The organism is Pseudonocardia sp. DSM 110487, from assembly GCF_019468565.1.
GTDB lineage: Bacteria > Actinomycetota > Actinomycetes > Mycobacteriales > Pseudonocardiaceae > Pseudonocardia.
Genome location: NZ_CP080521.1, coordinates 7,196,520 through 7,254,190 on the forward strand (window position 1 = coordinate 7,196,520; position 57,671 = coordinate 7,254,190).

The 57,671-nt window shown below is 73.2% G+C and carries 46 protein-coding genes (1 of these 46 only partly in view); 21 read left to right on the top strand and 25 right to left on the bottom strand.

The genetic code is table 11. From position 1 onward, the window contains the following. From K1T35_RS33665 to K1T35_RS33675, 3 genes are all read left to right on the top strand, one after another. Nucleotides 1-517 carry the 3' portion of a TetR family transcriptional regulator gene (locus K1T35_RS33665; protein WP_220255790.1) on the top strand. It extends 41 nt beyond the left edge of the window, so 517 of the gene's 558 nt are visible here — the last part of the coding sequence; the start codon falls outside the window, past its left edge; its stop codon occupies nt 515-517. Between the two features lie 70 nt (nt 518-587). Next, nucleotides 588-1,892, top strand: a complete 1,305-nt coding sequence (locus K1T35_RS33670) for an alpha/beta hydrolase family protein (protein WP_220255791.1) — start codon at nt 588-590, stop codon at nt 1,890-1,892. Continuing rightward, a complete protein-coding gene (locus K1T35_RS33675; RefSeq protein ID WP_220255792.1) occupies nt 1,889-4,363 on the top strand; it encodes a bifunctional lysylphosphatidylglycerol flippase/synthetase MprF in 2,475 nt (824 codons plus the stop codon). The genes K1T35_RS33670 and K1T35_RS33675 overlap by 4 nt, the downstream gene beginning before the upstream one ends. Before the next feature lie 14 nt (nt 4,364-4,377). Here K1T35_RS33675 and K1T35_RS33680 read toward each other — a convergent pair whose 3' ends face one another. The 4 genes from K1T35_RS33680 to K1T35_RS33695 form a co-directional block, all read right to left on the bottom strand. After that, nucleotides 4,378-8,493 carry an AAA family ATPase gene (locus K1T35_RS33680; protein WP_220255793.1) on the bottom strand — a complete coding sequence of 1,372 codons (4,116 nt, stop codon included), beginning with the start codon at nt 8,491-8,493 and terminating at the stop codon, nt 4,378-4,380. Nucleotides 8,494-8,506: 13 nt separating this feature from the next. After that, nucleotides 8,507-12,571: a trypsin-like peptidase domain-containing protein gene (locus K1T35_RS33685; protein WP_220255794.1), complete on the bottom strand. Its 4,065-nt coding sequence runs from the start codon at nt 12,569-12,571 to the stop codon at nt 8,507-8,509. Nucleotides 12,572-12,778: 207 nt separating this feature from the next. Next, entirely contained in the window at nt 12,779-12,991 is a 213-nt protein-coding gene (locus tag K1T35_RS33690; protein WP_220255795.1) for a DUF397 domain-containing protein, read from the bottom strand. Nucleotides 12,992-13,012: 21 nt separating this feature from the next. Continuing rightward, nucleotides 13,013-13,852: a helix-turn-helix transcriptional regulator gene (locus K1T35_RS33695; protein ID WP_220255796.1), complete on the bottom strand. Its 840-nt coding sequence runs from the start codon at nt 13,850-13,852 to the stop codon at nt 13,013-13,015. 106 nt (nt 13,853-13,958) lie between these two features. Here K1T35_RS33695 and K1T35_RS33700 point away from each other — a divergent pair, with 106 nt between their 5' ends. Beyond that, complete coding sequence (locus K1T35_RS33700; protein ID WP_220255797.1) at nt 13,959-14,204, top strand: hypothetical protein; 246 nt, start codon at nt 13,959-13,961, stop codon at nt 14,202-14,204. A 58-nt stretch (nt 14,205-14,262) separates the two neighbouring features. On the opposite strand, the gene K1T35_RS33705 is transcribed toward K1T35_RS33700, so the two are convergent. The 3 genes from K1T35_RS33705 to K1T35_RS33715 all read right to left on the bottom strand — a co-directional run bounded on the left by K1T35_RS33705 (nt 14,263) and on the right by K1T35_RS33715 (nt 18,335). Next, on the bottom strand, nt 14,263-15,096 hold the full coding sequence (locus tag K1T35_RS33705) for a GNAT family N-acetyltransferase (protein ID WP_220255798.1): 834 nt from the start codon (nt 15,094-15,096) through the stop codon (nt 14,263-14,265). Nucleotides 15,097-15,182: 86 nt separating this feature from the next. Next, nucleotides 15,183-16,526, bottom strand: a complete 1,344-nt coding sequence (gene glnA / locus K1T35_RS33710; protein ID WP_220255799.1) for a type I glutamate--ammonia ligase — start codon at nt 16,524-16,526, stop codon at nt 15,183-15,185. Between the two features lie 207 nt (nt 16,527-16,733). Then, nucleotides 16,734-18,335 carry an alpha/beta hydrolase gene (locus K1T35_RS33715; RefSeq protein WP_220255800.1) on the bottom strand — a complete coding sequence of 534 codons (1,602 nt, stop codon included), beginning with the start codon at nt 18,333-18,335 and terminating at the stop codon, nt 16,734-16,736. 289 nt (nt 18,336-18,624) lie between these two features. Between K1T35_RS33715 and panB the strand changes: the two genes are divergently transcribed. After that, nucleotides 18,625-19,458 (top strand): 3-methyl-2-oxobutanoate hydroxymethyltransferase, encoded by an 834-nt coding sequence (gene panB / locus K1T35_RS33720; RefSeq protein ID WP_220255801.1) that lies wholly within the window; start codon nt 18,625-18,627, stop codon nt 19,456-19,458. A gap of 60 nt (nt 19,459-19,518) precedes the next feature. Here panB and K1T35_RS33725 read toward each other — a convergent pair whose 3' ends face one another. The 4 genes from K1T35_RS33725 to K1T35_RS33740 form a co-directional block, all read right to left on the bottom strand. After that, nucleotides 19,519-20,619, bottom strand: coding sequence for a glutamate-cysteine ligase family protein (locus tag K1T35_RS33725; RefSeq protein WP_255621030.1), 1,101 nt, complete (start codon nt 20,617-20,619; stop codon nt 19,519-19,521). A gap of 71 nt (nt 20,620-20,690) precedes the next feature. Then, entirely contained in the window at nt 20,691-22,106 is a 1,416-nt protein-coding gene (locus K1T35_RS33730) for an RNB domain-containing ribonuclease (RefSeq protein ID WP_220255803.1), read from the bottom strand. Between the two features lie 61 nt (nt 22,107-22,167). Beyond that, nucleotides 22,168-22,896 (bottom strand): maleylpyruvate isomerase family mycothiol-dependent enzyme, encoded by a 729-nt coding sequence (locus K1T35_RS33735; RefSeq protein WP_220255804.1) that lies wholly within the window; start codon nt 22,894-22,896, stop codon nt 22,168-22,170. Between the two features lie 11 nt (nt 22,897-22,907). Further along, on the bottom strand, nt 22,908-23,738 hold the full coding sequence (locus K1T35_RS33740; protein ID WP_220255805.1) for a fumarylacetoacetate hydrolase family protein: 831 nt from the start codon (nt 23,736-23,738) through the stop codon (nt 22,908-22,910). A gap of 242 nt (nt 23,739-23,980) precedes the next feature. On the opposite strand from K1T35_RS33740, the gene K1T35_RS33745 reads away from it, so the two are divergent. Then, nucleotides 23,981-25,270: a beta-propeller fold lactonase family protein gene (locus K1T35_RS33745; RefSeq protein ID WP_220255806.1), complete on the top strand. Its 1,290-nt coding sequence runs from the start codon at nt 23,981-23,983 to the stop codon at nt 25,268-25,270. A gap of 45 nt (nt 25,271-25,315) precedes the next feature. On the opposite strand, the gene K1T35_RS33750 is transcribed toward K1T35_RS33745, so the two are convergent. Beyond that, the gene (locus tag K1T35_RS33750) at nt 25,316-27,688 is read right to left on the bottom strand and encodes a xanthine dehydrogenase family protein molybdopterin-binding subunit (protein WP_220255807.1); all 2,373 of its coding nucleotides are present in this window, start codon (nt 27,686-27,688) and stop codon (nt 25,316-25,318) included. Between the two features lie 197 nt (nt 27,689-27,885). Between K1T35_RS33750 and K1T35_RS33755 the strand changes: the two genes are divergently transcribed. Continuing rightward, the gene (locus tag K1T35_RS33755; RefSeq protein WP_220255808.1) at nt 27,886-29,535 is read left to right on the top strand and encodes a fumarate hydratase; all 1,650 of its coding nucleotides are present in this window, start codon (nt 27,886-27,888) and stop codon (nt 29,533-29,535) included. 39 nt (nt 29,536-29,574) lie between these two features. Here K1T35_RS33755 and K1T35_RS33760 read toward each other — a convergent pair whose 3' ends face one another. Genes K1T35_RS33760 through K1T35_RS33770 form a run of 3 tightly spaced genes read right to left on the bottom strand, consistent with a single transcriptional unit; the run spans nt 29,575 to nt 34,324 of the window. Then, nucleotides 29,575-32,289, bottom strand: coding sequence for a bifunctional GNAT family N-acetyltransferase/acetate--CoA ligase family protein (locus tag K1T35_RS33760; RefSeq protein WP_220255809.1), 2,715 nt, complete (start codon nt 32,287-32,289; stop codon nt 29,575-29,577). Nucleotides 32,290-32,294: 5 nt separating this feature from the next. Beyond that, nucleotides 32,295-33,464, bottom strand: a complete 1,170-nt coding sequence (locus K1T35_RS33765; protein WP_220255810.1) for an acetoin utilization protein AcuC — start codon at nt 33,462-33,464, stop codon at nt 32,295-32,297. Beyond that, complete coding sequence (locus K1T35_RS33770) at nt 33,461-34,324, bottom strand: sulfurtransferase (protein ID WP_220255811.1); 864 nt, start codon at nt 34,322-34,324, stop codon at nt 33,461-33,463. The genes K1T35_RS33765 and K1T35_RS33770 overlap by 4 nt, the downstream gene beginning before the upstream one ends. Before the next feature lie 90 nt (nt 34,325-34,414). Here K1T35_RS33770 and K1T35_RS33775 point away from each other — a divergent pair, with 90 nt between their 5' ends. Then, complete coding sequence (locus tag K1T35_RS33775; RefSeq protein WP_220255812.1) at nt 34,415-35,137, top strand: metal-dependent transcriptional regulator; 723 nt, start codon at nt 34,415-34,417, stop codon at nt 35,135-35,137. 108 nt (nt 35,138-35,245) lie between these two features. Then, complete coding sequence (gene galE / locus K1T35_RS33780) at nt 35,246-36,205, top strand: UDP-glucose 4-epimerase GalE (RefSeq protein ID WP_220255813.1); 960 nt, start codon at nt 35,246-35,248, stop codon at nt 36,203-36,205. 8 nt (nt 36,206-36,213) lie between these two features. Here galE and K1T35_RS33785 read toward each other — a convergent pair whose 3' ends face one another. Next, nucleotides 36,214-37,281, bottom strand: a complete 1,068-nt coding sequence (locus K1T35_RS33785) for a DUF4192 domain-containing protein (protein WP_220255814.1) — start codon at nt 37,279-37,281, stop codon at nt 36,214-36,216. 243 nt (nt 37,282-37,524) lie between these two features. Here K1T35_RS33785 and sthA point away from each other — a divergent pair, with 243 nt between their 5' ends. Together sthA and K1T35_RS33795 are read left to right on the top strand one after the other, a co-directional pair. Next, a complete protein-coding gene (gene sthA / locus K1T35_RS33790; protein WP_220255815.1) occupies nt 37,525-38,940 on the top strand; it encodes a Si-specific NAD(P)(+) transhydrogenase in 1,416 nt (471 codons plus the stop codon). 1,443 nt (nt 38,941-40,383) lie between these two features. Next, nucleotides 40,384-41,289: an EamA family transporter gene (locus tag K1T35_RS33795; RefSeq protein ID WP_220255816.1), complete on the top strand. Its 906-nt coding sequence runs from the start codon at nt 40,384-40,386 to the stop codon at nt 41,287-41,289. A 16-nt stretch (nt 41,290-41,305) separates the two neighbouring features. On the opposite strand, the gene K1T35_RS49245 is transcribed toward K1T35_RS33795, so the two are convergent. Continuing rightward, a complete protein-coding gene (locus K1T35_RS49245; RefSeq protein WP_255621031.1) occupies nt 41,306-42,235 on the bottom strand; it encodes a M23 family metallopeptidase in 930 nt (309 codons plus the stop codon). 481 nt (nt 42,236-42,716) lie between these two features. On the opposite strand from K1T35_RS49245, the gene K1T35_RS33805 reads away from it, so the two are divergent. Beyond that, complete coding sequence (locus K1T35_RS33805; RefSeq protein ID WP_220255817.1) at nt 42,717-43,928, top strand: hypothetical protein; 1,212 nt, start codon at nt 42,717-42,719, stop codon at nt 43,926-43,928. A 13-nt stretch (nt 43,929-43,941) separates the two neighbouring features. Here the strand turns inward: K1T35_RS33805 and K1T35_RS33810 are convergent, their stop codons facing one another. Then, a complete protein-coding gene (locus K1T35_RS33810) occupies nt 43,942-44,316 on the bottom strand; it encodes a hypothetical protein (protein WP_220255818.1) in 375 nt (124 codons plus the stop codon). 168 nt (nt 44,317-44,484) lie between these two features. Between K1T35_RS33810 and K1T35_RS33815 the strand changes: the two genes are divergently transcribed. Both K1T35_RS33815 and K1T35_RS33820 read left to right on the top strand, forming a co-directional pair. Further along, complete coding sequence (locus K1T35_RS33815; RefSeq protein WP_220255819.1) at nt 44,485-45,579, top strand: sensor histidine kinase; 1,095 nt, start codon at nt 44,485-44,487, stop codon at nt 45,577-45,579. Then, nucleotides 45,576-46,244, top strand: a complete 669-nt coding sequence (locus K1T35_RS33820) for a response regulator transcription factor (protein WP_220255820.1) — start codon at nt 45,576-45,578, stop codon at nt 46,242-46,244. Before K1T35_RS33815 ends, K1T35_RS33820 begins: the two co-directional genes overlap by 4 nt. Nucleotides 46,245-46,286: 42 nt before the next feature. Here the strand turns inward: K1T35_RS33820 and K1T35_RS33825 are convergent, their stop codons facing one another. Next, nucleotides 46,287-46,718, bottom strand: coding sequence for a hypothetical protein (locus K1T35_RS33825; protein ID WP_220255821.1), 432 nt, complete (start codon nt 46,716-46,718; stop codon nt 46,287-46,289). 124 nt (nt 46,719-46,842) lie between these two features. Between K1T35_RS33825 and K1T35_RS33830 the strand changes: the two genes are divergently transcribed. Both K1T35_RS33830 and K1T35_RS33835 read left to right on the top strand, forming a co-directional pair. After that, complete coding sequence (locus tag K1T35_RS33830) at nt 46,843-47,517, top strand: response regulator transcription factor (protein ID WP_220255822.1); 675 nt, start codon at nt 46,843-46,845, stop codon at nt 47,515-47,517. Further along, nucleotides 47,514-48,758, top strand: a complete 1,245-nt coding sequence (locus K1T35_RS33835; protein WP_220255823.1) for a cell wall metabolism sensor histidine kinase WalK — start codon at nt 47,514-47,516, stop codon at nt 48,756-48,758. Before K1T35_RS33830 ends, K1T35_RS33835 begins: the two co-directional genes overlap by 4 nt. A gap of 61 nt (nt 48,759-48,819) precedes the next feature. On the opposite strand, the gene K1T35_RS33840 is transcribed toward K1T35_RS33835, so the two are convergent. After that, nucleotides 48,820-49,758: an NADP-dependent oxidoreductase gene (locus tag K1T35_RS33840; RefSeq protein WP_220263026.1), complete on the bottom strand. Its 939-nt coding sequence runs from the start codon at nt 49,756-49,758 to the stop codon at nt 48,820-48,822. 103 nt (nt 49,759-49,861) lie between these two features. After that, nucleotides 49,862-50,266 carry a PaaI family thioesterase gene (locus K1T35_RS33845; protein WP_220255824.1) on the bottom strand — a complete coding sequence of 135 codons (405 nt, stop codon included), beginning with the start codon at nt 50,264-50,266 and terminating at the stop codon, nt 49,862-49,864. A gap of 88 nt (nt 50,267-50,354) precedes the next feature. Between K1T35_RS33845 and K1T35_RS33850 the strand changes: the two genes are divergently transcribed. Genes K1T35_RS33850 through K1T35_RS33860 form a run of 3 tightly spaced genes read left to right on the top strand, consistent with a single transcriptional unit; the run spans nt 50,355 to nt 53,890 of the window. Next, entirely contained in the window at nt 50,355-51,152 is a 798-nt protein-coding gene (locus K1T35_RS33850) for a helix-turn-helix domain-containing protein (protein WP_220255825.1), read from the top strand. Between the two features lie 54 nt (nt 51,153-51,206). Beyond that, nucleotides 51,207-53,123 (top strand): ABC transporter ATP-binding protein, encoded by a 1,917-nt coding sequence (locus K1T35_RS33855; protein WP_255621032.1) that lies wholly within the window; start codon nt 51,207-51,209, stop codon nt 53,121-53,123. After that, nucleotides 53,120-53,890, top strand: a complete 771-nt coding sequence (locus K1T35_RS33860) for an enoyl-CoA hydratase-related protein (protein WP_220255826.1) — start codon at nt 53,120-53,122, stop codon at nt 53,888-53,890. The genes K1T35_RS33855 and K1T35_RS33860 overlap by 4 nt, the downstream gene beginning before the upstream one ends. Here K1T35_RS33860 and K1T35_RS33865 read toward each other — a convergent pair. Next, nucleotides 53,880-54,242 (bottom strand): DUF2182 domain-containing protein, encoded by a 363-nt coding sequence (locus K1T35_RS33865; RefSeq protein WP_220255827.1) that lies wholly within the window; start codon nt 54,240-54,242, stop codon nt 53,880-53,882. The two genes, K1T35_RS33860 and K1T35_RS33865, sit on opposite strands and share 11 nt — an antisense overlap. Nucleotides 54,243-54,588: 346 nt before the next feature. After that, nucleotides 54,589-55,368 carry an NAD(P)H-dependent oxidoreductase gene (locus K1T35_RS33870; RefSeq protein WP_220255828.1) on the bottom strand — a complete coding sequence of 260 codons (780 nt, stop codon included), beginning with the start codon at nt 55,366-55,368 and terminating at the stop codon, nt 54,589-54,591. A 118-nt stretch (nt 55,369-55,486) separates the two neighbouring features. On the opposite strand from K1T35_RS33870, the gene K1T35_RS33875 reads away from it, so the two are divergent. Both K1T35_RS33875 and K1T35_RS49880 read left to right on the top strand, forming a co-directional pair. Beyond that, a complete protein-coding gene (locus tag K1T35_RS33875; RefSeq protein ID WP_255621033.1) occupies nt 55,487-56,215 on the top strand; it encodes a helix-turn-helix transcriptional regulator in 729 nt (242 codons plus the stop codon). Beyond that, nucleotides 56,127-56,336, top strand: coding sequence for a hypothetical protein (locus K1T35_RS49880; protein WP_370645184.1), 210 nt, complete (start codon nt 56,127-56,129; stop codon nt 56,334-56,336). Before K1T35_RS33875 ends, K1T35_RS49880 begins: the two co-directional genes overlap by 89 nt. Before the next feature lie 112 nt (nt 56,337-56,448). Here K1T35_RS49880 and K1T35_RS33880 read toward each other — a convergent pair whose 3' ends face one another. Together K1T35_RS33880 and K1T35_RS33885 are read right to left on the bottom strand one after the other, a co-directional pair. Then, complete coding sequence (locus K1T35_RS33880) at nt 56,449-56,871, bottom strand: nitroreductase/quinone reductase family protein (RefSeq protein ID WP_220255829.1); 423 nt, start codon at nt 56,869-56,871, stop codon at nt 56,449-56,451. A 17-nt stretch (nt 56,872-56,888) separates the two neighbouring features. Then, complete coding sequence (locus tag K1T35_RS33885; RefSeq protein ID WP_220255830.1) at nt 56,889-57,479, bottom strand: TIGR03086 family metal-binding protein; 591 nt, start codon at nt 57,477-57,479, stop codon at nt 56,889-56,891. Nucleotides 57,480-57,671: the final 192 nt, after the last annotated feature.

Here is a 57,671-nt window from a genome sequence, read left to right on the forward strand (position 1 = left end):
CCTCGGCGCGGCCCGCACCCGCTTCGCCACCGACGGGTACGACCGGGCCACCGTGCGCGCGATCGCGGCCGACGCGGGCGTCGACCCGTCGATGGTGATGCGGTACTTCGGCAGCAAGCGGCAGCTGTTCGCCCGCACCGCGGAGTTCGACCTCCGCCTCCCCGACCTCACCGAGGTCCCGCCCGAGCAGGCCGGTCGCGTGCTCGCCGCTCACCTGCTCGACCGCTGGGACGGCGACGAGGCACTGCAGATCCTGCTGCGTACCGCCGCCACCGACGACGACGCCGCCGACCGGATGCGGGCGATCTTCGCCGGGCAGCTGGCCCCGCAGATCGCCACGCTGACCGGCGACCCGGACGGCGCTGCCACCCGCGCGGGCCTCGTCGCCACCCAGGCCCTCGGCACGGCTCTGTGCCGCTACGTGCTGCGGCTGCCGCCGGTCGTCGCCATGACGCGGGACGAGATCGTCACGTGGATCGCACCCACCCTCCAGCGCTACCTGACGGGACCCCCCTGATGATCAGGCGCCCGGACGGGGCACGTGTCGGCACAAGGTCATCACAACCCGGGTGGCAGGCTCTGCGCTTGTGTCCTGGCTGCTCGACGCGCCGCTCCTGAGCGGCCCCCTCCAGGTCGCCGTCGGCGCTGCCGGGGTGGCCGGGGCGCTGTTCCTCGTCCTCCGGCGCTCCCACCGCTGGTGGACGCGGACGGTGCCCGCCGTGCTCCTCGCCGCCGGCGCCGTGACCGCGCTGCTGGCGGTGCTGGTCGACCAGGTGTGGCAACCGTTCCCGGACGACGTGCCGCTGCCCGTACTGCTCCTCGGCGGCGCCGTGCTCGCGGCGCTCGGGCTGGCCGCGCTGGGAATGCGCGCGCGGAGCTGGCCAGGCCGGACCGTCGCGGTGGTGGCAGTTCTGCTGGTGGTGCTGGGGTCGCTGCAGGGGATGAACGTCGTGTACCGGGAGTACCCGACGCTCCGCACCGCGCTGGGGCTCCCGGCCGTCGACGAGATCCCGTTCACGCAGGTCCCGCTGCGCGAGCAGGTCATCGGCGCCCGGTCGGGGCTGCCGCTGTCGGCGATCTGGCACGCTCCCGCCGGGATGCCCGCCACCGGCGTCGTCACCGAGGTGACGATCCCGGCCACCGTGTCGGGCTTCGCCGCGCGGTCCGCGTGGCTGTACCTGCCGCCGGCCTACCTGTCCCGGCCCAGGGCGCAGCTGCCGGTGCTCGTGCTGCTGTCCGGCCAGCCGGGGTCACCCGACGACTGGCTGAACGGCGGCCGGCTCGCCGAGCGCATGGACGCCTTCGCGGCCGCCCACGACGGTCTCGCCCCGGTGGTCGTGATGCCCGACCACCTCGGCGACCCGCTGAACAACCCGCTGTGCATGGACTCCCGGCTCGGCAACGTGGCCACCTACCTGTCGGTCGACGTCCCCGCGTGGATCCGCGACACCCTCCAGGTCGATCCGAAGCCGTCCGGCTGGGCGATCGGTGGGTTCTCGAACGGCGGCACCTGCTCGTTGCAGATGGCCGTGAACGCGCCGCAGGTGTACCCCACGTTCGTGGACATCTCCGGCGAGGACGAACCGACGCTCGGCGACCGCGCCGACTCCGTCCAGGCCGCATTCGGCGGGGACGAGGCAGCGTTCACGGCCGTCAACCCGCTCGACGTGATGGCGAAGCGGAAGTTCCCCGGCACCGCGGGCTTCCTCGTGGCCGGCCTGCAGGACGCCGAGTACCTGCCCGAGGCACAGCGGGTGTTCCCGGCCTGCCAGGCGGCCGGCATGGACGTACGGCTGGATCTGAAGCCCGGCGGGCACACCTGGGAGGTGTGGGGCCCCGGTCTGGACGACGCACTCCCCTGGCTCACCACCCGGCTGGGGATGACGCCGTGAACGGACTGCTCGGGCTCACCCGGTCCCTGGTGCGGGTGATCCGGCGGGCGCCGCTCTCCGTCGCGTTCGTCGCGATGGTCTGGGCGTACGGGCTCGCCACCCGCAGCCTCCCGGGCGGACCGAACGACCGGCTGATGGAGCACGTCGGCACCGGCGTCGGCCCGCTCGCGGCCGGCCGCTGGTGGACCCCGCTCTCGGCGATGCTCTGGTGGGGCACGATCGGCGCGGCCGTCGCGACGACCGCGCTCGTGCTGCTCGGCGGGGCGCTCGCCGAGCACCGGATCGGGGTGCTCCGCACGGCCGCGCTGCTGGTCGGCACCCAGGTCGCCGGCACGCTGGTCGCGCTCGGGCTCGTCGCGGCCGGGGCCGAGATCAGGGGCGGTGGCTGGCCGAGCGACCTCGCCGCCCAGGTGGTCGTCGGCGCCGCGCCAGGGGCCGTCGGGCTCGTTCTCGCGGTGAGCGGCACGCTGTCGGCCTTGTGGCGGCGCAGGCTGCGGCTGCTGATGCTCGCCGCGATGGCGATGCTCGTGGCGTACTCCGGCGAGCTGCCCGAGGTCATCATGCTCTGCTCCGGACTCGTGGGGCTCGCGGCGGGACGGCTGCTCGGCCGGCCAGAACGGCACCCCGGCCCGGCCAGCCGCACCGAGGTGCGGGTGCTCGTCGCGCTGGTGGTGGCCGCGTCGGCCGTCGGCCCGCTCGTCGCCGCGATCGCCCACGCCCCGATCGGCCCGCTCTCGGTGCTGCAGTTCGTGGTGCTCTCCCCACCGCCGGACGCCGTGACCGTGCAACAGATCTGCGCCACCGCCGACGCCGACCTCTGCCGGGACCTCCAGGCACAGCTGCGGCTGTCCGGGATCGGCCCCGCGCTGGCGTCCGTGATCCCGGTGCTGCTGCTCCTCGTGGTCGCCGACGGGCTGCGCCGCGGCAGGCGGGCCGCCCTCGTGGTCGGCATCGCGCTGAACCTCGGGCTCGCCGCGCTCGGCGTGCTGCTCGCCGTGCTGGTGGTGTCCAGGCCGGTCGAGCAGCTGATGGTCTACCAGGCCGCGCCCGGCGCCCGCCGGATACTGGCCTTGACGCTGCCGCCGCTCCTGCCGCTCGCCGTGGCCGTGCTGCTGTGGTGGACGCGCGACCGGTTCGCGGTGCGCGCCCCCAGCGGCACCTACCGGAAGCTGCTGGTCACCTCGTCGACCGTGCTCGCGGCCGTCAGCGCGACGTACGTGCTGCTCGGTGCCGCGATCGCCGACCAGTTCGACCGGCCGCCCACGATCGGGCAGCTGCTGGCGGACCTGCCGCTACGCTTCCTGCCGCCGGGCTACCTCGGCGAGGTCGACCCGGACTTCCTGCCGCAGGGGTACCTCGCCACCCTCCTGTTCGAGTGGACCGGCGTCGTGTTCTGGCTGGTCGTGGCCGGCGGGTTGCTCGCGACGTTCCGCCGCCCGCGCGCCGACCCCGAGGCCCTCGACGCCGAGCGGGCCAGGGAGCTCGCGCGCCGCGGCGGCTCCAACCTCGGCTGGCTCACGACGTGGCCCGGCAACTCCTACTGGTTCGACGCCCGCGGCGAGGCGGCCATCGCCCACCGCGTGATCGGCTCCGTCGCACTCACCACGGCCGACCCGATCGGCACGCCCACGGGCGACACGGTCGCCGAGTTCGCCGCGTTCTGCCACGAGCGCGGCTGGACACCCGCGCTCTACAGCGTCACCGACGACACCCGGAAGGCGTGCGAGGCGCTGGGCTGGAGCTCGGTGCAGGTGGCCGAGGAGACCGTGCTCCCGCTGCCCGACCTGGCCTTCACCGGCAAGAAGTGGCAGGACGTCCGCACCGCCCTGAACCGCGCCATGAAGGCCGGGATCACCGCCGAGTGGACCCGCTACGCCGACGCCCCGCTCGCCCTCACCGACCAGATCCGGGCGATCAGCGAGGAATGGGTCGCCGACAAGGGCCTCCCCGAGATGGGCTTCACGCTCGGCGGCCTCGACGAGCTCGCCGACCCCGAGGTGCGCTGCCTGCTCGCCGTCGACGCCGACCGCACCGTCCACGGCGTCACCAGCTGGCTGCCCGTGCACCGCGACGGCGAGACCGTCGGCTGGACCCTGGACTTCATGCGCCGCCGCGAGACCGGCTTCCGCGGCGTCATGGAGTTCCTCATCGCCTCGGCCGTGCAGCGGTTCCAGGAGGAGGACACGCAGTTCCTCAGCCTGTCCGGGGCCCCGCTCGCCCGCCTCGACCGCGGCGAGCAGCCCGCCGCACTTCAGCGCCTCCTCGACGTCATCGGCCACGCCCTCGAACCGGTCTACGGGTTCCGCTCGCTACTCGCGTTCAAGGCGAAGTTCCAGCCGGAGTACCGCCCGCTGCACCTGTGCTACCCCGACCCGGCGGCCCTCCCGGCCATCGGCCTGGCGATCGCCCGCGCCTACCTGCCGGAGGTGACGGCCAGACAGTCCGCACGCCTGCTGTCGCGCCTGCGCTGAGGCCCGCGGGCGGGTCAGGAGCACGGCGGGTCGGTGTCGGTGCCGGCTGGTAGCACGCCGACCTCGGTGGGGGTGAACGGCCGGCCGAGCCGCGTGCAGAGCTCGTCGGCCCACGCTTGCGCGGCCAAGGGGAACTCGACCCGTTCGGTGCCCCAGGTGCTCTCCAGTACAGCGCTGCGACCGTCGTCGGTGACACGGCTGAACTTCAGGCGGGGGGTGAGGCTGCCGCGCTCCTGCCCGGTGTCGACGTCGACGAAGGCCAGCGACTCCTGCGAGGAGTTGTCCGCCTGGTTGAGCGTCACCAGATAGCCGTCGGCGGCGAATCCCACGAGCTCCTGGGCCTGCGGGGCGGCGATGGGCGGGCGGGCCGGCGCGGCGGCGTCGACGTCCCAGACCTGGATGGTCCGCCCGGCGGCGAGCGTGGCGAGCTCCGTACCGGTGGGGTCGAACGCCAGCACGTCGCTGCCGGTGCGGGTCAGGTCCGGGTTCAGCTCGGTCGGGATGGTGGCCAGGCGCCGGCCCGCCGGCACGTCCCACAGCTCCACCGGCCGATCGTGCGTGGACACCGCGACCTGTCCTGGGTGGCCGGGCCGGTCGTAAAGGCGGGATTCGAGCCGATACGCGCGGGCGGCGTCGGTGGCACCGACCGGAACGGGCGTGCTCAGGGGCTGCCCGGTGGCCGCGTCCCAGCTCGAGAGCATGCCGTCGCTGAGGACCAGTAGGCGCTCACGGCCATCCACCGTGTCGCGGACGTACGAGACCCCGCCGTGGAGGCGGCCCTCCAGCGGTGGTGCGTCGGAACGGGCTGGGAGCCGGAACCCGAGCACCCGCCGCAACGTGGGCAGCTCGTACCAGGCCACCTCGAACGCGCCGCCGCCAACGGGGTCGGCCACCCACAGGTGCTCGTCGCTGCTCACCTCGGCAAGGCCCCCCGCTGGCAGGGGGAGAGCGGCGAGTTCCCGGTCCGTGGCCCGTTCCAGCACGCGCACGGTTCCCCGTTCCTTCATGACGCGGTGTTCCCGGGTGGTGCCGACGAGGAGGATCTCCGAGGGATTGGACGGGGGAGGCGCTGCCGGCTCCGTGGCCAGGCGCAGCACCGACGTGCCATGGGCGAGCAGTACGGCCGGCCCGCCGGTGCCGGACGTCACGGCCATGCGGTCGGTCGGCGAGAGCGGCCACGCCGCGAGCCCCAGCGGGGTGAGCTCGCGGGGCACCGTGAGCCTCCGGCGCTCACCGGTGCCGAGGTGGGTGAGCGCCAACGACACATCGCCCGTATCGGTCCCGGAGCCGGCTGACCCGTCGACGAGCCAGCCGTCGGAGATCTGCACGCCGCTGCAGTCGAAGGTGTCGACGGGGTACCGCCCCGTCGGCGGGCCGCCGCGCACCGGCGTGACGACCACGTCGGCCCACCTCCCGGTGCCGCCGTTCTCGGACCGCTCGCAGGACACGACGCCGTGACCGGTCAGCTCCGAGCCTGCCGGGAACTCGGCCACCTCGGACCCATCGGCCAGCGAGCGCGCCACGAGCCGGGTTGTGCTCGTCCGGAACCGGGGGGCGTACCGCAGCACCACCAGGTCGGGATCGCCGGTGAGCAGGAGATCGAACCGTTCCCCCGGAGGCAGCGGCCCGAGCCGGTGGGGCACGTCCGTGCCGCCGCGCAGGTCCCGGATCACGACGTTCTGCTCGCCCGCGTCGCCCTTCGCCAGCCAGGCCAGCCGACCGCCATCGGCGGAGAACTGCAGGCTGGTGACGTCGTCCTGGGCGCCTGCGGACGTGTTCGGCAGGGTTTGCGGCGGGCCGCCCTCGACGAGGTCGTGCATCCGCACCCGCCCGTCGCGGCCGATGTCGGCGAGCCGGCGGCCGTCCGGGCTGAAGCCGACGAAACCGTCCGGGTCGGCCACCTGATCGGCGGGCGTGCGCGCTGTCGGTGCCGGACCGGTGACGCCGGTGACGGCCACCAGCCCGGCTCCGATGTCGAGCAGCGCGGTGTCCCCGCCCCGCTCCAGCCACTGGATCGGCCTCGGCGTGACGTCCGGCAGCTCCGCCTCCACCGACCGCATGGCCAGGTAGGACCGGGCCAGTGCGGTGCGGGCCGGCCGGCTGTTCGGATCGGAGTGCCATGCCGCCAACGCGAGCTGGGTGGCCACCACACTGTCGCCTGCGGCTCGGGCCAGCGACTCGTTGCCGAGCGTGTCGGCGTTCGCGCTGGCCAGCTGTGCCGCGATCCGGTTGCCGCTGTACACGGTGGTGCCGCCCAGCGTCGCCGCGCCCAGCACGAGCACGGCGAGCACGGCGTTGACGAGCCGGCCCCGGCGGACGTCCCGGCGCTGGCGGGCGATGCCCCGCCGCAGGAAGGCGCGGTCGGCGGAGGGCAGCTCGTCGGCGCGGGTGGCGAGCCAGTCGGTGGCGGTGGCCAGCGCCGCGCCACGAGGCAGTGCGGCGTCGTCGCGGCCCTCGTCCTCCCAGCGTTCGCGTTGGGTGCCGAGCTCGCTGCGCCAGACGAGGAAGTCACGGTCCTCCGCCAGCCAGGTGCGCAGCCGGGGCCAGTGCTCGATGAGCGCCTGGTGCGCCAGCTCCACGATCTCGCGGTCGGTGTCGGTATCGCTGTTGGTGTCGGACCGGGTTCGCACCAGCAGCCGCCCGGCGACCAGCGCGGGGACCAGCGCACGCTGCGCCGCCGGCAGCGCGTCGAGCCGCACCGCGCGGCGGGTGAACCGCTCGGCGCGGTCCACGCGGGCCAGCGCGGTGAAGAGCCCGCGGAGCGCGTCGGGGTCGGCCTCGAGCCCGTCCACCACCCGTTCCGCGTGCTGGGCCACTGCCCCGGCCACACCGCCGGCCTCGGTGTAGGCGGCCATGGTGAGGTACCCGCCGTCACGGCGCTCCCACAGCTCGGTCAGCAGCGACTCGACCAGCGGGAGCTGCCCGGGCTCGGTGCCGGTGTCGTCGAGGATGCGCTCCACGAGCCCGTGCTCGAACACCAAGCCGGGGGGCAGCCGGGCCGGCCGGACGATGGCCTCACGCAGCCGGTCCCGGTCCATCGGCGCGACGACCAGCCGGGCGGTGCTCAGTACGTCGGCCAGCTCGGGCGTGAGCAGCTCGTCAAGCGTGGACCAGCGCAGCGTGAGCACGGCCCGCGCCTGCGGACCATCGTCGTGAGACCGCGTGAGCCGCACGATCGACTCGAGCAGCCCGCGGGCGGACGCCGGGTCGGAGGCAGCCAGCTCCTCGAACTGGTCGGCGACCACCACCCGCCCCGTACCCCGCTCGGACAGCGCCTCGCGGAGGGTCGGCCCGGCATCGGCGCCCGGTGTGATCCGCAGGTCCACCACCTCGACGCCCCTCGCGCGTAGCCGCGGGAGCAGCCCGGCCCGGACCAGCGAGGACTTCCCCGCCCCTGATGGACCGGTCACCGCGACCACGGGCAGCCGGTCGACGGCATCGACGAGGCGATCGATCTCATCGTCCCGGCCGAAGAACACCTCGGTGTGTTCCTCGTCGAACGGGCGCAGGCCCTGGTACGGGCAGGGCAGCGCCTCCGGGTCGACGCCGAGCACCCGGTCGACCGGTTCGAGGCGGGCGCCTCGCTCGTCGACCACGGCGATACCCATCACGGCGCCGCCGGCCGCGTGCCATACCGGCGCGCCGGCGAACCCGGCGTCGAGCGGGTGCTCGCCGGGGGCCGTGTCCAGCCGGATGCGGCCGTCCGCCTCGGCGCGCGCCGTACCTGCCGACCACACGCCGTCGACGAGGCCTTCGGGGTAGCCGAGCACCTGGAACTCGCTGCCGTCGACCTGGCCGAGCCGTCTCATGGGCGGCACGCGCGCATCGATGGGGACCGCCCCGCGCAGCCGCAGGAGCACCACGTCGCCGGGCGTGAGCGGTTCGATCCCCGCCGCTACCCGCACCGGCGCGTCGTGCTCGTCGCGGAGCAACGGGAAGTCCAGCCACACCGGCAGCTCGCGCGCACCGCCGTCGCCGGCCCTCCCTGCCACGCATCGCGCCGCGGTCGCCACCAGGTCCGGACCGATCAGGAAGCCGGCCCCGGCGATCCGGCCGGTGCCCGACCACACGCGCAGGTGCGCGCCTGCGAGGTCGGCGTGCTCGCGGAAGACCGAACCGTTCGACGTCACGAGCGGTTCCCGGTCACGAGCACGGTGGGGTGGGGTCGGAGTCCGGCGGCAGCAGCGCGCGCTCGGACTGGGTGAACGGTCGGTCGATGACGGCGCACAGCGCGTCCCGCCATCCGCCTGCGGCGATCCGCAGCTCAGGCGGATTCGGCTGCCGGACCCCGTACGCCGAGTTGACGCGGAGCCCCGCCGACTGGTCCTCCGGGTTGAAGGCGCCGACATCGTCGGTCAACGCCAACCTCATCACTCCCGCCTGCCGGCCGCTCGCCAGCTCGATGGACGCCAGTCGAACCGGGTCCCGCGCGCCCGGGCCGGCTCTGACCATCAGATAGCCGTCGGGCTGGAAGGCCACGACGTAGGTGGCCTGCTCCGGTTGCGCGATGGGTGGCCGGACGAGCACACCCTGGTCCACGTCCCACACCTCGATGGCATGTTCACCGTTCGGCAACGCCATCCGGGATCCGGACGGGTCGAACACCGGCCCCTGCTCGCTGATGGTCTCGATGGTGCGGACCAGCCGCCCGGACGGCATCTCCCACAGCTGGATACCGCCCCGCGCGACGTTGACCGCAACCTGGCCGGGATGCCCGGGTCGCGGCCACACCAGCGCGAAGGCGGTGGTGTAGGCGATCTCCTCCGGCGAGCCGCCGAGCCGCACAGGGGAGCCGAGCGGATGGCCGGTCGTCCGGTCGTGGGCCGACAGCCAGCCCCCGTGCGAGATCACCACGTGGTCGCCGTCCGGAACGAGGTCGATCGGGCTACCCCCGACGAGCCCCTGGACGTCCGCGGGTCTGCGCTCCGGTATGCGGAACGTCGCGATGGGCCGCAGCGTCGGCATCTCGTAGTGGCCGATCTCCCAGGCGCCTGGTACGGGCGTCATGATCCACAACGAGTCCTCGTCGTACACCGGGCCACGGAATCGCCGGTCGAGCCCGCTCACCACGCCGAGGCGCTGCCCGGTGTGCCGGTCCCAGATGGCGATGCCGGTCTCGTACTGGGCGAGCACGGTTGTGCCGAGGCTGACGGTGGTGCGGCGGGGCGGTTCCTCCGCGCTCGGCAGCGGCTCGGTGGCGAACCGCAGCACCGAGGTGCCCTGCGCGAGGAGCACCGACGTGCGGCCGCCTGCCGAGACCACGCCGAGGCTCGTCGCCCCCGCCACCTCCTGGTCGGCGCTCGTCGCCGCGTCGCGCTCGGGGACCGGCGGGATGATCACCTGCCGGACCTCCCCGGTGCCGAGGTCGGTCAGCCGCAGCACGTGGTAGTCACCGCCTGCGCCGGCCGGCTGCCTCTCGAGGAACCAGCCACCATCTGCGGACAGCCGTGACCACGACACGTTGACGTCGCCGGCAGTCAGCCGGCGGGTCGGCGCCGCGCCTACCGGCGGATCGACGACCACCGTCGCCGGCATCCTGAATTCGGGATCGTGATCGATGCGGACCAGCGCCCCGCCGTCGGGAGCGACCCCCGTGTCAGGAGGCAGGGTGGCGACCTCGGAGCCGTCGGCCACCGACCGAACTACCAGCCGTGTGCCGTCCTGGCCGAACGTGCCGTGCCGCAGCAGCACCCGGCCGGGATCGTCGGTCGGCCAACCCGCCCTCACGTCGCTCGGGAGCGTGCCGAGCCGGTTGACGATCTCCGCGTCGCGGCGCAGGTCCCACAGCTGCACGCTCACCTCCTGCGAGGCGGACACCACGCCCCACATCAGCACGTCGCCGCCCGGCGCGAAGACGGGCAGGGACAGGCTGGTCCCCGGAGTGCCGGGCAGCTCCCTCACCGGCAGCTGCCCGGTCAGGTCGCGCAGCAGCACGACCGGGCGGTCCGTCAGCGTGACGGCCAGCCGGCGACCGTCCGGGCTCAGGATCGGCGTACCGCTGCCGGGGGGTAGATCGGTGAGCTCGTGCCGCTGGGGCGCCGGACCGGACAGGCCGGTGAGGACGACCGGATGCGGAGCGGTGTAGAGCAGCGCCGTGTCGCCGCGGACCACCATGCTCTCGATCGGCTCAGGGCTCAGGTCCGCGAACTCCGCCTCGGCGGTGTGCAGGCCCAGGTACGTTCTGGCCAGCGCGTCGCGGGCGGCCGGGTGGCCGGGGTCCGCGCGCCACGCTGCTAGAGCCAGCTGGGCGGCCAACGCCGGATCGGTGGGCACCCTGGCCAGCGCTTCCCGCCCGATGATGCCGGCGTTCGCCGTGGCCAGCTGGCCGGCCAGGACGTCACGGCGCTGCACCGCCAGCACCGACAGCGATCCGATCACCAGCAGCAGGACCGCGAGCACGGCGGTGACGACACGCCGTCGCCTCATCCGGCGGCGCGCCATGGCGACGCCCAGCCGGACGTAGTCCTGGTCGGCGGCAGCGACGTCGTCGGCGCGGGATTCCACCCACTCCACGGCGGCGGCGAGCGGCGCGCCCCGCAACAGCGCGCCGTCGTCGCGCCCGCCTGACTCCCACCGCCTGCGCCGCTCCTGGAGCCCGGCCAGCCAGGAGAGGAACTCGCGGTCGGCGGTGAGCCAGTCGCGCAGCCTCGGCCAGTGCTCGACGAGCGCCTGATGGGCCAGCTCGACCGTATCCCGGGTGACGACGAGCAGGCGCCGGCCGGCGAGCGCCTCCGCGAGCGCTCGCTGCTCCGGAGGCAGATCGCGCAGGAGCACCGGGCGCCGGACGAAGCGTCCGTCACGGCCGGGCTCGGCCAGCGCGGTGAACAGCCGGCGCAGGGTCGGCTCGTCGGCCTGGAGCGAGTCGACGACGCGGTCCGCGTGCTGGGCGAGCGCGCCCGCGACCCCGCCGCACTCGAGGTACCCGCGCAGCGTGGCGCGCCCGTCGTCACGGTGGTCCCACAGATCGGCCAGCAACGCGGACACGAGAGGCAGCTGGCCGGGTTCGGTGCCCGCGTCATCGAGGATGCGGTCCACCAGCCCCTCTTCGAAGCTCAGGCCGGGGGCCTGCTCAGCGGGGCCGACGATCGCCTCCCGCAGGCCGGCGCGATCGAGCGGAGTCACCAGCACGGTGGCCTCGTCCAGCGCGGCGGTCAGCCGGGGGTCGAGCCGCTCGAAGGCGGTCCAGCGCAACGTCAGCACCGCCCGGATCCGACCGGTGCTCGTGCGGGCAATCACCTCGTCCAGCAACGCGCCGGCGGTCTCCGGCGCGAGCGTGGCGAGCTCCTCGAACTGGTCGAGCACCACGACCGTGCCCGGCACCGCGTCCGCGACCGCCGACACCAGGTTCCCGACCGGGTCGACGTCGAGGCGGCACTCCACGACCGGCGTGCCACCCGCCAGCAGCCGCGGCAGCAGACCCGCGCGGACCAGGGACGACTTACCCACCCCCGACGGGCCGGCCACCGCGACGAGCGGCAGCCGGGACGTGGCGTCGGCGAGCCGCTCGATGTCGTCGTCGCGGCCGTGGAAGTACGCGGCGTGCTCGGTGTCGAACGGCCGCGCCCCCGGGTACGGGCAGGGCACCAGCTCCTGGTCCAGTGCGAAGACGGCGTCGATGGGGATCAGGTACGCGGCTTGGGTGGTGTCTCCGCGGATGGCGGCGACGGTCATGCCGACCACCGCGCCCGAGGCGGTGTCCCACACCGGAGCACCGGAGAACCCCGGCTCCACGCGCGGTTCCCCCGCGCCGGTGTGCAGCTGGAACCACCGGGTGCCCTGCTCACCCCGGATCCGCCCGCTCGTCCAGACCCCGTCGGTCCCGCCATCGGGGAACCCGAGGACCCGGAAGTCGTGGCCCCACAACCGGGCGATCCGACGTACCGGTGGCACGCGCGCCGGCGCCGGCGCAGTCAGCCGCAGCAACGCCACGTCGCCGGTGCCGTCATCCCGGATGGGCGCCCAGCGCTCCACGACGGCCTCGAGCGGCACGGGGGCATCGTCGCCTGTCAGGGGGAAGTCCACGCGCACGGTGGCGGTCGGGGCCTCGGGGGCGTACGGGTCGGCATCAACCGCCTCGGCGACCACGTGAGCGCAGGTGGCGATCAGATCCGGCCCGACGACGAACCCGCCGCCGACGACTCCCACCCTGGGGTGCCACACGCGCGCCACAGCGCTCGCCAGTACCGGCGGTGGCGCCGTGATGGTCATGTCGATCCCCCGGCCGGCAGCATAATCAGCGGCCGGGGTCGACGTCACGGCGGCGCATGGCCGGCCGGCAGCCAACCGCGCCCAGGCGCCCCCTCGCCGACGCCGCGCACCCAACCGGCTCGCGCTACCCGTCGACAGGGCGCGTGAGCGAAGAAGGGGTGCGTGAGCGCGCTTGGGGCGCGTGCGCCCGCCCGTCGGGCCTGCCCGTCAGGCGTCGAACTCGCCCGCGCGGATGCCCGCGAGGAACTCTCGCCAGGCGGGCGCGGAGTGGACGTGCGGAGGGCGGGCGCGGTCCTTCGTGTCTCGGACGGCAATCCCACCTGCGAGGGCTGCGACCTCGACGCAACCGTCCCCGTTCCCACTGCTCCCGCTGAAGGTGCTCTTCCGCCAGACGACGCCGGCGGGAATCGGGGCGGGCATTGGCACCTCTCGCGGTCGCGACTACGTCTGCGCGGCCACCCGCTCGATCAGTGCGACCGACTCGGCCGGGTTGTAGGCCACCGACCGCAGGTGGTCAAAGACCAGTGTAGCCCGCGCGACGTCCTCGTCCTTCTCGATGTGCACCGACCCCATGGGGTGCTCGACGTACGCCATGTCGGGCTCCCCGAGCCCTTCGTAGCTCAGGACCGTGAACGCCCCACCCATTGCGGGGTGGGCGCCGATGCCGTTCGGCAGCACCTGCAGCTCGACCGAGTCGAGCGCCGCAGCTTCGACGAGGTGCTTGAGCTGAGCGCGCATGACTGTCGGGCCGCCCACCGGGCGGCGCAGCACCGGCTCGTCGATGATCGCGGCAAGGCGGAGCGGGTCGGTGGTCGACGGGAGCCGCTCCTGCCTGATCATTCGCACTCGGATTTCGCGCTCGACGGTCTCCTTCGAGCGACTGCGCAGCGATGCGTCGAACATCGCTCGGGCGTAGTCGGGGGTCTGCAGCAGGCCGGGCACGTACGTAACCGTGAAGTCGCGAACCGTGCTGGCCTCCGCCTCCAGTGGCACGTAGCACTTGTCGTCCAGGCCGTACGCCCGCCACCACCCCTTTTCGCTGGCCTGACGCGTGAGGTCCAGGATCTCCGTCCACCGGTCCCCGCCGACGTCGAACAGATCCAGCATGCTGCGCACCATGTGCACGTCGACGCCCTGATGGGCGTTCTCGATGCGGGACAGCTTGCTCGCCGAGACGTCGAGCTGAGGCGCGGCCGCCTCGATCGTCAGGCCCGCGTGCACGCGCAGCTCACGCAGGGTGCGGGCGAGCTGACGTCTCCGGACCAGGGCACCGCTGCGCACGCCCACCCTCCCTGCTCTGTGCGACCGGTCGACGACTGATAGTGGCAGGTGGAAGGTGTCAGCTGAAAGATCCAGCCGACACCGGCCACCCGGACCCTCCCCTGGCATGCAGACGGAGGGGAAGCCGCGGGACCGGATCACCGAAGCCGGGGCCGTGATCGCCGGGTGGACACGGTTGTGGTCGCAGCTGCTGGTGGTGCACGTCGCCGGGCCGGACGGGCGGTGCCGGGGCTGCCCGAGCAGCCTGAACGTCGCGCCGCGCTCGCCGTGCCGGCTCGCCGAGCTCGCGGGGGCCGCGCAGGCCGCGCACCGCGCGCAGAGCCGCGAGCGGCCCGGCCCAGCTCGCGCATGATCATTGCCACACCGCGCTCAGCGCCCTCCCGAGGACGATGAGCGCCATCTCGGACCGATCATGCGATGAATCGCAGCTCGACCGCGTCGTGCACCGGGCGGTAGCCGATGCGGGGGTAGAGGCGGTTGGTCGTGGGGTTGGCGAGGTCGGTGAAGAGCACCACCCGCTGCGCACCCGCGTCCAGGGCCCACTGCGACGCCGCCGCCGTCACCGCCGCGGCGTAGCCGTGTCCCCGGTGCTCGGGCGGGGTGTATACCGGCCCGATCCGGGACATGCGGGCGATCACCGGCTTCGCGCACGCCTGCGCCACCGGCGTGCCGTCGACCTCCCAGAGCATTTCACCGGCACCGAGCCGCAGGGAGCGGGCCACCAAGCCCTCCGGGTCGTGCTCCTTGTCGTGCCCGGCCTCCGCGCCGAACGCGCGGCGCCACTCCCCGAGCAGCGGGATGTCACCCTCGTCCGCGCGGCGGGCCCGCCCGGGTACCCCGCGCGGGGGCGCGAGCAGGTTCAGCGCGAAGAGCCGCGTCCGCATCGCCGGCTCCGCCCGGCAGCCGGTCCGCGCGATCCGGGCGGCGGCGAACGCCTCGGCCTCGGCGACGGGCCCGTGCGCCCCGTCCGCAATGGGGTCCGCCTCGGCCAGTGCACGTTCGACGGCCGGTGCGTGTCGTGCAGGCACGGCCGAGACGAGCGTCGCGCGTCCCGGCGACCGCAACGCCGCCCCCGTCACCTCACCTGCCTCGCGCACCGTGAGCAGCACGGCGCTCGGCTCACCGCCCCGGTGCATGCCGTCGAGCGCGGTCAGCGCCATGGTGTGGCGCAGCGGGTCGGCCTGCAGGAGCGGCCCGGCCGCGGCGGCGAACTCACCGGCGTCGTCGTGCAGAGCGATCTCCATGCACCGACGATGCCGCCCCAGCCCGTTGCAGCAAAGCCACTTTCATGCCACGTGGCTGCATGAAAGTGGCTCTGCTGCAATCCGGCTCAGAGCACGGGCAGGTACGTCGACAGCTCGTAGGGAGTGACCTGGCGGCGGTAGCCGTCCCATTCGCTGCGCTTGTTGCGCAGGAAGAAGTCGAAGACGTGCTCGCCGAGGATCTCGGCCACCAGCTCCGAGTGCTCCATGGCCGTCAGCGCCTCGGTGAGGTTCTGCGGCAACGCCTCGTACCCGAGGGCGCGGCGCTCGGTCTCGGTGAGCGACCAGACGTCGTCCTCGGTGGCGGGCGGCAGCTCGTACCCCTTCTGCACGCCGGTGAGACCGGCGCCGAGGATCACGGCGAACGCGAGGTACGGGTTGCAGGCGCTGTCGAGCGTGCGGATCTCCACCCGACGCGTGGACGCCTTGCCCGGCGAGTACATCGGCACCCGAACCAGCGCCGAGCGGTTGGCGTGGCCCCACGACACGGCCGTGGGCGCCTCGCCACCGACGATGAGCCGCTTGTAGGAGTTCACCCACTGGTTGGTGACCGCGCTGATCTCCCGCGCGTGCCGCAGCACCCCGGCGACGAACGCCTTGCCGGTCTCGGAGAGCTCGTAGGGGTCGTCCGGGTCGTGGAAGGCGTTGCGGTCGCCCTCGAAGAGCGAGAAGTGCGTGTGCATCGCCGAGCCGGGGTGCTCGGAGAACGGCTTTGGCATGAACGAGGCCCGCACGCCCTGGGTGAGCGCGACCTCCTTCACCACGTACCGGAAGGTCATGATGTTGTCGGCCATCGTCAACGCGTCGGCGTAGCGCAGGTCGATCTCCTGCTGGCCGGGCCCGCCCTCGTGGTGGCTGAACTCCACCGAGATGCCCATCGACTCGAGCGTCTCGATGGCGTTGCGCCGGAAGTGCGGGGCGACGTCGTGGCTGGACTGGTCGAAGTAGCCGCCGGAGTCGGCGGGCTCGGGCGCGGACCCGTCGGCCGGCAGGCCGCGCAGCAGGTAGAACTCGATCTCCGGGTGCACGTAGCAGGTGAAACCCGCCTCGCCGGCGCGCGAGAGCGCCCGCCGCAGCACGTGGCGCGGGTCGGCCCATGACGGCGAGCCGTCGGGCATGGCGATGTCGCAGAACATGCGGGCGGAGTAGTGCTCGCCGGGCGAGGTCTCCCACGGCAGCACCTGGAACGTCGAGGGGTCGGGGCGTGCCACCATGTCGGACTCGTAGACCCGCGCGAACCCCTCGATCGCGGACCCGTCGAAGCCGATTCCCTCGGCGAACGCGCCCTCCAGCTCCGCGGGCGCCACGGCGACCGACTTGAGGTATCCGAGCACGTCGGTGAACCAGAGCCGCACGAAGCGGATGTCGCGTTCCTCGAGCGTGCGGAGCACGAACTCCTGCTGTCGGTCCATGGGAGCCGAGCCTAGGAACGCCGCGTTACGGCCATGTTTCGTAGCAGCTCAGGCGGTGCGATGTGGACCACTCCCGCCCGAACGTGCGACAGCGCCCGCCCGTGCCCGGGCGAGCGCTGTCCGTGGTCCGGCCCGCACCGTGGTGCGCCCCTCATACTCACCGGCCCTGCCCTCCTTTCGATGCGGAGGGCAGCAGTGTTACGCGCGTCACCCGCCAGGCGTCGGCGCGAGGCTGCAGCGGGCCCCATCGGGCGGTAGCCGCAGGTCCACGAGGTATGAGCTGACGATGTCGTCCACGCACCGGTTGCCCTGCAGCGCCACCGTGTGCTGCGCCCCGTCGACCGACAGCAGGCTCCCGGAGAGCGCCTTCGCCAGGTCGACACCAGCCTGGTACGGCGTGGCGGGATCGCCGGTGACCGAAACCGTGAGCGTCGGAGGCAGGCCCTGCACCTGCGGCACGTGCGGCTCGCTCGTGGGTGGCGCGGGCCAGAACGCGCACGGGTCGAGCGCGGCGACCACACCGCGGCCGTCGTCGCGGAACGGCGCCGCCTCGTTGGAGCGCCGGATCAGCTCGCCCTGCTCGGCACGGTCGGCGATGCGCTCCTCGTCGACACAGCTGATGACGATGAACGCCTCGATCCCGTTTCCGTAGTGCCCGTCCTGGCCGCGGTCGTTGTACATGTCGGCGAGGCGCATCAGGATCGTGCCGTCGCCGGAGGCGAGCGTGGACAGGCCCCGCGTGAGCAGCGGCCAGAAGTCCGACAGGTACAGCGCCTGGATCGTGCCGGTCACGGCGTCCGGGTAGGAGAGCGTGCGGGCGCCGCCGTCGGCGGGCGCCGGCCGGTCCATCAGCGGGCGGGTGAGGGCCTGGAACGCCGCGGTGGCCTGCGCGGGGTCCTGGCCGAGCGGGCAGGCCGGCTCCTGCGCGCAGTCGGCGGCGAAGGCGTCGAAGGCCTGCTGGAATCCCGCGTTCTGGTCGACGGTGCGCTGCACCGTGGTCTGCTCGGGGTCGAGCGCGCCGTCGAGCACGAGCGCCCGCACGTTCTGCGGGAACGCCTCCGCGTACGCCGAGCCCATCCGGGTGCCGTAGGAGTAGCCGAGGTAGGTCAGCTTCTGGTCACCGAGGGCCTGGCGCAGGATGTCCACGTCGCGGACCACGTCGCGGGTGCCGACGTTCGCCAGCACGTCCCCGCCGCCGGAGCGCTCGGTGCACCGCTGCGCGTACTGCTGGTTCTCCGCCTCCGTCTGTGCGACGCCCGCTGGCGACGGGTCGATGTCCAGGTCGGCCCGCTCGACCTCCCACTCGGAGTCGTCGAGGCAGTCGATGGTCGGCGTGCTCGCCCCGACACCCCTCGGGTCGAACCCGACGATGTCGAAGCGCTGGGCGAGCGGGCTCCTCTCCAGCCTGCGCGACATCGACGCGCCGAGGCTCATCCCGGACGCCCCCGGTCCCCCCGGGTTGACCAGCAGCGACCCGACCCGGTCCCCCGTGGCCTTGTGGCGCAGCACGCCGACCTGGGCCGTCCGCCCGTCGGGCTTGGTGTAGTCGAGCGGGACCTCGAGCCGCGCGCACTCCAGCGCCTCGTCGTCGAACGCCGCGCGGTCGGCAGAGCTCGTGGCGTAGTCGGCGCACGGGCCCCAGCTGAGCTGCTGGTCGTAGAAGCGCGCGAGCTCGGTGGGCTGCACCGGTGGCTGCGGGGCCTGCACCGGCGCCGGCGCTGCCGGTTGGCTGCATCCCGACAGCACGAGTGCGGCGGAGCAGGCGGCGACGACGGCGGAGCGCAGTGGGTCGAGCACGGCGCCCAGCATGCCAGCGAGGGCCGTTGCGGCCCGGTGAACCGACCGGGCGCGTCAGGATGCCCCCGTTCGGGCGAAAATTGCTACACGGCCGCACGCAGATCGCGACTCGCATGCACCCAGACCGCGACTCGCGGGCGGCCAGGCTCCGCCGCCCGCCCGTGTGCGCCGCAGCGCCGTTCCCGGGCGTGTGAATCTCGTCCCAGCACGGCGCCCCCCTCCCGTGCCGGTGCCACGCTTCTCCAGGTCAGCACCTGACGACCCGGGGACCCGCACGGGCCTCGAGGGAGGACGGACAGCGATGTCTGAGGAGTCCCCGTACCGCACCGTGGAGCGGCCGAAGCGGGTCCGCATCCCGCACCTGCACGCTCTCAAGCAACGCGGCGAGCGCTGGGCCATGCTCACCGCCTACGACGCCTACACCGCGGAGATCTTCGACGAGGCCGGCATCAAGGTACTGCTCGTCGGCGACTCGGCCGCCAACAACGTCTACGGCTACGAGAACACGCTGCCGGTGACGGTCGAGGAACTGTTGCCGCTGGTCAAGGCGGTCTCCCGGGGCGCGCGAACCGCGCTCGTCGTGGCCGACCTCCCCTTCGGCAGCTACCAGACCGGCCCCGAGCAGGCACTCACCACATCCTTCCGGTTCATGAAGGAGGGCGGCGCGCATGCCGTGAAGCTCGAGGGTGGGACCCGGTTCGTGCCGCAGGTCGACGCGCTCGTCGGCGCGGGCATCCCGGTGATGGCGCACCTGGGCTTCACGCCGCAGAGCGAGCACGCGCTCGGCGGGTTCCGCGTGCAGGGCCGCGGCGAGGCGGCCGACCGGCTCGTCGAGGACGCCATCGCCCTGCAGGAGGCGGGCGCCTTCGCGGTGGTGCTGGAGCTGGTGCCCGCCGACGTGGCGAAGCGCGTGACGGCCGAGCTGGACATCCCGACGATCGGGATCGGTGCGGGCCCCGACTGCGACGCGCAGGTGCTGGTGTGGTCGGACATGGCCGGCATGAACCGGGGCCGCAAGCCGCGGTTCGTGAAGCAGTACGCGGACGTCGGCGGGGTGCTCCTCGATGCGGCACGCCGGTTCGGCGCGGAGGTGGCCGAAGGCCGCTATCCCGCGGAGGAGCACTCCTACACCTGATCCGACGAACGGCGCGTTCGTCGGAACCTATCCGACGAACCCGCCGTTCGTCGGAATCGCTCATGGGAGAAGGCCGCCCACCGGCTCGCCCGCGCGGTAGGCCGCGAGCATCGCGTCGGCGGGCGACTCCCGCCGGAGCCACCGCTCGCGCAGCCGGGCGAGCCGGGCGAGGTCGGCCGGCCGGTCGGCGAGGGCCCGCTCGGCCGCGTCGAGGAGCTCACCGGTGCCCGCGTGCACGTCGTCGTCGGCAAGGCCGACGCCTGCCACGTGCTTGTGCAGGCCCGCGTCGGGCGTGGTGCGCCTGCCCTCCAGCGTTTCGTCCAGGGCGACGCCGGTGAGCAGGGAGAGCAGCTCGCCGTAGAGCTCGGGGTGGGGGCAGGCGTCGAACGCCTTGAACTCGATGCGCCCCACCTCGGCGGGCAGGCGCGCCACCTGCGTGAGCGACGGGTCGGCGTCGAGCTGCCCCTCCGGCCCGACCAGGAACACGAGCGCGGCGGGCCGCACCCCGGTGCGCACCGCCGTGCGCGCCGAGAGCCCACCCCACGGCCCGCCGTCGCGGAACGGTGAGGAGAACGACAACGGCACCAGCCACGGGCTGTAATAGGTGAGCTTGCGACCGACGTCGACGATGGCCGCCTCGTCGAGCCCGTTGCAGGACAGGTTCAGGTCCGGTCCATAGGTGGACATGTGCAGGTGCGCGGTGCGCTCCTCCGGCGAGTCCTGCCGGTGGGCCTGCTCCCACGCGTTCAGCGGCGGGTCGATCCGGTACTCCGAACGGACGGGGTTGAACGCGATCGTCGTGGCACGCAGCCCGGTGCGGGCCAGTTCCGCGTCGAGCAGACGCAGGTCGGCGCGCAGCGCAGCGACGGTGGCCTCGATCGAATCGTGGATGCGGGTGCGGACCTCGAGGCCCTTCGGGTCGCACCGGACGAGGTCGCCGCGCTCGTCGAAGCGCTCGTAGCCCTCGACGTACCACCGCTTGCGCTTGATCCCCTGGTCGCCGACGCGCAGGTCCGGGTAGTCGGCCGGGTCCTCGGGCAGCGCGTCCACCACGGCCTGGAGCTCCTCGAAGGTGGTGGAGGTGTAGTCGGCGAACCCGCCACCGACGTGCACGAGCGCGCTCTCGTGCTCGATGCCGTAGCGGAACGCACGGTCGGGCACCGGCCCACCTCCCAGAATCATCGGGCGGACCGCCCGCCGGACACGAGGGTAGCCGCGCCCGACCCGCTGAATCAGGAAACGGCGAACTCGATCCGGCCGGTGCCCGGATCGGCCGCGGTGAGGCGCACGCGGACGAGCGCGCCCGCGATGAGGGCACCCGTGCAGGGCGCGAGCACGGGCGGGTCGGGCACGTAGACCTCGCCCGCCTCACCGTCCGCGCGCAGGACGACCGCGTCGAACTCCCGCCCGACGCTCCCGGAGAGCAGCGCGGCCTCGGTGCGGTCGAGGCAGGCCCGGTCCACGCGGGAGGCCAGCCCGTCCGACTCGTCCATCACTCCCGGCACCGTCGGGAGCGCCGTGCGGAGCCAGTCGGGCAGCTCGGCGCCTGCGGTGACCGCGAGGCAGACCTCGGTGCCGAACCGGTCTGCGAGCCGCCGCAGCGGCGCCGTGACGTGGGCGTACGGCGCCCCGATGCCGCCGTGTCCTGCGTCCGCGGGGGGCTCGGTTCCCGCGGAGCTGTCGAACGCGCGGTAGCCCGCCCCGCGCAGCAGCGCGGTGGCCGCGCGGCGCACCGCGAGGGCGGACGGCGTGTCCGCGGGCAGCCCGGCCAGCACCTCCGCCACCGGCGCGTCCTCGGGCCACCCGAAGCCGAGCTCGCGCGCCGCGCGCCGGAACGCCGCCAGCGCGTCCGGTTCCGGCGCCGGGAGCGTACGGAGCAGGCCGACCCCGGCGTCGAGCATGATCCGGGCCGCCGCCATGCCCGTGAGCAGGGAGATCTCCGCGTTCCACGACTCGACGTCCAGCCTGCGGCGCACCCGTACCGTCCAGCCGCCGGACCCGTCCGGCACGACCTCCTGCTCGGGGAGCTCCAGCTCGATCGCCCCGCGCCGCACCGCGTGCGCGCGGCGCAGCGGACCGAGCTCGGGTAAAGCGGCCAGCGCCGGGTGCACACGGCCCGCGGCCACATCCGCCTGCACGCCCGCGTAGTCCAGCCGGGCCCGCGACCGCACCACCGCCCGCTCGAGGGCCACCGCGACCTGCTCGCCCGCGTCGTCCAGGTCGAAGGTCCACAGCACGGCGGCTCGCGGCCCGTCCGGGAGCAGGCTCGCCGCGTCCTCCGACAGCACGGCCGGGTGCAGTGGCACCGACCCGTCCGGCAGGTAGATCGTCTGCCCTCGCCGCCGCACCTCGGCGTCCAACACCCCACCGGGGGCGACGACCGCGCCCAGATCGGCGATCGCGTAGTACACCCGGAACCCGGACCCGCGCCGGACGACGCCCACGGCCTGGTCGAGGTCCTTCGAGCCCGGCGGGTCGATCGTCACCAGCTCGATGTCCGTGGCGTCCCGGCGCCCTGGCCCCGGGCCGGGGCGGTCCGCGGCGGCCCTTGCCGCCTCGGCCAGCACCGCGGAAGGGAAGGCGTCGGGGAGCGCGAACTCGGTGCGAACGGCGGCGAAGTCCGGTGTGGGACGCGGCGACGAGTGCACGGCCGGAGCCTCCCACGGACCGGACGGCAGGTGTGCGCTGGTCGGGGATCGTTCGAGCGGCTCAGAGCCAGCGGGGCAGGGCGGGGAGCTTCCTGCCGCCGGAGCTGCGCAGGTCACGGCCCTTGCTGCGGCCGAGCAGCCAGGCCGCGAGACCGGAGGCCGGGCCGCTGATGGTCGTCGCCGCGGTCTGGTCGCCGATCTCCCACACCGAACCGTCCGGCGCCGTGAGGCGCAGGGCGGGGCAGTCAGGCTTCTCCCCCATCGACCGGGTGACGTCGGTGAGCAGCACAGCCACCATCGGGGCCGGCATGTCGGCGAACGAGGCACCGACATCGAGGTCCACGGCGTGGATCCACATCTCGCGGGCACGCAGCCATGGGATGTCTGTGGCGACCAGGTCCCGGCCCTGCGCGTTCTGGACGTGCGCGGACCACGCCGACTCCGGCATCGCACGCACGACATGGGCCAGCCGGTCCGAGGAGTCCACGACGTCCGCGCGGATCTCCACGGCAGCCCTGCGCGCACCTGCCTCGATGTCGGCGTCCCGTTGCTCGCGGCTCGCGTACGCCGGGGTACGGACACCCGTCCGCGCCCAGGTCAGCAGATTGATCATCGCGTCGGCGTTGCGCGCGACGTGCGTCAGCACGTGTGCCCGGCTCCACCCCGGGAGCGCGGACGGTGCCGCGAACGCGTCGTCGCCCATCCGCATCATGAGCCCGCGCAGGTGGGCGGCCCCGTCGCCGGTCCATGCGAGCGTGTGGGCGAGGGAGCGGGGACCCGCAACCGTCATCGCCCTCTGTTTCACGGCGCAGCCTCCAGGCGGCAGGTGTTGCGGCACTCGCCGACACCCGCGATGCGGGTGACGAGCTCGGCGCCGTCGGTGAGGTAGCGCGCGGGCCTGCGGGCGTGACCGACCCCGCCAGGGGTGCCGGTGGCGATCACGTCGCCGGGGTTGAGCGTCACGATCCCGGACAGGTAGACGATCAGGTCCACCGGCGAGAACACCAGCTCTTTCGTGGACGAGCTCTGCATCGTCTCGCCGTCGAGCACGGTGGAGACCTCCCAGCCGCCGTCCGGGAGCTCGTCGGGCGTCACGAGCCACGGCCCCAGCGGGGTGGTGCGCTCGAACGTCTTGCCCTGCAGGAACTGCGACGTGCGACGCTGGAAGTCGCGCACGCTCACGTCGTTGAGCACCGTGTAGCCGGCGATCGCCGCCTCGGCCTGCTCCGGTGTGGCGTGCCGGACCGACCGCCCGATCACGACCGTCAGCTCGACCTCCCAGTCGATCGCCGTCGACGCGCGCGGCAGCACGATGTCGTCGTGGGCACCGACGAGCGCCGGGGCGAACTTCGCGAAGACCGTCGGGTAGTCGGGCAGCTGGTTGCCCATCTCGAGGACGTGGTCGCGGTAGTTCAGGCCGACACAGATGATCTTCTCGGGCGCCGGCACGAGCGGCGCGTAGTGCAGGCCGTCGAGGGGGTGCGACGGCCCGGCCGCCGCCGCGGCGTGCGCGGTCCAGTCGGGGCGTTCCAGGAGCGCGCGGACGTCCGCATCGCCTGTCTCCACTGCCGCGGTCTCGTCCACCCGGACGGCGCGGTTGCCCGTGGCCGTTCGGATCGTCGCCAGCCTCATTCCCTCACCTCACCGGTCGTCACGGCGGGCAGTCTGGTCCCATCGAGCGCGGAGCACACGATCGGGGGGTGGATCCGACATCCGTGATCAAGCTGGCGACCAGGATGAACGGGGAAGAACCGATCGGGATCACCCGAACGAGACTGATGCCACTTGGACATCATTCAATGCCCAATCGGTGTTAGACCAGTATCACTCGGCGGTCATAGCCTCGCTGCATTCTGGGCCAACGGAGGCTTGTCATGGGCACGCGCAGCGAGGGTCCCCCGCTAGGTCGACGGAAGTTCGTGATGCTGATGGCGGGAGTCGCGGCCACCGCGACATCGGGAGTCGCGTGCGCACCGGCCGCACCGGCGGAGCCCGCGGAACCTGCCGCGCCCGCTCGCACGGTCTTCTACGCCTCGGTCGGCGCCGATCTCGGCCTGTACACCGTGGACGAGAACGCCTTGACCCTCAGCCGGGACAGCGTCATCCGCACGCCCGATCTCGTGCAGTACGTCTGGGTGCATCCGACCGCGCCGGTGCTGTACGTGGCCTACAGCAATCGCTCGAAGGCGAACGACAACCACGGCGTCGCGGTGTACCGCATCGACAGCGGAACCGGGCGACTCACCGAGTTCAACCGGCCCCTCACGCTCGACAACCGGCCGATCCACATCAGCGTGGACCCGAGCGGGCGCCATCTCCTCATCGCCTACAACCAACCGTCGAACCTGACCGTGCACACGCTGAACGCGGACGGCTCGATCGGCGACCCGGTCGCGCAACGAGAGCCCGTCGACGTCGGCATCTACGCCCACCAGGTACGGGTCGCCCCGTCGGGAGACATCGTCGTGGTCAGCGCGCGAGGCAGTGACGCCACCGCCACGGCGCCCGCTGCGCCCGGTGCCCTCAGGGTGTTCCGGTACTCCGATGGCCAGCTGTCGAGCGCGCATTCCGTCAGCGATGGCGACGGGTTGGGATTCGGCCCGCGCCACGTGGATTTCCATGCGACGAAGCCGTGGATGTACGTCTCGATGGAGCGCAACAACGAACTGCTGACCTACGGGGTGCAGGACGGTGGGATCAGCCCGTCCCCGCTGTTCACGAAGGCGACGGTGAGTCAGCCCGAGCTCCGGGCGCCTGCTCAGTACCTCGGCCCGATCCACGTGCACCCGAACGGGAGGTTCGTCTACCTCGTCAACCGCTCCGACGGCACCGTCGACCTCGCGGGGAAGAAAGTTCACGGCGCCGGCGAGAACACCGTGGCCGTCTTCTCGATCGACGACAGCAGCGGCGAGCCGACCCTGATCCAGAGCGTCGGGATCGACGCCTTCCACGCGCGCACCTTCTCCATCCATCCGAACGGGAAGATGCTGGTGACGGCCGCCGTCGCCCCGCTGGCGGAACGGGACGGCGATCAGGTGCGCGAGGTGCCCGCCGGGCTGTCGGTGTTCGGCATCGGCGACGACGGACGGCTGACCTTCGCCCGCAAGTACGACGTCGACGTCACCGGTGGCCCGCTGTTCTGGTGCGGGATGGTCTCGCTCTGACTCCCGCTGCGGCTCGCGGAGCCCCGCGAGCCGCAGCGGTGTTCGTCAGATGGTGCCCTCGTCGGCGACTGCCTCGTCCGCGCTGCGGACCGGGAGCGTCGCGAAGACGGCGGGCGGCTCGCGCCACGGGTCGGCCGGCTGCCCGGCCCGCGCGTCCTGCACGGCCCGCCACACCCGCTCCGGGGTGCACGGCAGGTCGACGTGCCGCACGCCGAGCGCGCTCAGCGCGTCGACCACGGCGTTCTGCACGGCCGGCGTGGACCCGACCGTCGCCGACTCGCCGATGCCCTTCGCCCCGAGCGGGTTGAGCGGGGTGGGCGTCTCGGTGTTGGCGGTCTCGAACATCATCAGATCCGCGGCGCTCGGCATCCGGTAGTCGGCGAGCGTGCCGGTGAGCGGCTGGCCGTCGGGGTCGAAGACGACCTCCTCGTAGAGCGCCTGCGCAATACCCTGCGCCAGCCCGCCGTGCTGCTGGCCCTCGACGATCAGCGGGTTGAGCACGCGCCCGCAGTCGTCCACGGCGACGTGGCGCCGCGGGGTGACCCGGCCCGTGTCGGTGTCGACCTCGACCACCGCCACGTGCGCACCGAACGGGAACGTGGCGCTGTCCTGGTGGAAGTCGAGGCCCGCGAAGAGCTGCTCGCCTTCGGACTCCGCCCCGCTCGCCACCTGCGCCCAGCTGATCGTGACCGACGGGACGCCGACCACGCCGAACTCGCCGTCGTCGGTGAGCTGCACGTCGTCGACGGAGGCCTCCAGCATCGCCGCGGCTCGCTTGCGGCCCTGCTCGAGCACGTCGTCGGCCGCGGCCCGCACGGCGTTGCCCGCCATCTGCAGCGACCGCGACCCGCCCGTGCCGCCGCCACGCGGCACCGTGGCCGTGTCGGACTGCACGAACCGGATCTTCTCCACAGGGATGCCGAGCCGGTCGCTCGCGACCATCGCGAACGAGGTGGCGTGGCCCTGGCCGTGGGCGGAGGTCCCCGCCGAGATCGTGGCGGAGCCGTCGGGGTGCACGGTGACCGAGCCGAACTCGTCGCCCGCCCCGCCGGTGATCTCCACGTACACGCTGACGCCGATGCCGAGCTGCACCGGATCGCCCGCCTCGCGCCGGGAGGCCTGCTCCTCCCGCAGCTTCTCGTAGTCGACGAGCCGCAGCGCCTCGCGCAGCGACAGGTCGTAGTCCCCGATGTCGTAGCGCACTCCGGAGAGCGTCTGGTACGGGAACTCGTCGGGCTGGATGAAGTTGCGCCTGCGCAGCTCGACCGGGTCGATGCCCAGTTCGGCCGCGGCGATGTCCATCATGCGTTCGATGTGCGCCGTGGCCTCCGGGCGGCCCGCGCCCCGGAACGCGCCCATCGGCGTGGTGTTGGTGAGCGCGACCGCGCCGTCGAAGGCGAGCTTCGGGATCCGGTACACCCCGGTGGCCATCGTGAGCGTGGACAGGAACACCAGGCCGCCGCCGAACCCGGCGTACGCGCCGCTGTCGCCCACCACCCGCGCCCTCAGCCCGGTGATCTCGCCGCCGCGCGTGAGGCCCAGCTCGTAGTAGGCCACCTGCCCACGCCCGTGGGGCATCGACACGAGGTTCTCCGAGCGGGTCTCCACCCAGGTGACGGGGCGGCCCAGCGCCCGCGCCACCCCGACGGCCGTCGTGTGCTCGGCGAGCATGCCCGCCTTGCCGCCGAACCCGCCGCCGACGTGGGGCGCGATCACCCGCACCCGGTCCTGGTCCCACCCGAACAGCGTGGCCGCCTGTGCGCGAAAAGCGTGCGGCATCTGGGTGGAGACCCAGATCGTGAGGTCGTGGTCCGCGCCGTCGTAGCCGCCGGGCAGGACGGCGATCGCGTTGCCCTCCATCGGCATCACGGCGAGGCGCTGGTTCACCAGCCGGGCCCGCACGACCACATCGGCCTCGGAGAGCACATCGGCGTCGGCGGACCGCTCACCCTTGGCAAGGTTGGTGCCCAGCTCCGGGAACTGCAGCTCCGCGTCCGGCTCGAGCGCGGCCTCCATGTCGACGACGGCCGGAAGCGGGTCGTAGTCGACCTCCACCAGCTCGACCGCGTCGACGGCGGCGGCCTTCGACTCGGCGACGACGACGGCGACGGCCTCTCCCACGAAACGGACCCGGTCGGTGGCGAGCGGTGGCCGCGGCAGGTCCTTGTTCACGACGAAGAGGCCGTGGTGCGCCGGCAGGTCGAGGTCGGCGGCGGTGTACACGGCGACGACACCGGGCGCCGCGACCGCTGCCGACGTGTCGATTCCGGTGATCACGCCATGGGCGAGCGGGGAACGCACGAACGCGAGGTGCAGGACGCCCTCGAGGGCGAGGTTTCCGACGTAGGTGCTCGCCCCGGTGATGAGGTCACGGTCCTCGACGCGGCGAACGGAGGTCCCGAGAATCGATCCAGGCATGCCGATGACACTACGGTCCACGAGCAGGTGCTGCCCAGAAGTTGACGTGGCGCCGTTGGCAGGAGAACCTCTCCCACCGGGAGACCTCGCGCGCCGGCGGCGTTCGTGCGCGCGCACCACGGGAGGTCGGACTGGTCGGGGGCCGGTCCGGCCTCCCGACCACTATGGTCGGTGAGTTTCGCTGTTAGTTTCTTCGGGTGCCCGGTTTCCACCACACCGACGTGCTTCCCCTCGGTCCTGACGACACCGAGTACCGGCTCCTCGACCTGCCTCCGGGCCGGGTCGTCGAGGCGGCGGGCCGCACCTTCCTCGAGATCGACCCCGCCACGATCACCGCGCTCGTGCGCGAGTCGGTGCGCGACATCCAGCACATGCTGAGGCCATCGCACCTCGCGCAGCTGCGTGCCATCGTCGACGACCCCGAGGCGTCGCCCAACGACCGCTTCGTGGCCACCGACCTGCTGCGCAACGCGTGCGTGTCGGCGGGCGGGGTGCTGCCCATGTGCCAGGACACGGGCACCGCGATCGTCGTGGCCAAGCGCACCGAGACCGTGCTCACCGGCGGTGACGACGAGCGCGCCATCTCCCGAGGCGTGTTCGAGGCCTACGACGAGCTGAACCTGCGGTACTCGCAGATGGCGCCGACCTCGTTCTGGGACGAGAAGAACACGGGCACGAACCTGCCCGCGCAGGTGGAGCTCTACACCGCGCAGGGAAAGGCCCCGAAGTACGAGCTCCTCGTGATGGCCAAGGGCGGCGGCTCGGCCAACAAGACCTTCCTCTACCAGGAGACGAAGGCGCTGCTGAACCCGAAGAAGCTCGCGACGTTCCTCGACGAGAAACTGCGCTCGCTCGGCACCGCCGCCTGCCCGCCGTACCACCTGGCGGTGGTGGTGGGCGGGATGTCGGCCGAGTACACGCTCAAGGTCGCCAAGCTCGCCTCCGCGCGCTACCTGGACAGCCTGCCGGCCGAGGGCTCCGAGCTCGGGCACGCCTTCCGCGACCGCGATCTCGAGCAGCAGGTGCTGGAGCTGACCCGCGGGTTCGGGATCGGCGCGCAGTTCGGCGGCAAGTACTTCTGCCACGACGTGCGCGTGATCCGGCTCCCGCGGCACGGCGCCTCGCTCCCGGTGGGGATCGCGGTGTCCTGCTCCGCCGACCGCCAGGCCAAGGCCAAGATCACCCCGGAGGGGGTGTTCCTCGAGCAGCTCGAGCGCGACCCGGCCCGGTTCCTGCCCGAGACCACGGCCGACGACCTGTCGGACGAGGTCGTGCACGTGGACCTCAACCGCCCGATGGCCGACATCCGCGCCCAGCTCTCGACGCTCCCGGTGAAGACGCGCGTGTCGCTCTCCGGCCCGCTCGTCGTGGCGCGCGACATCGCCCACGCCAAGATCGCCGAGCGGCTGGAGGCGGGCGAGCCGATGCCGCGGTACCTGCGCGACCATCCCGTCTACTACGCCGGGCCTGCGAAGACGCCCGAGGGCTACGCGTCCGGTTCGTTCGGCCCGACCACCGCGGGGCGGATGGACTCCTACGTGGAGCAGTTCCAGGCCGCGGGCGGCTCGCTCGTCATGCTGGCCAAGGGCAACCGGTCGCAGCAGGTGACCACCGCCTGCGCCACGTACGGCGGGTTCTACCTCGGCTCGATCGGCGGCCCCGCCGCCCGCCTGGCCCAGGACTGCATCCGCAAGGTCGAGGTGCTCGAGTACGCCGAGCTCGGGATGGAAGCGGTCTGGCGCATCGAGGTGGAGGACTTCCCCGCCTTCGTGGTGGTGGACGACAAGGGCAACGACTTCTTCGCCGGCGTCAGCCAGCCGACGTTGCAGGTCTCCTTCCGGCGGTGAGGGGCTGCGCGAACAGGCGGCCACCCGAGGCGAGACGCTCTACGACAGGCGCCGCGGCCCCTCGTCGTGGCGCGTGGGCTGCGGGCCGAGGACGATGCGGGCCCCCGTGACGAACACCCCCTCGGCCGAGGCGAGCACCGGGTCGAGGACCAGCGAACGCACCCCGGGCAGATCCTCCGCGATCCGGCCCACCCGCAGAACCAGGTCCTCCAGCGCGGCCAGGTCGACCGGCTCGGTGCCGCGGTAACCCGCCAGCAGCGGCGCCGCCCGCGGGGCACGCACCAGCGATGCGGCGTCCTGGTCGGACACCGGGACCACCCGGAACGCGCGGTCGCCGAGCAGCTCGGTGGCCATCCCGGACAGCCCGAAGGACAGCAGCGACCCGAACGACGGGTCGTCGATGATCTCCAGAACGCAGGAGATCCCCTTCGGAGCCATCCGTTGCACGTAGACCTCGCTCTGCCCGGTGAGCCGGGCGAGGTCGGCGTGGGCGCGGCGCACGCCGGACGGGGTGTCCAGGTCGAGCCGGACGCCCACCAGGTCGGTGCGGTGGCGCCAGCGGTCGCCGATCGCCTTGAGCGCGACCGGGTACCCCAGCCCTTCGGCCGCCGCGACCGCCGCGTCGGCGTCCGACACGACGCGGAAGTCGGTGACCGGCACGCCGTAGCACGCCAGCAGCTCGACCGCCTCGGCATCGCCGAGCCGATGGGAGTGCTCCGCACCGAGGCGGGCGACCACCCCGCGGGCCCGCTCCGCGTCGATCCCCGGCGGGCTGACGAACTCCCCCACCGGGCGCGACCGCCAGCTCGCGTAGCGGCTGACCCGCGCGAGCGCCGCCGCGGCACGTTCCGGGCTGGGATAGCTCGGCACCGAGCCCGGCCCCGGCGAGCCGTCCTCCCGGGCCACCGACAGCTCGGCCGGCACTCCCTCGGCGGCGAGGAACACCGCGGCCACCGGTTTGTCGGACCCCGCCACGGCCCCGCGCAGCGCCCGTGCGTACTCGGCGCCGGGGATCGCGATGGGCGGGACGAACACGGCGATGAGGGCATCGGCTCCGCCGGCATCTCCGCCCGCCGTTCCGTCCTCCGGGTCGTCCCGGATCGCGCGGCCGACCGCCGCGGCGAACTCCTCCGGCCGCGCCGCGGTGCCGACGTCGATCGGGGGACCCGCGAGCTCCATCCCGCCGTCCAGCAGGGCGTCGGAGACCAGGACACCGATGGCGCTGGAGTTGCCCACCACCGCGACCCGCGGGCCCGCCGGGAGTGGCTGGTAGGCGAGCAGGAGCGCGGTGTCGAACAGCTGGGCGAGCGTTTCGACCCGGATCACGCCCGCCTGCTCGAAAAGCGCCCGCACGCTGGCCTCGTCGATCCGCGCGGCGCTCGCCGCCAGTGCCGGGGTCGGACCGGAGTGGCGCCCGCTCTTCACCGCGACGATCGGCTTGGTGCGGGCGAGCCTGCGGGCAAGGCGCGCGAACTTGCGCGGGTTGCCGAACGTCTCGAGGTAGAGCAGTACGACGTCGGTGTTCGGATCCGTCTGCCAGTACTGCAGAAGGTCGTTGCCGGACAGGTCGGCCCGGTTGCCGGCCGAGACGAACGTGGACAGGCCGAGCCCGCGCTCCTTCGCCGCCGCGAGGATCGCGATGCCCAGCGCGCCGGACTGCGAGAAGAACCCGACCCTGCCCGCGCCGGGGAGATCGGGGGCGAGAGTGGCGTTGAGCCGCACGGCGGGGTCGTTGTTGACCACGCCGAGCGCGTTCGGCCCGATCACCCGCATCCCGTGGGCCCGCGCCTCGGACACCAGGCGCCGCTCCGCGACGACACCGCTCTCACCCACGTCGGCGAACCCGGCGCTCACCACGACGAGCGTGGTGACCCCCTTCTCCAGGCAGGAGTCCATCACCTCGTCGATGCCCGCAGCGGGCACCGCGACGACCGCCAGGTCGACCTCGTCGGGGATGTCGGTGACCGATGCGTACGCCCGCACCCCGCGCACCGACCGCGCGTCCGGGTTCACCGGGTAGACGGGCCCGGTGAAGTTGGCGCGCAGGAGGTTGGCCAGCACCGCGTGCCCGATCTTCGACGGATCCGTGGACGCCCCGATCACCGCCACCGACGTGGGGTGCAGGGCGTTGTGCACGCTCCGGGCCTCGGCCCGCTGCTCCCGGGAGTCGCGGACGGCGAGCGAACGCTCCGTGGGATCGATGTCGAACTCGAGGTGCAGCACACCCTCGGCGAACTCCCGGCTCACCTGGTAGCCGGCGTCGCGGAAGACCCGGACCATCTGGTGGTTCTCCACCAGCACCTCGGCCTCGAACCGGCGCAGGCCGTTCTCCCGCGCGGCCGCGGTGAGGTGCTCGAGCAGGATCGACCCGAGACCGCGGCCCTGGTGGTCGTCGCGAGCGACGAACGCGACCTCCGCCGACTCGACCCGCCCGTCGGGCCTCGGCAGCCCTTCGTACCGCCCCACGGCGATGATCTCGTCGCCGAGCAGGCAGATGAGCGCCACCCGCGTGCGGTGGTCGACGTTGGTGAACCGCTCGAGGTCGCGCGGCGGGATGCGCGGGTAGGGCCCGAAGTAGCGCAGGTAGCGGGTGCGCTCCGAGAGGCTCTGGTGGAACCGCAGCAGCGCGTCGGCGTCGCTGGGCAGGATGGGGCGCAGGTGCACGATGCCGCCGTCGGAGGCCACGACGTCGGCCTCCCAGTGCCGCGGATAGCCCGGGTCGGTTTCGGTGGCCGTGTCACTGTTCGTGGTCATGCCCGTCAGTCCCTCGGGTCGTCGGGGTCGAGGCCGTGCAACGGGAAGACGGCCCGTCTGCTCTCCAGCACGGCGGTGTCCACCCGGTCGGCGCCCTCGGTCCACGGGACGTACCCGGTGTCACCGCCGTCGGTCATCGAGATCGGCAGCTGCTGGCCGGTGAGGCCCGCCGTGTGGGCCACCCACCCGGCGGGCAGCGGTCGGTCCGGCTCGACGTCGCGGTCGAGCACGGTGGCGATCAGGTGCGTCCACGACCGGGGCACCACCCGGAACAGGCCGTACCCGCCCCCGCCGACCGCGAGCCACTTGCCGCCCGCGGTGTGGGTGGCGAGCTCGCGCAGCGCCCGGTAGATGGTGCGGTGGCCGTCGACCGTGAGCCCGAGATCGGCGAGCGGGTCCTCGACGTGGGTGTCGACGCCGCACTGGGTGACCAGGATCTGCGGCCGGAACTCCGAGAGGAGCGACGGCACCACCGCGTGGAAGGCGCGCAGCCAGCTCGAGTCGGGTGTGCCCGGCGGCAGCGGCACGTTGACGGCGGACCCAGCGGCCTCGCCGTCGCCGTACTCGCCCGGCCATCCCGTGCCCGGCCACAGCGTCATCGGGTGCTGGTGCAGCGAGATCGTGAGCACCCGGGGGTCGGCGTAGAACGCCGCCTGGACGCCGTCGCCGTGGTGGACGTCGACGTCGATGTAGGCGATGCGGTCGAACCCGTGGTCGAGCAGCCAGGAGATGGCCACGGCGCAGTCGTTGTACACGCAGAACCCCGCCGCCCGGTCGCGCATCGCGTGGTGCAGCCCGCCCGCGATGTTGACGGCGCGGTCGGCGCGCCCCTCGGCGATCTCGCGCGCGGCGAGCAGCGATCCGCCGCAGACGAGCGCGCTGGCCTCGTGCATCCCGAGGAAGATCGGGTTGTCCTCGGTGCCGAGACCGTGGCCCACGCCGAACGGGTGCTCGGGCGCCGACTTCACCGCGGTGAGGTACGACGGGACGTGCACCCGCTGCACCTCCTCGTCCGGAGCCTGCTCGGGCACCAGCGGCTCGACGCCCTCCAGCACGCCGAGCTCGGTGGCCAGCCGCATCGTGAGGTCCAGCCGGACCGGGTCGAGCGGGTGGTTGCCGCCGAGGTCGTAGCCCAGGAACGCAGGGGTCCACACCACCGCGGCCCGCGCGCTCACGGTGCCGTCCCGGTGGCGACGGGACGCCGCGGATCGGCGGACCAGTTCGACCACGACCCGACGTACAGCCCGATCGGCCGCTCCGGCGGGCGGAAGCCTGCGTGCTCCGCGGCGAGCACGAGCGCGGCCGCGGTGGCGCCCGACCCGCAGTAGGCGCCGACCTCGCCCTCCCCCGCCTCTGCCAGCCCGGCCAGCCACTCGGCGAGCGACACCGGCGCGAGCCAGCGTCCGTCGCTGCCGAGTACGTCGGTGGCCGGCGCGTTGCGGGCACCCGGGATGTGGCCCGCCTTCGGGTCGATCGGCTCGTGCTCCCCCCGGTAGCGCTCCGGTGCGCGGGCGTCGAGCAGCACGCCGGCGCGGGCGAGGGCGGCCGCGGCGTCGGCGTCGAGCACCGGCATGCCGCCGGGCCGGACCGTGACGTCGCCGGGTGCGGGCCGGGACGGCTCGTCCGTGGTGGGCAGCCCCGCCTGAGCCCAGCCGCGGAACCCGCCGTCGAGGACCGCGACGCGGCCCGCGGCGAACCCCGCCCACCGCAGCAGCCACCATGCCCGCGCCGCCTGCACGCCCTGGGCGTCGTCGTGGGCGACGACCAGCGAACCGTCGCGCACCCCTGCACCGCGGAGCGCGGACTGCAGCCGGTCGACCGACGGGAGCGGGTGCCGCCCGGCCGGCCCGGGCGGATCGGCCAGGTCGGTGTCCATGTCGAGGAAGACGGCCCCGGGGATGTGCGCGGCGTCGTGGTCGGGCCGCGCGGATGGGCCGCCGAGCCGCCACCGGACGTCGAGCACGACCGGACGCCGGGCGGGATCCGGATCGGCGAGCAGTTCCGCGAGCTGGGAGGGAGCGATCAGAGGATCCATCGGGAGCACTGCCACATCCTGCCCGGGATGGCGGGGGGGCTGCGAGCCGTTGCACCGATAGAATGGGGCCTTGACAGAAGGGCTGGGGGCGTGAACGAGCTCATCGATACCACCGAGATGTACCTCCGCACAATCTACGAACTCGAGGAGGAGGGCGTCGTTCCGCTGCGCGCGCGCATCGCGGAACGGCTCGGCCAGAGCGGGCCGACGGTGAGCCAGACCGTGGCTCGGATGGAACGGGACGGGCTGGTGGTGGTGGCGGGCGACCGCCACCTCGAGCTCACCGAGGCAGGCAGGGCGCGTGCGGTGTCGGTGATGCGCAAGCACCGGCTCGCGGAGCGGCTGCTCGTGGACGTGATCGGGCTCGAATGGGAGTTCGTGCACGCCGAGGCATGCCGGTGGGAGCACGTGATGAGCGAAGCGGTCGAGCGCAAGCTCGTGAGGCTGCTCCACAACCCCACCACGTCCCCGTACGGCAACCCGATCCCCGGCCTCGAGGAGCTCGAGAGCGGCGACGACACCGCCACGTCGCGCGCCGCCTCTGCGCCGCCGGTGCTGGAGGTGGGTCTGCAGCGGCTCGACGAGTTCGCCCGACGCGGTGGCGGCCCGGTGGAGGTACGCCGAATCGCCGAGCACGTGCAGGTGGACGCCGATCTCATGGCCGACCTCAAGTCGGCGGGCATCGTGCCGGGGCAGGACGTGGCTGTGGACGCCATCTCCCGCTTCGGTGACGCCGTGACGGTGGCGAGCAACGGTGCCTCCTCGTCGGTGGCGCCGCTCATCGCGCACGCCGTCCTCGTGCGGGCTCGCTGATCCGAGCACTGCGCGAGACCCTCGGGGAACGTCGGCGCGCGCCGTGAGACGGTGGGCCACGCCGCGTGGCGATCTTGCGACGCGCGCCGAACCTGGAGGAGGACGTCTGTGAAGCTGCTCGTGACCGGTGGGGCGGGCTACGTCGGCAGCGTCTGCGCCGCCCACCTGGTGGACGCCGGCCATGACGTGACGGTGCTCGACGACCTGTCCACGGGGCACAAGGACGCCGTGCCGCACGGCGCGCGCTTCGTGGAGGCCGACCTGGCCGACGCCGCCGACGACGTGCTCGCCGAGGGGTTCGACGGCGTGTTGCACTTCGCGGCCAAGTCGCTCGTGGGCGAATCCGTGCAACGGCCGGAGCTGTACTGGAACGGCAACGTGGTGACGAGCTTCCGGTTGCTCGAGGCCATCCGCAGGCACGGCACGCCGCGGCTGGTGTTCTCCTCGACGGCGGCGACCTACGGTGAGCCGGAGCAGGTGCCGATCCGGGAGGACGCTCCGACGAGGCCGACCAACCCCTACGGCGCGAGCAAGCTCGCCATCGACCACGCCATCGGCTCCTACGCCGTGGCACACGGGCTCGCAGCGGTGAGCCTGCGGTACTTCAACGTGGCCGGGGCGCACGGCCGCTTCGGCGAGCGGCACGCGGTGGAGACCCACCTGATCCCGCTCGTGCTCCAGGTGGCCATGGGCACCCGTGAGGCGGTGCAGGTGTACGGCGAGGACTGGCCCACGCCAGACGGCACGTGCGTGCGCGACTACATCCACGTGGACGACCTCGCCGACGCCCACCTGCTGGCGCTCGAGCACGCACAGCCGGGGCGGCACGCGATCTACAACCTGGGCTCGGGCAGCGGCTTCTCGGTGCGCGAGGTCGTGGAGGCCTGCCGCGCGGTGACCGGGCACCCGATCCCCGCCGTGGCCGCCCCTCGGCGGGCGGGCGACCCCGCGGTGCTCATCGCCTCGAGCGAGGCGGCCAGGGCCGAGCTGGGCTGGCGGCCGCACCGCACGGACCTCGCCACGATCGTGGGCGACGCCTGGGAGTTCACGCGCGGCAGGACGGCCTGACACGGCGTTCACCGAACGCTCCGGGTGAGCATCTCGCGCATCACCGACGGCCGGATCCCGGCCATGGCGGCGCGCCGGACCAGCCCGGCGAAGGCATGGCCCGGCCATGCGCCTTCGGCGCGGTCGAGCGCGATGTTGGCGAGCGCGCCGTCACCTCGCAGCAACGCGGACATCGCCAGCAGGGCGGCCGGCTCCGCCGCCTCAGGGTCCGGGGTTTCCCGGGTGAGTGCCGTCCACAGCTGTTCGGCCGCCATGGCATGCGGGCCGGCACAGCGCCGCAGCGCCTCGGCGCGCACCTCGTCGATCCCGAGCGCGGTGGCCAGCGCGACGACGCGATCGTCGGCCAGCACGAGCCTCCCTGCCGCCGCGTCGGCGATCGCGGCGTCGACGAGGAACACGCCCGCGGCGGGATCGAGGACGACCTCGCCGCCGTGCTCCTCGAGCTCCCCGTCGGTCGCCTGGATCAGCCGCTTCTCGCGGCGGCGGAGCACGGCCGGGTCGGCGGGTGCGACGAGTGCCGCCAGCGCCGACCGGTCGGCGTGCACCACCCTCCCCTCCGCCACCACCGCCGCTACGAAGGCCGTGGTGGCGGGATCGGGGACGACACCCGCGCATCCGCACGGCTCGTAGCAGGCCCATCGGGCGCCACCCGCGGTGCGCTCCGCCCACATCGAGGCGTGGAGCGGCAGCGACGCCGCCTCGATGGCCGACGCGACACGACGTGCGAGCAACGGATGTGGCAAGGCACGGGGTGGATCGCCGGACTCGCTGACCACGACGGCGATCACTCCCGCCGGTTCGTCGAGGAGCATGCCGCGCACCGCGGAGGCGACGACGAGCTCGGCATGGTCGGTGTAGTCGGGATGCTCGGGTGGTGGGAGGTCGACGCGCAGCGTGAGCCCGAGCCGGTGGCCGGATCGGCCGCCGGTGGCCATCAACACCAGCGACTCACGCGGGTGGAACCCGAGCATCGCCGGGACGGCGGCGACCAGCTCGCCCTGGTCGCGGACCCGGAGCACGGGGCGGTGCTCGACGGGGCGGTGGTCGACGGGGAGCCGTTCGGCGGGAGGTGTCATGCGGCGAGGATGCGTCGCGATCGATGGGCGATGGGGGCGTTGCTCCGTTCGGCCGTGGACAAGGTGCGGCTGAACGGGCTGAATCGGGCCGACGTGGACAGCCTCCGTTCGACGCCCGGCTTTGTCGGCGGTGTTGTCGTCGTCGAGTGTTAACCTTCCGCGCTTGCCGCGCGGCAGCAGTGCGGCAACGCTGTCCTCCTGCGGGGCGTGAACGGCCCGCCGACCGTTGGGGAGGACCGTCGGGTGTACGACTACGACCTGCTCGTGATCGGCTCCGGCCCGGGTGGCCAGAAGGCCGCGATCGCGGGCGCGAAGCTGGGTAAGCGAGTCTGCGTCGCGGAGCGCCGGAACATGATGGGCGGCGTCTGCGTCAACACCGGCACGATCCCGTCCAAGACGCTGCGCGAGGCGGTGCTCTACCTCACCGGCTTCGCCCAGCGGGACATGTACGGGGCCAGCTACCGGGTCAAGAGCGAGATCACCATCGCCGACCTGCTGGCGCGCACGCAGCACGTGGTCGGCCGCGAGGTCGAGGTGATCCGCAACCAGCTGCTGCGCAACCACGTCGAGATCATCGGTGGCACCGCCCGTTTCGAGGACGACCACACCGTCACCGTGGAGGGCGACGCGCGGGGCGACCGCAGCACCGTCACCGCCGCGAACATCGTGATCGCCACCGGCACGAAGCCGGCCCGTCCCATCGAGGTCGAGTTCGACGACGAGCACGTGCTCGACTCCGACGCCGTGCTCAAGCTGCGGCGGGTGCCGGGAACGATGGTGGTGGTCGGCGCCGGGGTGATCGGGATCGAGTACGCGTCGATGTTCGCCGCCCTCGGCACGCGCGTCACGGTGGTGGAGAAGCGGCCGGCGATGCTGGACTTCTGCGACCCGGAGGTCGTCGAGTCGTTGAAGTTCCACCTGCGGGACCAGTCCGTCACGTTCCGGTTCGGCGAGGAGGTCGCCAAGGTCGAGGTGACGCCGCGCGGCACCGTCACGAGCCTGGCCAGCGGCAAGCGGATCGCGGCCGACATGGTGATGTACTCGGCGGGCCGCCAGGGCGTGACCGAAGAGCTGGACCTGGAGAAGGCGGGCCTGGCCGCCGACAAGCGCGGCCGCATCACTGTGGACAAGCAGTACCGCACGGAGGTGCCGCACATCTTCGCCGTCGGCGACGTGATCGGCTTCCCCGCGCTCGCGGCCACCAGCATGGACCAGGGCCGCCTCGCGGCATACCACGCGTTCGGCGAACCGGCCCGCGAGCTGCAGGAGCTGCAGCCCATCGGCATCTACACGGTGCCCGAGATCTCCTACTGCGGCCGCACTGAAGCCGAGCTGACGTCCGCGGCCGTGCCCTACGAGGTGGGGATGTCGCGCTACCGGGAGCTGGCGCGCGGCGCGATCGTCGGCGACTCCTACGGCATGCTCAAGCTGCTCGTCTCCACCGTCGACCGGACGCTGCTGGGTGTGCACGTCTTCGGCACCGGCGCCACCGACCTCGTGCACATCGGGCAGGCGATCATGGGGTGCGGCGGCACCGTCGACTACCTCGTCGACACCGTGCTCAACTACCCGACGCTGTCGGAGGCGTACAAGGTGGCCGCCCTCGACGCGACGAACAAGATCCGCGCGCTCGAGATGTTCGGTAATGAATCGGCCTAACGAATCGCGGGGCCTCCATCCTGGGGACAGCGCGGCGATCAAGGCGAAATGGTCGCTAGATGATCTTGGATCGCGACCATTAGCCCTTGATCGCCGCGCTGACCTGCTGGTATCGGGTGCAGATGGTCGTTGTCGCGACCATGGACAACCGATACTGCAGATCATGCGGTCGGAGCAGCGGTCGCGGGCGGCTTGATCTGGCAACGGGCTCGGGGTGTCGACTTTCGCGCCGAACCGCTGATCACCCGCTTTGGGCGCAGTGCGTTCCGCGGAACGCACCCCTGGGGGTGCGCCCGGGTGCCGGACGCTTTCGTGGGCGCGCCGTTCCCGGCACCGGGTAGCCCCCGGGCCTCACCCACCAGCCGAGGGCTGCCGGCGTAGCGATCCGGTTCACCTCGAGCCCGTCGCCTTCCGGGGTGGCTGGGTTGGGTGCACTACCGAATCATGTGGTTGCTCGGGCGGCCGTCCCCGACGCGGAGGCACGCCCGTTCCCGACGAGACCGCCGCGGTCTGGGTGCTACACATCTGGCTGTGGTCCCGTCGTCGCCCTTGGCCACGCCTGGAATCTGGGGTGTGATCAGCGGAATCGGGACATGGCCTGCACCCCTGCAGCTGGTGTTCTGACCGGGGAGGCCCTCTGCCGTTGGTGTCCCGGTCCTGCTGATCATGGACCTGAGCGTGGGGCCCTTCCCCCTGGGGTGGTCTGGCCGTGATCATCCAGGAGTAGGGCTGGGTGCGGAGGGTCGGGACCACAGCCAGTCACGTGGCACCCAGCAGCAACAGTCTCGTCGCAAACAGGCGTGCCCCCGCGTCGGGGACGGCCGCCCACGCAACCCCAGGGGACGGTAGTGCACCCAACCCAGCCACCCCCGCAAGGCGAAGAGGTCGAGGCGAACCGGCGAAACCACACGCGAAGCCCGGATCACGAGGCGGGTACCGGGCGACCCGGGCCGGGAACGGCGCGCCCACCGGCAGCTGCTCGACCAGACCGACCCGATGGACCGACACGATCGCGCCCCTACCGCCAGGCGATCGGCGGCGGGCAAGATCCGAACTATCGGTTGCCCACGGCTGCCCCCACAACCATGAGCACCCGAAACTCCGGATCATGGACGCGAAGATCGCAAGTAGCGGTTGCTCATGGTTGTCGCCACAGCCATGAGCAACCGATACGTCGGATCATGGGCGCGGCCACCGCCGAACGGGCCCCGGCGCAGCGCCGAACACCCACGATCGCGCGGACAGCACACCCGGCGGTCACAACAGCGCTGGTGTGCTTCTCGGCGTGCACGCAGGCCTCGGGAGGGCGCAAGATCCGGAGTCCGGTCGACCGCGCGCAACCGGAACGCGAGCGGCGGCGCACTCGCCCACGTCCGCGCTCGCCAGAGGAACGGTCACGAATTCCGGCTGTGGTCCAGGCCTGAGGTCGGGCACGATCAGGTGGTGGTGGTCGCAGCGGTGCTGGCACTGGTCACGAGCATCGCCTACGGCTCGAGCGATCTCGTGGCCGGGATCGCGGCCCGTCGCGCCCGTCCGATCGCGATCGCATTGTGGGGCCACGTGGCGGGAACGCTGGTCGTCGGCACCATCGCGTGGTCGGTGGCGGGCCGGCCGCCGCTGAGCGGTCTGGTGTTCGGGCTGCTCGGGGGTGCTGTCGCGGCGGTCGGGCTGGTGTTGTTCTACGGGGCGATGGCGCGCGGGTCGGTGTCGGTGGTGGCGCCGCTGGCCGCATCCGGGGCGGTGGTCCCGGTCGCGGTGGGCGTGGCCAGGGGCGAGGTACCGGGCGTGCTCGGGTGGGTGGGCCTCGCCGTGGCGGTGCTCGGCGTGCTGGTGCTCGCGACCGCGATGGGCCCGCAGACCGCGGAGCCGAACCCACCCTGCGCCGGCGCCCGTCCCGGCTGCCCTGACGAGGGCGCGGCCCGGTCACCCCGGCTCCCGCCGCCGCTGGCCGCCCTGCTCGCGGCCGGAGCGTTCGGATCGGCGTTCGTGCTGATCGACGCGGGTGGGTCCGGCGCGACGTCACCGCTCTGGGTCGCGGCCGGGCTGCAGACCGGCGGACTGGTCGGCCTGCTGCCGATCGCTCTCGCCGGTCCGCTGGCGCGGTTGGCCGTGCCCCGTGCGGGACTGCCCGTGTTGCTCGTCGCCGGGCTGCTGGCCGCGGCGGGCGACGCCGTGCTGGCGATCGCGTTCACCCTCGGAGACATCTCCGTCGTCAGCGTGCTGGCCTCGCTGGACTCCGCGGTGAGCGTCCTGCTCGCGCGAATGGTCCTGCGCGAACGGCTCTCGCTGCGGCAGGCCGGTGCCGTGCTCGCCGTCCTCACCGGTGCAGTGCTGCTCGCCGCCACCTGAGGCACGATCTCGGAGCTCAGTAGCCGACCCTGTGCTCGTCGAGCCACGGGCGCGGGTTGATCTTCTTGCCGCCGGGCGTGGTGACCTCGATGTGCAGGTGCGGGCCGGTGGAGCGGCCGCGGTTGCCCACCTCGGCGATCACCTCGCCCGCCGCCACCTCCTGGCCCATGCGGACCAGGGAGCGGTTGATGTGGCCGTACGTGGTGACGGTGCCGTCGTTGTGGCGCACCTGCACCCACATGCCGAAGCCGCTCGCTGGGCCGGACTCGATCACGGTGCCGGCGAGCGGGACGCGGATCGGGGTGCCGATCGGGGCGGCGACGTCGAGGCCCTCGTGGGCCCGGCCCCAGCGGGAGCCGAACCCCGAGGTCACGCGTCCGGCGACCATCTGCACGGCGCTGCCCGCCGACGCGCGAGCGGCCTCCTCGGCAGCGCGGGCCGCCTCCGCCGCCTTGGCCGCCTCCTCGGCGGCACGAGCCGCCTCGGCCGCACGAGCCGCCTCGGCCTCGGCGGCGGCCCGCTGCAAGTCGGCCGCCTTGACCAGCGACGCGGCATCGGCCACGGGGACATCGACCGGCAGATCGGCCGTGACTTCGGGAACCACCGGCGCGAACGCAACCGACGCCGCGTCGGTGACGTCGAAGGTCTCAGCGGGTCCGGACGCCGGTTCAACCGCGGGCGCGGCGCCGAAGAGCTCCTCGACGGCCACGCGCAGGGCGGCGCCGTCCGCGGCGGCGGGAAGGGTCTGGGCGAGGGCGTGCTGCGCCGAGGCCGCGAGCGCTCCGCCTGCCACGACGGTGGCGACGAACCGGGCGGGCAGCGACGAGGTCAGCTGCTGGACGGGTGTCGACCGGTGGGCACCACCGGCCCCCGCTGCCGCCAGTGCGGCGGACAGCGGGAGCCCGAGGTGCGCGTGCCGGCTCTGGGGGGAGCGGTGCCGAGCCACGAACCTTTCCTTCCGGATCTGGTAGCGACTCGGCCGGACGTCCCGCTCGGGGGTGCGGGCGGACCGCCGGGGGGCGGTGCGGTCCGTGTCCGGTTTTCGTGACCGGGTCGTTATCGATCCGCGAGCAACGTTAACGGCCGACCGGCGTTGAACAACGCGTCCGGCCGCGAGCTGAGGCCGTCGGCGCGAGCCGCGCGACGAGCGGCTGAGCCCCGCAACCCCCGATGACAGGGTCTGCCGTTCACCGCATGGTCACGTCCTGTCCCCCGCCGACGGGCGTCCAGAGCAGCGGTGGAAGGACGTCGGCGGCCGCCGGTACCGACGAACGGGGGATCCTCACCCGTCGATCACCGCAGTTGCCGCGACGGGCGGCAACCTGCGAATGATCAGGATCGACGGGAGGCGCATCCGTCAAGCGGGCCGAACCCGATCACCCGACCGATGTCCCCACCCCCGCCATCCGGGTACGGTTGGACCGCCGATGCGCGAGGGGAGCGAGGTGTTCCGCAGGTCAGACCGTGGAGGCGAACTCCCCGACGAGCGTGTCCTCGCCGCGCGCAACGCGGCCACCCAGGCCTTCCTCGCCCTCGACGACGAGCAGCGCGCCGTCGCCGACGCCGTGCGGGTGGCCGTCGACATGAGCGGGCGGACGCGGCTCGGGCAGGAGTGGGCGGAGATCGCCGCCGTGGGCGACGCCGCCACCAGCGCCTATCTCACTGCCACGCAGGAGCATCCGCTCGACGGCAGCCGCCCCACCCGCGGCGCCCGCGACGCCGACGAGAAGGCGCTGCGGGAGATCGAACGGGCCCGCGAGGCGATCCGCAGGTTCCGGGCCACCCACGGGCGCAGCCTCGACGAGGCCGAGTTCGCGGTGAAGAACCTGCCGCGCACCCTCGAACAGGCGCGCACCGCGCTCGCCACCGCGCGCACCGCCGTGCAGAACGCCGCCGCGGCGGGCATGCGATCGCGGCGGGCCGAGGAGCGGCTCGCCGAGGCCGAGCGGAGCGGCGCGGGGATGGACGGGCCGGGCGCCGGGCTGCAGGAGCGCATGCGCGCGGCGCAGCGCACGCTCGAACTCGCCCGGTCGGCCGCGTCGCTCGCTGCGGAGGCGCCCCGCGCCGCGCAGCAGGTGAGGTCGGCGCTGACCAGCATCGCCACCCGGCGGCAGGCCGCGGAGACAAAGGCCGGCCGGATCGCACCGTCACTCTCGGCGCTGCTGAGGGAGTTCTCCGAACCCTGCTCCCGGGACCTGACGGGCGCCGAGGCGCTCTCTCGTGCGGCCATCGCCGACGCCGAGCGGGCCCACGCCGAGGCCGGTCGCCGTGCCGAGGCAGGCGACTGGGACGAGGCGGCCGACCAGGTCACGGCCGCCCGCTCGGCACTCGCCCGTGCCGAGGAGCGGCACGACGCGGTGGTCGACCGGCTCGCCGCGCTGCGCGACGTCAGGGCCGATCCGGCACGGTACGCGGCCGACGTCCGCTTCGTGGTGCGCGACGCACAACGGCTCGTCGTCGACCGCGGCCTCGTCCGGCAGTTCGGACCGATCCTCGACGCGCAGGCCGTGCGGCTCGACAACGCCCAGAAGCGGCTGACCGGCGCGCACCCCGACTACTGGCTCTACCTCACCGAGCTGCGCGCCATCCGGGAGCGGGTGCGCGATGTCGTCGCGCAGGTGCGCCGCTCCGCGCAGTAGGACCCCGACTCGCTCAGCGGCCGGCGGCCGCCAGTTGCACGGGCGGCTTCACGAGGGAACCGATCGCCGCGGCAATACCCACCGCCAGTGCGATCATCTGCACCCACTTCCCCACCGTGACCAGGGCGTTCTGGCTTCCGAACATGTTGGCCACATCGCCGACGACGACGAACCCCACGAGGATGAACCCGCCGCACACCAGCGAGATCACCGGCGCCCAGCGCATCGGCAGCAGGGCGGCGAGGCCCGCTGCCACGAGGATCAGCATCCCCGGCGGGACGACGGGGTACTCCCAGCCGCCGACGATCTGGATCGGGATCCCGATCGCCGAGATCAGCAGACTGACGAGGACCGCGCGCCGCGGGCGGTCGGCGAGGATCCGGAACATGGCTACCCCCAAGGCTCGTGCAGCCCACTCCCTGTGAGCCGTCGCCGACGCTAGGGACGGGGGCGGCCGGGCACGTCCGCCCGGGAGCGGCACCCGCGCTACGCAGATCCGCGTAGATCCGCTTCGGCGAGGTCCACGGCGCGCGACCCGGCAGTAGCCTCACCGATCGTGATCGGTGGGAACGGGCGCCTCGCCGCCATAGCGGCGGTGCTCGCCGTCGTGGCGCTGGCCGGCACCGCGTTCGTCGCCCGCTTCCAGCCGCAGGCCGTGTTCGACGCGCGAGGGGTCGTCGGGATCCTCGTCGCGGCGGCCGCGTGGAGCCGGCACCGGCAGGCGCCCGCCACCGCGGCGGCCGCCGTCGTCGTCACCGTCGTCGGCTACGTGCTCGCGGGTCAGCCGTACGGCCCGATCCTGCTCTTCGTCGTGCTCGCCAGCTTCGCCCTCGCCCGCCTGCGCCATGCCCGGACGGCCGTGCCGGTCTGCGTCGGGGCCTGCTGTGCGCTTGCCGCGGCGTTGTGGACCCGGCTCGACACACAGCCCTCCCATGTGGTCGCGACACTCCTGCTGGCGTGGCCGGTCATCTTCGTGGCCGTTCCCGCGCTGGCCGGAGCGCTGGTGCGGACCCGGGCCGATGCGATGGAACGCGAGCGCGCCGCGCTGATCGCGCGGGGTGCCGACGAGGAGCGCCTGCGGGTGGCGCGCGAGGTGCACGACATCGCGGGACACGGGTTCGCGGTGGTCGCGATGCAGGCGGGTGTGGCGCTCACCGTGTTCGACGAGCAGCCCGCACAGGCCCGGGTGTCCCTCGAAGCGATCCGGTCGGCCAGCGAGCACGCGCTGCACGAGCTGCAGGCCACGCTCGACACGCTGCACGCCGGTGCGTCGACCGCCCGGGACGTCCCGGATCTCGTCGAACGCGTGCGGGCAGGCGGGCTGCCGGTCGCGCTCACCGTCACCGGTGCCCCCGGCGCGCTCGGCGAGCGCGAATCCGCCACCGTCTACCGGCTGGTGCAGGAAGCGCTCACCAACGTGCTGCGCCATGCCGGGCCGACGGCGGCGGCGGAGGTGGACGTCGACTACGGCGAGCGCGATGTCTCGGTCGCCGTGCGCGACACCGGCGCGGGCGGTGCGGCTGAGCCGGGTCGCGGGCTGCGCGGCCTGCAGCAACGCGTCGAGGAGCTGCGGGGCACGTTCGCCGCGCGGGAGCGGCCGACCGGCGGCTACGAGGTGGCGGCCACGTTCCCGCACGGGGGAGCACGATGATCAGGGTCGCGCTCGCCGACGACGACGAGCTCGTCCGGATGGGCCTGCGCGTCCTCGTCGGCCGCGAGGACGATCTCGAGCTCGTCGGCGAGGCGGAGAACGGCGAGGCCGCGCTCGGGCTGGTCCGGGAGACCCGTCCCGACGTGCTCCTGCTCGACCTGAAGATGCCCGGCCTCGACGGGATCGGCGTGCTGCGGGCCGTTGCGGCCGACGCCCGGCTGTCCACGACGCGGGTGATCGTCGTGACGACGTTCGAGATCGACCGCTATGTGGCGGAGGCGCTGCAGGCGGGGGCGAGCGGGTTCCTGCTGAAGAGCAACGTGCCGGCCGAGCTGGTGCGGGCGATCCGCGTGGTGGCCGCGGGCCAGGCGCTACTCTCGCCGTCGGTGACCCGCAGGGTGGTCGGGATGTTCGGGCGGCACCTCGCCGGGCCGACCCCACCGCGTGTCGCGTGGGACTCCCTGACCACCCGGGAACGCGAGATGGTCGCCTGGGTGGCCACCGGCCTCTCGAACGACGAGATCGCGCGCGAGCTCGTGCTGAGCCCGGACACGGTGCGCACCCACGTGAGCCGGGCGATGGTCAAGCTGGCCGCCCGCGACCGCGCCCAGCTCGTCGTGTTCGCGATCCGCCAGGGGCTGACCATCCCCGACGTCGCCGGATGAGCGCTGAGTGGGGTGGCGGCCCCCCGACCGCCACCCCGGCCCTCAACGTGGCAGTGCGGGCACCGCCGGCTCGACCCGGTCGACGCGCGGCCGCGCAGGCGGACCGTCGTCCTCGCACGTCACCGGCGGCGGCGCCCCCGGCTCGGCGGGCACGACCCGGATCGCTCGACCGTCCGGCAGTACCCGGGTGCGTCCGTCGTCCGGCTCGACCCGGCGATGTCTCCGCTCCTCCACCCGCGGACGTTCGGGCGGGGCGGGCATGGCCCTGAGCCGCTCTCGGTCCTCCTCGGTGGGCTCACGCGTCACGAGCTCACCGTCCTCACAGGTCACGATCAACGGCCCGCGCTCGTCGTACGGCTCGCCCGCCGAGGCCGCGCCGGTCGTCAGCACCGACAGACCCGCTGCCACCAGCACGGCCGCCGCGATGCTGCGTTTACGCACCCCGCCGGCTCGCCATGCCCCAGATTCGCGCATCGTTCGCCTTCCACTCGACTTCTCCGGACAGGACGGAGCCTCGCCGGGATCGGCTGAACCGGGCCTGAACGCACCCGAACGCGTCTTCAGGTTCGGCTCAGGCTGACGCGCAAGACTCCTCGCCGTGCGGATGCTGCTGGTGGACGACGAGGAACGTCTGACCGACGTGCTCGCGAGCGGGCTGGCGAACGAGGGGTTCGCGGTGGACGTGGCCCATGACGGCCGCGACGGGCTGTGGCTCGCCACCGAGAACGCCTACGACGTGATCGTCCTCGACGTGATGCTGCCGCGGCTGTCCGGATACGCCGTCTGCCGGGAGCTGCGGGCGGCACGGAACTGGACGCCGATCCTCATGCTCACCGCCAAGGACGGCGTGCACGACGAGGCGGAGGCGCTCGACACCGGGGCGGACGACTACCTGTCCAAGCCGTTCTCGTACGTGGTGCTGCTGGCCCGGCTGCGCGCCCTCGTGCGCCGCGGCGGACCCGCCCGTCCCGTGTCGATCGCCGTCGGCGACCTCACCCTCGACCCGGCCGGCCTGCGCTGCCGACGGGGCGACGTGGACATCGCGCTGACGCCGAAGGAGTTCGCCGTGCTGCACGGGCTGGCCCGGCGGGCCGGCGAGGTCGTGTCCAAGCGGGAGCTGCTCGCGCAGGCGTGGGACTTCGCATACGACGGCGACCCGAACATCGTCGAGGTCTACGTCAGCGCGCTCCGGCGCAAGATCGACGCGCCCTTCGGCAGGACATCGCTGGTCACGGTCAGAGGCGCCGGTTACCGCTTGGAGGCCACGCCATGAGGTCACGCTCGCGGATGTCGGTGCGCCTGCGGGCCACGCTCGCGGCCACAGCCGTCGTCGCCGTCGCGCTCGGCGTCGCGTCCGCGGTGTTGGTGGGTGTGCTGGCCGGCAGCCTCGCCGACAGCGCGGCAGCGGAGGCGGAGCGCCGGGCCGCGCTGACCGCAGCGCTGCTCGCCGTGCCGAGCCCACCGGTCCCCGCAGGGGAGCCCCGGGTGATGGTGGGGCCGGACGTCGTCGTGCGGCCCGCGCGGCCGGGCGTCCCTCCCCCCACCTCCACGGAGCGTTTCGCCGTCGCCAGCCGGCCCGTGCTGACCGCGGACGGAGAGCTGCTCGTGCAGGCAAGGGCGTCGCTGCACCCTGCGGCGGCAGCACTCGACACCCTGCGCTCCGTCCTGCTGCCCGGCGTCCCCGCCCTGCTCCTGCTGGTCGCCGCGCTCACATGGCTCGCCGTCGGGCGCGCGCTCGTGCCGGTCTCGGCGATCCGCCGCGAGCTCGCCGACATCACCGCCACCGACCTGCATCGGCGCGTCCCGGTGCCCCAGGCCCGGGACGAGATCCGGCTACTCGCCGAGACCACCAACCGCACGCTCGACCGGCTCGAGTACGCGGTCGGGCGCCACCGCCGGTTCGTCGCCGACGCGGCGCACGAGCTGCGCAGCCCCCTAGCGGTGCTGCGCACCCGCCTGGAGATCGCCCCATCCCAGCCGCTCGCGACCGAGGCGCTCGCCGACGTGGAGCGGATCCAGCGCCTCACCACCGACCTGCTGCTGCTCGCCAGGCTCGACGCCGGCGAGCCACCGGAGCACTGCGAGGTCGACCTGGGGCAGGTCGCAGCGGAGGAGGCGGCGCTGGCCCGGCCGCGCACCGACGTCCGGCCCGACCTGCTGATCGACGCCGGGATCGTCGTGCGCGGCTCGGCGGAGCACCTGCGCAGGCTGGTCGCCAACCTCGTCGACAACGGCGTGCGGCACGCCGCGAGCGCAGTGACCGTCCGGCTGCGGAAGCAGGACGGCGAGGCCGTGCTCGAGGTCGAGGACGACGGGCCGGGCATCCCCGCCGACCAGCGGGAGGCGGTGTTCGACCGCTTCACCCGCCTCGACCCGGCACGGGCCCGCGACGCAGGCGGTTCGGGGCTGGGCCTGGCGATCGCCCGCGAGATCGCGGTGCATCACGGCGGCACGCTCGCGGTCGCAGGCGGCCCGCCGGGCGCGCTGCTGCGGGCCCGGTTCCCCATCGGCTGATCATCTGCTCGGTGCATCCCCGGCCACATGCGGCCGCGCTTGCACCAATCAGGTGATCAGGCTAGACGGTCAGCACCAACTTGCCCGTCGTGTGGCCCAGCTCCCCCGCCCGGTGGGCGTGCGAGGCCCGTTCGAGGGGGAACGTCTCGGTCACGAGCACGCGCAGCCTGCGGTCGTCGACGAGCCGGGCGAGTGCGTCGAGCCCGTTGCCGTCCGGCTCGACGAGCATGGCGGTGGCCCGCAGGCCGCGCTCGGCCGCGGCGGCGAGGGCGGCGGCCGCTGCCGCCGACGGCAGGCAGATGAGCCTGCCCTCCGGGTGGAGGATGTCGAGCGAGCGCGCCGCCACCTCGCCGCCGATGAGGTCCAGCACGATGTCGACCGGGTCGATCGCCTTCTCGAACGCCTCCGCGCGGTAGTCGATCGCCTCGTCGATGCCGAGGTCGTGCAGCAGGTTGTGCTTGGCCGCCGAAGCCGTGCCGATCACGTACGCGCCCCGCGCCTTCGCGATCTGGACGGCGAGGTGCCCGACCCCGCCTGCCGCGGCGTGCACGAGGACACGCTGCCCTGGCTGCAGGGCGGCGATGTCCACGAGGCACTGCCACGCGGTGAGCCCGGCGAGGGACAGGCCGGCCGCCTCCACCTCGGAGAGCCCGGCCGGGCGGTGGGCGAAGTGGCGGGACGGGGCCGTCACGAACTCGGCGTAGCCGCCGGCCATCCGCGGGAACCACGGCATCCCGAACACCGCGTCGCCCACCGCGAAGCGGGTGACGCCCCGCCCGACCGCGTCGACCGTGCCCGCGACGTCCCAGCCCACGGTGAACGGCGGCGGCCCGATCACCGCGGCCACCCCGGCGCCTGCCCGGGTCTTCCAGTCCACGGGGTTCACGCCGGCCGCCCCGACCCGCACGCGGATCTCGGTGGGCAGGGGTTCGGGGATCTCCGCTTCGCCGAGCTCGAGCACCTCCGGTCCGCCGGTCGCCAGCTGCGTGATGACGCGCATCGTTCCCACGGCGGATGCCTACCACCGGCACCGCCCGCGCAGCGGGCTCGAACCGGCCTCCCCGCCCCCTCGCGCGACGAACGGCACCCCTCCCGCGCCGGGACTATCCCCTGAGCACCGCTTGCGTCTGGGTCACGCGCGCGGCGAGGCGACCGTCGGTGTCGCGCAGCTCGGTGTCGGCCACGATGACGGTGCGTCCGACGTTCAGCGGACGGGCCGTGGCCTCCACGTGACCCCCGGTGATCGGTCGCAGGAAGTTCGTCGCCGAGGTCACGGTGGCGGTGCCTCCTGAGCCGTCGGGCAGGTTGAGGAACGCGCACCAGCCGCCCGCGGCGTCGGCGAGCGCCATCAGCGCCCCGCCGTGCAGCAGCCCGCCCGTGGTGCAGCGGGTTGCGTCCCAGTCCAGCCGCAGCACGACCTCGTCCGGCCCCACCTTCAGCGCGGTCGCGCCGAGCAGCGCCGTGAACGGCATGGCGGCGTGCAGCTGCGCGGTGAGCTCGTCGGTCATGCCGATGACCCTGCCCTGCTCCCTCGGCGCCGGTCCATTACCCCGGAGGTCATCGAGCGGCCGCGCACGGGCGGCTAGCGTCGGCGGCATGACCGCCGCGACCGTCACCGGCACCACCTTCGGCTCCCTGCTGCGCGACTGGCGCCAGCGGCGCCGGCTCACCCAGCTCGACCTCGGCATCCAGGCCGACGTCTCGGCGCGGCACCTCAGCTTTCTCGAGACCGGCCGGTCCCGGCCGAGCCGGGACATGGTGCTGCTGCTCGCCGAGGAGCTGGACATGCCGCTGCGCGCCAGGAACGAGCTGATGACGGCCGCCGGGTACGCCGCCGCCTACACCGAGCACTCGCTCGACGACGCCGAGATGGGCGAGGTGCAACGCTCCCTGAAGCAGATCCTCGAGGGTCACGCGCCCTACCCGGCCGTGCTCGTGGACGGGTACTGGAACATGCTGGGCGCCAACAGCGCCGTCGCGCTGCTCACCGACCTCGTCGACCCCCAGCTGCTCACGCCTCCGGTGAACGTGCTGCGCGCGAGCCTGCATCCCAGAGGCCTCGCGCCGCACGTGATCGACCTGGCCGAGTACGCGGCGCACCTGGTGTCCCGGCTGCGCAGGCAGGCCGAGCGCTCCGCGACCACCGGGCTGCGAGCCCTGCTCGACGAGCTCAGCGGCTACTGCCGCGACGCAGGGCTCGACCCGGCGGCCCAGCCGCGCGACCGGATCGTGCTGCCGCTGCGGCTGCGCCACCCCGACCAGGAGCTCACGCTGTTCAGCACGGTGGCCGTGCTCGGCGCCCCGCTGGACGTCACGCTCGACGAGATCGCGATCGAGAGCTTCTTCCCCGCCGACGACACAACCGGCGCGTACCTGCGGGAGCGATTCGGCTAATTCGCCGCGGAATGTCGGCCCCGCCCGGCACCATGGAGCGCCGGGGGGTGGAGCGTGGGCGAGCCGCTGATCGGTGTCGAGGACATGGAGACCCCGCGGTGGGCCGAGGGCTACGCGGCCACGGCGAACGCGGGGTTGCGAGCGGTGGCCGCGAAAGTGCCCGGCACCGTCGCGCTGGCCGTCCGGTGGGCATGGCGGGCGTCACCACCGCTCACGCTGCTCGCGGGCGTCGTGCAGATCGCCGCGGGCGCGGTCACCGCGTTCGGGCTGCTCGCAACGGCCGACGTCTTCACGCAGCTGCTCGCGCAGGGGCCCACCCCGGAGCGGGTGGTGGCGGCGCTGCCCGCGATCGCAACGGTCATCGCGGCCGGGGCGGCGCGTGGGCTGCTCGACGCCGCGGTCGCCGCGGTGCAGGGGGCGCTCGTGCCGCGGGTGGAGCAGCGGGCGCAGGACGACCTGCACGCCGCGGTCCTCCGCGTCGACCTCGCCGCGTTCGACGACGCCGATTTCACCGAGCTCGTCGAGCGGGCCAGCTCGGAGGGGCCGTCGCGGATCAGGAGCTGCGCGCAGGACACCGGCGACCTGATCGCCAGCATCGTGTCGGTGTCGGCCGCGGTCGTCAGCGCGGGTGTGCTGCACCCGGTGCTGGCCCCGGTCGTGCTGCTGGCGGCATTGCCGCGGGGCTGGGCCACCGTGCGGTCCGCTCGACTGATGTTCGCGTCCTTCGTACGGATGACCTCCGCTCGCCGCCGCAGCTCCGTGACGAGCATGTTGATCACGCGGCGCGACCCCGCTGCGGAGGTGCGGGCGTTCACCACCCAGCAGGTGCTGCTGGGCGAGCACCACCGGATCAGCGACCTGATCACCGCCGAGGCCGTGCGCCTCGAACGCGACCGCACGATCGTCCAGCTGATCGGGCGCACCGTGTCGGGGGTGGGCACCGGGTTGGCGTACGGCGTGCTCGCCCTGCTGCTCTACGGAGGCGGCATGCCGCTCGCGTTGGCAGGCGCCGCGGCGCTGGCCATGCGCACGGCAGGCCAGTCCGTCTCCAACACGATCTACGAGGTCAACCACCTCTACGAGGCGAGTTTCTACCTCGACCTGTACCGGTCCTGCCTCGACGAGGTCGGGCGCCGGAGCCGCGCGTCGGCTGCTGGGCGGCTGCGCGGCGATCCGGCCGAGGTCACGCTCACCGGCGTCACGTTCCGGTACCCGGGGCAGGAGCAGCCCGCCGTCGACGGTGTCAGCTGCACGCTCCGCCGCGGCGAGGTGATCGCGCTCGTGGGGGAGAACGGATCGGGCAAGTCCACCCTCGCCAAGCTCATCACCGGGCTCTACCTCGCCGACTCCGGCACGGTCGCGTGGGACGGCGTCGACGTCGCCACGGTCGACCAGCGCGAGCTGCACGAGCGCGTCTCCGTGGTGTTCCAGGACCCGCTGCGCTGGCCGATGCACGCGGAGAACAACGTCCGCATCGGCCGGCTCGACCGCCCCGACCCCGACGGCGCGCGGCTCGCCGACGCTGCGGCCCGCTCCGGCGCCGACGACGTGGTGGCCGAGCTGCCGGCCGGGTGGGCCACGGTGCTGTCGCGGCAGTTCCAGGGCGGGCGGGACCTGTCCGGCGGCCAGTGGCAGCGCCTCTCGGTGGCCCGGGGGCTCTACCGCGACGCGCCCGTCGTGATCGCCGACGAGCCGACCGCCGCGCTCGACGCCCGGGCCGAGCACGCCGTGTTCGCCGCGCTGCGGGGGCTCGCCGGCACGGGCGGCGACCGGATCACCGTCCTCGTCACGCACCGGCTGGCGAACGTCAGGCACGCCGACCAGATCCTGGTGCTGGAGCAGGGCCGCCTGATCGAGCACGGCACCCACGAGCAGCTGATGGCCCACCGCGGCGTCTACGAGGAGCTCTTCACGCTCCAGGCCAGCGCGTACACCGGTGAGGGCGACGCGCGGGATACCGTCCCCGCATGACGGAGCTGGTGCACCTCGACGTCGCCGCCGGCGTCGCCACGATCACGCTCGACTCCCCCGCCAACCGCAACGCCCTCTCGGCGCAGGTGCGCCGGGAGCTGCTCGCCCACCTGCAGGCGGCGATCGCCGACGACGGCGTGCGCGTGATCGTCCTGGGCCACACGGGCCGGGTGTTCTGCTCGGGGATGGACCTCAAGGAGTCGCGCGGTGCCGGGGCGCAGGACCAGGGCGTCAACGATTTCCCGGCGATCCTGGAACGGATCTGGTCCTCGCCGACGCCGGTCGTCGCCCGGGTCGCGGGCCCGGCGCGGGCGGGCGGGGTCGGCCTGGTGGCGGCCTGTGACGTCGCGGTGGCGGCCGAGGACGCCACGTTCGCGTTCAGCGAGGTCAGGATCGGCGTGGTGCCTGCGGTCATCTCGGTCACCGTGCTGCCGCGGCTGCTGCCCCGCGCGGCACACGAGCTGTTCCTCACCGGTGAGACGTTCGACGGGCCGCGGGCCGTGCGGATCGGGCTGGTCAACAGCGCCGTCCCGGGCGTCGACCTCGACGCCGAGGTCGCGCGCTACGTCGAGATGCTGCGCCTCGGCGCCCCTGGCGCGCTGGCCGCCACCAAGGCGATGCTGCGGCGCGACCGCCCGTCGGCACTGGGCGCGCAGTTCGCCGAGATGCAGGAGCTCTCCGCCCGCCACTTCGCGGGCGATGAAGGGCAGGAAGGCATGCGCGCCTTCACCGAGAAGCGCCCCCCGGCCTGGGCCGTCAGGCCGTGACGAGGATCAGCGAGGCCACCAGCAGCGCCGCGGCGGCCGGCCGGCCGAGCTTCGTGCCTGCCACGAGCAACGTGCGCGCCGCCACGATCGCCGAGACGAGGACCACCAGCAACAGCGCGCCGTGCCCCGCCGCGGCCATCGCGAGCATGAGCAGACCGCAGCTGCCCACGCACGCGCAGGCCTGGCGGGCACCGAACCGCACACAGGCGGCGTCCGCCCGCCACCCCGTCGGCGGCAGTGCCGCGGGGAGGTGACAGGAGCGGAGGAAGCGGCGCTTGCGGGACGTGAGCTCGTAGCCGGCCGCGACGAGCAGCAGTGCGGCAGCCAGCAGCCCACGGTCGACCGCGAGCACCGCGTCAACCGCACTGATCAGCGTGGACCGACGTCTGGTAAGCCCAGCTCGTCGGATCGGACGCCGCACGTTCCTGCATCACCCGGATCGCCCGCGCGTAGGCGAGGGTCACCGGGTGCCATGGCCCGGATTGCTCCAACTTCCAGATATCCTGCCGCACCAAAGGACTTGTCACGGGTCCTCCCCCTCGTATGCCGAGCAATGGCTCATTCGCGATGCTCACGAGGGCGACGAATCCGGGCAATACGCAGTACTGCGTATCGATGACGCCTCACACACCGACATCCGCCGCCACACACCGACTGCAGTCGCTGTACCGGCACCAGAATCGGTGTGTGAGCTGCGGTCACCCGTGCACGTGCAGCCCGAAACCCGTCCGGCCCGCGAGCTCCAGCCCTTCCTTCAGGTGTAGCGAGGGGATCTCGTAGTCACCGAAGTTCTGCTTCCGGAACGCGATCGGCTCGGTCGACTCCAGCGTGAGCAGGCGCTGCTCCCACGCCTTGGCGACATCCGAGTAGTCCTCGTCGGTCATCCGGTCGGTGCCGTACAGCACGAACGGCGGCAGCACCTCGATGCCAGGGTAATAGAGGATGCCGTGCTGGATCGGGAACAGCAGATCGTCGATGGGACCGTTGATCCCGCGAGCCGCGTAATGCGACTCCGGGCCACCGGCCGTCACCGACAGCAGAGCCTTCCTGCCCGCGAGGGTGCCTTCGCCGAAGCGCTCGCCGTACCTGGTGTCGCTGTGCTCGCCGACGCCGTACCCGAAGTGGTAGGTGAACACCCGGTCCACCCACCCTTTGAGGATCGCGGGCATCGCGTACCACCACAGCGGGAACTGGAAGATCATCGTGTCGGCCCACAACAGCTTCTCCTGCTCGGCGAGGACGTCCGGGGTGAGCGTCCCGGCGTCGAAGGCCCGGCCCGAGTCGAGGGCGACCTTCAGCGGACTCGAGGCGTTGGGGCCGTAGTCCGCGGCGTCCACGACCGCCTTCCAGTTCATCGCGTACAGATCGCTCACCCGTACCTCGTGCCCGGCAGTCTCCAATGTGGACACCGCGAGGTCCTTGAGCGAGCTGTTGAGCGACTTCGGCTCCGGGTGGGCGTAGACGATCAGTGCCTTCATGCCTTCGATCTTGGGCGCCGAGGCGCCCGGCGTTCAGGGGCGCCGCTTCCATCGGACGGGACTTCCTGGTAACCGCAGGACCACCTTCAGGGGCACCACCGACGGCCATACTGGGCGCATGGACGATCTTGCGGGCTTCCTGCGAACCCGGCGTTCCCGGGTCGACCCGGCGGCCGTCGGCATCCCCACCGACAGGCGCCGCCGGGTCGAGGGGCTGCGCCGCGAAGACGTCGCGCACCTGTCCGGAGTCAGCGTCGACTATTACGTACGCCTGGAGCAGGGCCGCTCGACCCAGCCCTCCGAGCAGGTCCTCGACGCGCTCGCAGGCGTCCTCGGCCTCGACGAGACCGAACGCGGGCACCTCTACCGCCTCGCCCGGCAGCGTCGCCGCCGCGCGAAGGCGCCGGTCGGGCGGGTCCGGCCGGAGCTGCTGCGCGTCCTCGAACTGGTCACCGACGCACCCGCGCTGATCATGGACCACCGCATGGACGTCCTCGCCGGGAACCGCCTCGCCGGGCTCCTCTACGGCCGGCCGATGCCGGGTCTGAACTCCGCCCGGCACATCTTCCTCGAAGAGGCCGAGCGCGGCCTTTACGCGGACTGGGAGAACTGCACCCTCGACGTGGTCGGGCACCTGCGCCTGGCCGCCGGCAAATACCCCGATGACCCCCGCCTGGCCTCGACCATCGGCGAGCTGGCAATGGGCAGCGAGCGCTTCCGACGCCTCTGGGCCCGCGCGGACGTCCGCGCCCGCACACATGGACGCAAGGCATACCCGGCATCCGCTGGTCGGGCTGCTGGAACTACACCAGGAGAACTTCGCACTTCCGGACGAATCAGGAATTGAGCTGCTAGTGCTCTCCGCGGCCCCCTCCAGCCCCGCCGAGGACGGGTTGCGCCTGCTCGCGGGCCTCGGCGCGGACAGCCCTGATGCGCATCCCGCGGTGGACGCTCGCGTCCGGGAGTAGGAGGCCGCGCACGATCCCCCGGCAGGTCGAGTCGGCCCGGTGGTGGTCTCGATACGGGACGGCGCTGAGGCGCCGTCCCTACTCGACCACCGGTGGCTTGATCGGCGCCTGGTCAGCGCGTCTCCGGCGAAGCCAGCTCGACCACCGGGATCGTCCGCGTCGTCTTCCGCTCGTGCTCGGCGAAGAACGGGTAGGTCACCTTCAGCATCTCCCACACCGGCTCGCGCTCGGCGCCCTCGAGCGTCCGCGCCACCGCGTGCCGGGGAGCACCCGACTCGTCGCCCACCTCGACGGTGACCTCCGGGTCGGCCACGAGGTTCAGGTACCAGTCCGGGTGCCGGGGCGCCCCGATGTTCGACGCGATCACGAGCACGCGGTCGCCGTCGCGGTGGAACATCATCGGGGTGGTGCGGGGCTCTCCCGTGCGCCGCCCCGTGGTGGTGAGCAGCACCAGGCGCTCGCGGTGCATCCCGTCGACCTCGCCGCCCGTCCGGAACTGCTCGATCACGCGTTTGTTGACCTCGCGCACATCCATCAGGCCAGCCTGCCGTGTCACGGCGTCCACCGCGCGTCGCGACCGGACGCCGCGAGGGCACGTTCGAACGCGGGCGCATCGGCCGGCACCGTGACCTCGGCACCGAACCAGCCGCCCTCCCGCCCGGACGGCGCCATCGCGAGCACGCCATCGAGTACCACGGCGCCGAGCGCCTCGGGGACGTCGAGGGACCGGCCGGACGCACGGGCGAGGTCCCAGGCGTGCACGGCGAACTCGGCCGTCATCATCGAGCCGATCGCGGCCGCGGGCATCGCCGCGCCACCCATGCTCGCCTCGCCCTGCCACGCGGACGGCTCGGCCCACACGCGCGCGGCGGCCCCCGCCTCATCGGCGCAGGCCTGCGCCCACATCTGTTCGGGCAGCCCGACGAGGTAGGGCGTGCGATCCTCCCCGCTCCACGACGGGTCCCACGGCTCGCGGGCGCCGGAGCGGTGCGCCAGCAGGAACCCGAACGCCAGGTGGTTCACGACATCGCGGACGGTGTAGTCCGCGCACGGCGACCGGTCGTCGTAGCGAGCGAGTTCGGTGTCACGGATCGTCGCGACGGCCAGGTCGATGCTCTGTCGCAGGTGGTCTGCCGTATCCATGCGTCGAGCATGCCTCCCCGCGAAGCCGCGGTATTGCACGAACGCGACAGCCAGTGCTTCCCACCGGTGGTTCGTCGGGGGTATCGGTGGATCCAGCTTCTCGCTGGGCGTGCCGGCGGGCAGCCCTCGTACCGGGCGTACTCGGGCTGTCCGCCGGTGCGTCCAGCGTGGAGCTGGGCCGCCGAGACCTCC

Excerpts from the sequence above, each read along its gene's own strand:
- K1T35_RS33685 (WP_220255794.1), bottom strand. The coding sequence starts at position 12,571 with ATGACCATCACGGCGCCACCGCCGGTACTGGCGAGCGCTGTGGCGCGC.
- K1T35_RS33690 (WP_220255795.1), bottom strand. The coding sequence starts at position 12,991 with ATGCCCGCCCCGATTCCCGCCGGCGTCGTCTGGCGGAAGAGCACCTTC.
- K1T35_RS33700 (WP_220255797.1), top strand. The coding sequence starts at position 13,959 with ATGCAGACGGAGGGGAAGCCGCGGGACCGGATCACCGAAGCCGGGGCC.
- K1T35_RS33705 (WP_220255798.1), bottom strand. The coding sequence starts at position 15,096 with ATGGAGATCGCTCTGCACGACGACGCCGGTGAGTTCGCCGCCGCGGCC.
- glnA (WP_220255799.1), bottom strand. The coding sequence starts at position 16,526 with ATGGACCGACAGCAGGAGTTCGTGCTCCGCACGCTCGAGGAACGCGAC.
- K1T35_RS33715 (WP_220255800.1), bottom strand. The coding sequence starts at position 18,335 with ATGCTGGGCGCCGTGCTCGACCCACTGCGCTCCGCCGTCGTCGCCGCC.
- panB (WP_220255801.1), top strand. The coding sequence starts at position 18,625 with ATGTCTGAGGAGTCCCCGTACCGCACCGTGGAGCGGCCGAAGCGGGTC.
- K1T35_RS33735 (WP_220255804.1), bottom strand. The coding sequence starts at position 22,896 with ATGACGGTTGCGGGTCCCCGCTCCCTCGCCCACACGCTCGCATGGACC.
- K1T35_RS33740 (WP_220255805.1), bottom strand. The coding sequence starts at position 23,738 with ATGAGGCTGGCGACGATCCGAACGGCCACGGGCAACCGCGCCGTCCGG.
- K1T35_RS33745 (WP_220255806.1), top strand. The coding sequence starts at position 23,981 with ATGGGCACGCGCAGCGAGGGTCCCCCGCTAGGTCGACGGAAGTTCGTG.
- K1T35_RS33750 (WP_220255807.1), bottom strand. The coding sequence starts at position 27,688 with ATGCCTGGATCGATTCTCGGGACCTCCGTTCGCCGCGTCGAGGACCGT.
- K1T35_RS33760 (WP_220255809.1), bottom strand. The coding sequence starts at position 32,289 with ATGACCACGAACAGTGACACGGCCACCGAAACCGACCCGGGCTATCCG.
- K1T35_RS33770 (WP_220255811.1), bottom strand. The coding sequence starts at position 34,324 with ATGGATCCTCTGATCGCTCCCTCCCAGCTCGCGGAACTGCTCGCCGAT.
- K1T35_RS33785 (WP_220255814.1), bottom strand. The coding sequence starts at position 37,281 with ATGACACCTCCCGCCGAACGGCTCCCCGTCGACCACCGCCCCGTCGAG.
- K1T35_RS33805 (WP_220255817.1), top strand. The coding sequence starts at position 42,717 with ATGCGCGAGGGGAGCGAGGTGTTCCGCAGGTCAGACCGTGGAGGCGAA.
- K1T35_RS33810 (WP_220255818.1), bottom strand. The coding sequence starts at position 44,316 with ATGTTCCGGATCCTCGCCGACCGCCCGCGGCGCGCGGTCCTCGTCAGT.
- K1T35_RS33820 (WP_220255820.1), top strand. The coding sequence starts at position 45,576 with ATGATCAGGGTCGCGCTCGCCGACGACGACGAGCTCGTCCGGATGGGC.
- K1T35_RS33825 (WP_220255821.1), bottom strand. The coding sequence starts at position 46,718 with ATGCGCGAATCTGGGGCATGGCGAGCCGGCGGGGTGCGTAAACGCAGC.
- K1T35_RS33835 (WP_220255823.1), top strand. The coding sequence starts at position 47,514 with ATGAGGTCACGCTCGCGGATGTCGGTGCGCCTGCGGGCCACGCTCGCG.
- K1T35_RS33840 (WP_220263026.1), bottom strand. The coding sequence starts at position 49,758 with ATGCGCGTCATCACGCAGCTGGCGACCGGCGGACCGGAGGTGCTCGAG.
- K1T35_RS33845 (WP_220255824.1), bottom strand. The coding sequence starts at position 50,266 with ATGACCGACGAGCTCACCGCGCAGCTGCACGCCGCCATGCCGTTCACG.
- K1T35_RS33850 (WP_220255825.1), top strand. The coding sequence starts at position 50,355 with ATGACCGCCGCGACCGTCACCGGCACCACCTTCGGCTCCCTGCTGCGC.
- K1T35_RS33860 (WP_220255826.1), top strand. The coding sequence starts at position 53,120 with ATGACGGAGCTGGTGCACCTCGACGTCGCCGCCGGCGTCGCCACGATC.
- K1T35_RS33870 (WP_220255828.1), bottom strand. The coding sequence starts at position 55,368 with ATGAAGGCACTGATCGTCTACGCCCACCCGGAGCCGAAGTCGCTCAAC.
- K1T35_RS33875 (WP_255621033.1), top strand. The coding sequence starts at position 55,487 with ATGGACGATCTTGCGGGCTTCCTGCGAACCCGGCGTTCCCGGGTCGAC.
- K1T35_RS49880 (WP_370645184.1), top strand. The coding sequence starts at position 56,127 with ATGGACGCAAGGCATACCCGGCATCCGCTGGTCGGGCTGCTGGAACTA.
- K1T35_RS33880 (WP_220255829.1), bottom strand. The coding sequence starts at position 56,871 with ATGGATGTGCGCGAGGTCAACAAACGCGTGATCGAGCAGTTCCGGACG.
- K1T35_RS33885 (WP_220255830.1), bottom strand. The coding sequence starts at position 57,479 with ATGGATACGGCAGACCACCTGCGACAGAGCATCGACCTGGCCGTCGCG.